This is a genomic window from Mesorhizobium sp. LjNodule214 (assembly GCF_964252735.1).
Classification (GTDB): Bacteria; Pseudomonadota; Alphaproteobacteria; order Rhizobiales; family Rhizobiaceae; genus Mesorhizobium.
Genome location: NZ_CAXUPE020000001.1, coordinates 725,356 through 778,603 on the forward strand (window position 1 = coordinate 725,356; position 53,248 = coordinate 778,603).

General features: G+C 64.3%; 59 protein-coding genes, 1 tRNA gene and 2 pseudogenes (2 of these 62 running past the window's edge). 26 read left to right on the top strand and 36 right to left on the bottom strand.

From position 1 onward, the window contains the following. Positions 1-250, top strand: partial view of a thioredoxin domain-containing protein gene (locus ACSQ3Z_RS03460; protein WP_436169977.1) — the end only. 1,769 nt of this gene lie to the left of the window's left edge; 250 of the gene's 2,019 nt are visible here — the last part of the coding sequence; the start codon falls outside the window, past its left edge; the stop codon is at positions 248-250. Positions 251-277: 27 nt separating this feature from the next. On the opposite strand, the pseudogene ACSQ3Z_RS03465 reads toward ACSQ3Z_RS03460, so the two are convergent. The 4 genes and pseudogenes from ACSQ3Z_RS03465 to hemE form a co-directional block, all read right to left on the bottom strand. Continuing rightward, positions 278-1,082, bottom strand: a pseudogene (locus ACSQ3Z_RS03465) (DMT family transporter). 173 nt (positions 1,083-1,255) lie between these two features. Further along, on the bottom strand, positions 1,256-2,521 hold the full coding sequence (gene rho / locus ACSQ3Z_RS03470; protein WP_436169978.1) for a transcription termination factor Rho: 1,266 nt from the start codon (positions 2,519-2,521) through the stop codon (positions 1,256-1,258). Between the two features lie 163 nt (positions 2,522-2,684). After that, on the bottom strand, positions 2,685-3,215 hold the full coding sequence (hemJ, locus tag ACSQ3Z_RS03475) for a protoporphyrinogen oxidase HemJ (RefSeq protein ID WP_436169979.1): 531 nt from the start codon (positions 3,213-3,215) through the stop codon (positions 2,685-2,687). Next, a complete protein-coding gene (gene hemE / locus ACSQ3Z_RS03480) occupies positions 3,215-4,246 on the bottom strand; it encodes a uroporphyrinogen decarboxylase (protein WP_436169980.1) in 1,032 nt (343 codons plus the stop codon). The genes hemJ and hemE overlap by 1 nt, the downstream gene beginning before the upstream one ends. Before the next feature lie 404 nt (positions 4,247-4,650). Here hemE and ACSQ3Z_RS03485 point away from each other — a divergent pair, with 404 nt between their 5' ends. The 5 genes from ACSQ3Z_RS03485 to dnaQ all read left to right on the top strand — a co-directional run bounded on the left by ACSQ3Z_RS03485 (position 4,651) and on the right by dnaQ (position 8,631). Further along, positions 4,651-5,472, top strand: coding sequence for a pyruvate, water dikinase regulatory protein (locus tag ACSQ3Z_RS03485; RefSeq protein ID WP_436169981.1), 822 nt, complete (start codon positions 4,651-4,653; stop codon positions 5,470-5,472). A gap of 240 nt (positions 5,473-5,712) precedes the next feature. Next, positions 5,713-6,312, top strand: coding sequence for a Maf-like protein (locus ACSQ3Z_RS03490; RefSeq protein ID WP_436169982.1), 600 nt, complete (start codon positions 5,713-5,715; stop codon positions 6,310-6,312). Continuing rightward, positions 6,305-7,144 (top strand): shikimate dehydrogenase, encoded by an 840-nt coding sequence (locus ACSQ3Z_RS03495; protein ID WP_436169983.1) that lies wholly within the window; start codon positions 6,305-6,307, stop codon positions 7,142-7,144. The genes ACSQ3Z_RS03490 and ACSQ3Z_RS03495 overlap by 8 nt, the downstream gene beginning before the upstream one ends. After that, positions 7,144-7,749, top strand: coding sequence for a dephospho-CoA kinase (gene coaE, locus ACSQ3Z_RS03500; protein ID WP_436171825.1), 606 nt, complete (start codon positions 7,144-7,146; stop codon positions 7,747-7,749). Before ACSQ3Z_RS03495 ends, coaE begins: the two co-directional genes overlap by 1 nt. 177 nt (positions 7,750-7,926) lie before the next feature. Next, positions 7,927-8,631: a DNA polymerase III subunit epsilon gene (gene dnaQ, locus ACSQ3Z_RS03505; RefSeq protein WP_436169984.1), complete on the top strand. Its 705-nt coding sequence runs from the start codon at positions 7,927-7,929 to the stop codon at positions 8,629-8,631. Positions 8,632-8,777: 146 nt separating this feature from the next. Here the strand turns inward: dnaQ and secB are convergent, their stop codons facing one another. Further along, on the bottom strand, positions 8,778-9,278 hold the full coding sequence (gene secB / locus ACSQ3Z_RS03510; RefSeq protein ID WP_436169985.1) for a protein-export chaperone SecB: 501 nt from the start codon (positions 9,276-9,278) through the stop codon (positions 8,778-8,780). A gap of 128 nt (positions 9,279-9,406) precedes the next feature. Next, on the bottom strand, positions 9,407-9,907 hold the full coding sequence (locus ACSQ3Z_RS03515) for an FxsA family protein (protein WP_436169986.1): 501 nt from the start codon (positions 9,905-9,907) through the stop codon (positions 9,407-9,409). A gap of 199 nt (positions 9,908-10,106) precedes the next feature. Between ACSQ3Z_RS03515 and ACSQ3Z_RS03520 the strand changes: the two genes are divergently transcribed. The 4 genes from ACSQ3Z_RS03520 to ACSQ3Z_RS03535 are packed head-to-tail and all read left to right on the top strand — an operon-like array spanning position 10,107 to position 12,840. Further along, entirely contained in the window at positions 10,107-10,811 is a 705-nt protein-coding gene (locus tag ACSQ3Z_RS03520; RefSeq protein WP_436169987.1) for a Tim44/TimA family putative adaptor protein, read from the top strand. A gap of 25 nt (positions 10,812-10,836) precedes the next feature. Further along, positions 10,837-11,943 carry a murein transglycosylase A gene (gene mltA, locus ACSQ3Z_RS03525; protein ID WP_436169988.1) on the top strand — a complete coding sequence of 369 codons (1,107 nt, stop codon included), beginning with the start codon at positions 10,837-10,839 and terminating at the stop codon, positions 11,941-11,943. Then, positions 11,940-12,461 (top strand): Smr/MutS family protein, encoded by a 522-nt coding sequence (locus ACSQ3Z_RS03530; RefSeq protein WP_436169989.1) that lies wholly within the window; start codon positions 11,940-11,942, stop codon positions 12,459-12,461. The genes mltA and ACSQ3Z_RS03530 overlap by 4 nt, the downstream gene beginning before the upstream one ends. Before the next feature lie 10 nt (positions 12,462-12,471). Further along, positions 12,472-12,840 (top strand): helix-turn-helix domain-containing protein, encoded by a 369-nt coding sequence (locus tag ACSQ3Z_RS03535; protein WP_436169990.1) that lies wholly within the window; start codon positions 12,472-12,474, stop codon positions 12,838-12,840. 108 nt (positions 12,841-12,948) lie between these two features. Here the strand turns inward: ACSQ3Z_RS03535 and ACSQ3Z_RS03540 are convergent, their stop codons facing one another. The 4 genes from ACSQ3Z_RS03540 to ACSQ3Z_RS03555 all read right to left on the bottom strand — a co-directional run bounded on the left by ACSQ3Z_RS03540 (position 12,949) and on the right by ACSQ3Z_RS03555 (position 16,285). Then, on the bottom strand, positions 12,949-13,188 hold the full coding sequence (locus tag ACSQ3Z_RS03540) for a hypothetical protein (RefSeq protein ID WP_436169991.1): 240 nt from the start codon (positions 13,186-13,188) through the stop codon (positions 12,949-12,951). A 370-nt stretch (positions 13,189-13,558) separates the two neighbouring features. Further along, entirely contained in the window at positions 13,559-14,176 is a 618-nt protein-coding gene (locus tag ACSQ3Z_RS03545) for a transglutaminase-like cysteine peptidase (RefSeq protein ID WP_436169992.1), read from the bottom strand. Positions 14,177-14,367: 191 nt separating this feature from the next. After that, positions 14,368-15,645 (bottom strand): polyhydroxyalkanoate depolymerase, encoded by a 1,278-nt coding sequence (locus tag ACSQ3Z_RS03550; RefSeq protein ID WP_436169993.1) that lies wholly within the window; start codon positions 15,643-15,645, stop codon positions 14,368-14,370. A gap of 262 nt (positions 15,646-15,907) precedes the next feature. After that, positions 15,908-16,285, bottom strand: coding sequence for a septal ring lytic transglycosylase RlpA family protein (locus ACSQ3Z_RS03555; protein WP_436169994.1), 378 nt, complete (start codon positions 16,283-16,285; stop codon positions 15,908-15,910). A 307-nt stretch (positions 16,286-16,592) separates the two neighbouring features. Between ACSQ3Z_RS03555 and ACSQ3Z_RS03560 the strand changes: the two genes are divergently transcribed. Beyond that, positions 16,593-16,778 (top strand): hypothetical protein, encoded by a 186-nt coding sequence (locus ACSQ3Z_RS03560; protein ID WP_436169995.1) that lies wholly within the window; start codon positions 16,593-16,595, stop codon positions 16,776-16,778. Between the two features lie 185 nt (positions 16,779-16,963). Here the strand turns inward: ACSQ3Z_RS03560 and ACSQ3Z_RS03565 are convergent, their stop codons facing one another. From ACSQ3Z_RS03565 to tauA, 5 genes and pseudogenes are all read right to left on the bottom strand, one after another. Beyond that, complete coding sequence (locus ACSQ3Z_RS03565) at positions 16,964-17,893, bottom strand: TauD/TfdA dioxygenase family protein (RefSeq protein WP_436169996.1); 930 nt, start codon at positions 17,891-17,893, stop codon at positions 16,964-16,966. A gap of 51 nt (positions 17,894-17,944) precedes the next feature. Continuing rightward, positions 17,945-18,130: a hypothetical protein gene (locus ACSQ3Z_RS03570; RefSeq protein ID WP_436169997.1), complete on the bottom strand. Its 186-nt coding sequence runs from the start codon at positions 18,128-18,130 to the stop codon at positions 17,945-17,947. A gap of 15 nt (positions 18,131-18,145) precedes the next feature. Next, a pseudogene (locus ACSQ3Z_RS03575) lies at positions 18,146-19,004 on the bottom strand (ABC transporter permease subunit). Beyond that, positions 19,001-19,774, bottom strand: coding sequence for a taurine ABC transporter ATP-binding protein (locus ACSQ3Z_RS03580; protein ID WP_436169998.1), 774 nt, complete (start codon positions 19,772-19,774; stop codon positions 19,001-19,003). Before ACSQ3Z_RS03580 ends, ACSQ3Z_RS03575 begins: the two are co-directional and overlap by 4 nt. Positions 19,775-19,857: 83 nt before the next feature. After that, positions 19,858-20,871 (bottom strand): taurine ABC transporter substrate-binding protein, encoded by a 1,014-nt coding sequence (tauA, locus tag ACSQ3Z_RS03585; RefSeq protein ID WP_436169999.1) that lies wholly within the window; start codon positions 20,869-20,871, stop codon positions 19,858-19,860. A gap of 690 nt (positions 20,872-21,561) precedes the next feature. Here tauA and ACSQ3Z_RS03590 point away from each other — a divergent pair. The 7 genes from ACSQ3Z_RS03590 to ACSQ3Z_RS03620 all read left to right on the top strand — a co-directional run bounded on the left by ACSQ3Z_RS03590 (position 21,562) and on the right by ACSQ3Z_RS03620 (position 28,737). Then, positions 21,562-22,011: an RrF2 family transcriptional regulator gene (locus tag ACSQ3Z_RS03590; RefSeq protein WP_436170000.1), complete on the top strand. Its 450-nt coding sequence runs from the start codon at positions 21,562-21,564 to the stop codon at positions 22,009-22,011. A gap of 25 nt (positions 22,012-22,036) precedes the next feature. Beyond that, positions 22,037-23,380 carry an FAD/NAD(P)-binding protein gene (locus ACSQ3Z_RS03595; RefSeq protein WP_436170001.1) on the top strand — a complete coding sequence of 448 codons (1,344 nt, stop codon included), beginning with the start codon at positions 22,037-22,039 and terminating at the stop codon, positions 23,378-23,380. A 267-nt stretch (positions 23,381-23,647) separates the two neighbouring features. Beyond that, positions 23,648-25,087, top strand: coding sequence for a pyridoxal-phosphate dependent enzyme (locus ACSQ3Z_RS03600; protein WP_436170002.1), 1,440 nt, complete (start codon positions 23,648-23,650; stop codon positions 25,085-25,087). After that, the gene (locus tag ACSQ3Z_RS03605) at positions 25,084-26,259 is read left to right on the top strand and encodes a cystathionine gamma-synthase (protein WP_436170003.1); all 1,176 of its coding nucleotides are present in this window, start codon (positions 25,084-25,086) and stop codon (positions 26,257-26,259) included. Before ACSQ3Z_RS03600 ends, ACSQ3Z_RS03605 begins: the two co-directional genes overlap by 4 nt. 89 nt (positions 26,260-26,348) lie before the next feature. Then, positions 26,349-27,590: a D-amino acid dehydrogenase gene (locus ACSQ3Z_RS03610; RefSeq protein ID WP_436170004.1), complete on the top strand. Its 1,242-nt coding sequence runs from the start codon at positions 26,349-26,351 to the stop codon at positions 27,588-27,590. Between the two features lie 54 nt (positions 27,591-27,644). Then, entirely contained in the window at positions 27,645-28,451 is an 807-nt protein-coding gene (locus ACSQ3Z_RS03615) for a maleate cis-trans isomerase family protein (RefSeq protein ID WP_436170005.1), read from the top strand. A gap of 106 nt (positions 28,452-28,557) precedes the next feature. Further along, positions 28,558-28,737 carry a hypothetical protein gene (locus ACSQ3Z_RS03620; RefSeq protein WP_436170006.1) on the top strand — a complete coding sequence of 60 codons (180 nt, stop codon included), beginning with the start codon at positions 28,558-28,560 and terminating at the stop codon, positions 28,735-28,737. A 60-nt stretch (positions 28,738-28,797) separates the two neighbouring features. Here ACSQ3Z_RS03620 and ACSQ3Z_RS03625 read toward each other — a convergent pair whose 3' ends face one another. From ACSQ3Z_RS03625 to ACSQ3Z_RS03680, 12 genes are all read right to left on the bottom strand, one after another. After that, entirely contained in the window at positions 28,798-29,106 is a 309-nt protein-coding gene (locus ACSQ3Z_RS03625) for a UBP-type zinc finger domain-containing protein (protein WP_436170007.1), read from the bottom strand. Then, positions 29,106-30,785: an FAD-dependent oxidoreductase gene (locus ACSQ3Z_RS03630; RefSeq protein WP_436170008.1), complete on the bottom strand. Its 1,680-nt coding sequence runs from the start codon at positions 30,783-30,785 to the stop codon at positions 29,106-29,108. The genes ACSQ3Z_RS03625 and ACSQ3Z_RS03630 overlap by 1 nt, the downstream gene beginning before the upstream one ends. 82 nt (positions 30,786-30,867) lie before the next feature. Then, complete coding sequence (locus tag ACSQ3Z_RS03635; RefSeq protein WP_436170009.1) at positions 30,868-31,287, bottom strand: hypothetical protein; 420 nt, start codon at positions 31,285-31,287, stop codon at positions 30,868-30,870. Between the two features lie 63 nt (positions 31,288-31,350). Beyond that, positions 31,351-31,435 (bottom strand) — tRNA-Leu (locus tag ACSQ3Z_RS03640). 75 nt (positions 31,436-31,510) lie between these two features. Then, a complete protein-coding gene (locus ACSQ3Z_RS03645) occupies positions 31,511-32,131 on the bottom strand; it encodes a 2,3-bisphosphoglycerate-dependent phosphoglycerate mutase (RefSeq protein WP_436170010.1) in 621 nt (206 codons plus the stop codon). Between the two features lie 48 nt (positions 32,132-32,179). Next, positions 32,180-32,992, bottom strand: coding sequence for a 4-hydroxy-tetrahydrodipicolinate reductase (gene dapB / locus ACSQ3Z_RS03650; protein WP_436170011.1), 813 nt, complete (start codon positions 32,990-32,992; stop codon positions 32,180-32,182). Next, positions 32,989-34,800: an ABC transporter ATP-binding protein gene (locus tag ACSQ3Z_RS03655; RefSeq protein WP_436170012.1), complete on the bottom strand. Its 1,812-nt coding sequence runs from the start codon at positions 34,798-34,800 to the stop codon at positions 32,989-32,991. Before ACSQ3Z_RS03655 ends, dapB begins: the two co-directional genes overlap by 4 nt. 168 nt (positions 34,801-34,968) lie before the next feature. Next, positions 34,969-35,988 carry a glucokinase gene (locus tag ACSQ3Z_RS03660; protein WP_436170013.1) on the bottom strand — a complete coding sequence of 340 codons (1,020 nt, stop codon included), beginning with the start codon at positions 35,986-35,988 and terminating at the stop codon, positions 34,969-34,971. An 85-nt stretch (positions 35,989-36,073) separates the two neighbouring features. Continuing rightward, positions 36,074-37,165: a penicillin-insensitive murein endopeptidase gene (mepA, locus tag ACSQ3Z_RS03665; protein WP_436170014.1), complete on the bottom strand. Its 1,092-nt coding sequence runs from the start codon at positions 37,163-37,165 to the stop codon at positions 36,074-36,076. Between the two features lie 64 nt (positions 37,166-37,229). Next, positions 37,230-38,132 (bottom strand): SDR family oxidoreductase, encoded by a 903-nt coding sequence (locus tag ACSQ3Z_RS03670; protein ID WP_436170015.1) that lies wholly within the window; start codon positions 38,130-38,132, stop codon positions 37,230-37,232. Next, a complete protein-coding gene (gene queG / locus ACSQ3Z_RS03675) occupies positions 38,129-39,289 on the bottom strand; it encodes a tRNA epoxyqueuosine(34) reductase QueG (RefSeq protein WP_436170016.1) in 1,161 nt (386 codons plus the stop codon). The genes ACSQ3Z_RS03670 and queG overlap by 4 nt, the downstream gene beginning before the upstream one ends. Continuing rightward, positions 39,270-39,962, bottom strand: coding sequence for a glutathione S-transferase family protein (locus tag ACSQ3Z_RS03680; protein WP_436170017.1), 693 nt, complete (start codon positions 39,960-39,962; stop codon positions 39,270-39,272). The genes queG and ACSQ3Z_RS03680 overlap by 20 nt, the downstream gene beginning before the upstream one ends. 161 nt (positions 39,963-40,123) lie before the next feature. Between ACSQ3Z_RS03680 and ACSQ3Z_RS03685 the strand changes: the two genes are divergently transcribed. Then, on the top strand, positions 40,124-40,930 hold the full coding sequence (locus ACSQ3Z_RS03685) for an undecaprenyl-diphosphate phosphatase (RefSeq protein WP_436170018.1): 807 nt from the start codon (positions 40,124-40,126) through the stop codon (positions 40,928-40,930). Positions 40,931-41,208: 278 nt separating this feature from the next. On the opposite strand, the gene ACSQ3Z_RS03690 is transcribed toward ACSQ3Z_RS03685, so the two are convergent. Together ACSQ3Z_RS03690 and rsmI are read right to left on the bottom strand one after the other, a co-directional pair. Then, positions 41,209-41,607 carry a YraN family protein gene (locus ACSQ3Z_RS03690; RefSeq protein WP_436170019.1) on the bottom strand — a complete coding sequence of 133 codons (399 nt, stop codon included), beginning with the start codon at positions 41,605-41,607 and terminating at the stop codon, positions 41,209-41,211. Next, positions 41,579-42,487, bottom strand: a complete 909-nt coding sequence (gene rsmI, locus ACSQ3Z_RS03695) for a 16S rRNA (cytidine(1402)-2'-O)-methyltransferase (protein WP_436170020.1) — start codon at positions 42,485-42,487, stop codon at positions 41,579-41,581. The genes ACSQ3Z_RS03690 and rsmI overlap by 29 nt, the downstream gene beginning before the upstream one ends. A 211-nt stretch (positions 42,488-42,698) precedes the next feature. Here rsmI and ACSQ3Z_RS03700 point away from each other — a divergent pair, with 211 nt between their 5' ends. Together ACSQ3Z_RS03700 and ACSQ3Z_RS03705 are read left to right on the top strand one after the other, a co-directional pair. Continuing rightward, complete coding sequence (locus ACSQ3Z_RS03700; RefSeq protein WP_436170021.1) at positions 42,699-42,902, top strand: hypothetical protein; 204 nt, start codon at positions 42,699-42,701, stop codon at positions 42,900-42,902. Between the two features lie 7 nt (positions 42,903-42,909). Then, the gene (locus ACSQ3Z_RS03705) at positions 42,910-43,098 is read left to right on the top strand and encodes a hypothetical protein (protein ID WP_436170022.1); all 189 of its coding nucleotides are present in this window, start codon (positions 42,910-42,912) and stop codon (positions 43,096-43,098) included. A gap of 212 nt (positions 43,099-43,310) precedes the next feature. Here ACSQ3Z_RS03705 and ACSQ3Z_RS03710 read toward each other — a convergent pair whose 3' ends face one another. The 5 genes from ACSQ3Z_RS03710 to rph all read right to left on the bottom strand — a co-directional run bounded on the left by ACSQ3Z_RS03710 (position 43,311) and on the right by rph (position 47,100). Further along, complete coding sequence (locus tag ACSQ3Z_RS03710) at positions 43,311-43,634, bottom strand: low molecular weight protein tyrosine phosphatase family protein (protein WP_436170023.1); 324 nt, start codon at positions 43,632-43,634, stop codon at positions 43,311-43,313. A gap of 509 nt (positions 43,635-44,143) precedes the next feature. Beyond that, entirely contained in the window at positions 44,144-45,322 is a 1,179-nt protein-coding gene (hemW, locus tag ACSQ3Z_RS03715) for a radical SAM family heme chaperone HemW (RefSeq protein WP_436170024.1), read from the bottom strand. Continuing rightward, entirely contained in the window at positions 45,319-45,966 is a 648-nt protein-coding gene (gene rdgB, locus ACSQ3Z_RS03720) for an RdgB/HAM1 family non-canonical purine NTP pyrophosphatase (protein WP_436170025.1), read from the bottom strand. Before rdgB ends, hemW begins: the two co-directional genes overlap by 4 nt. Further along, a complete protein-coding gene (locus ACSQ3Z_RS03725; protein ID WP_436170026.1) occupies positions 45,966-46,376 on the bottom strand; it encodes a VOC family protein in 411 nt (136 codons plus the stop codon). Before ACSQ3Z_RS03725 ends, rdgB begins: the two co-directional genes overlap by 1 nt. 7 nt (positions 46,377-46,383) lie before the next feature. After that, entirely contained in the window at positions 46,384-47,100 is a 717-nt protein-coding gene (rph, locus tag ACSQ3Z_RS03730) for a ribonuclease PH (RefSeq protein WP_436170027.1), read from the bottom strand. Positions 47,101-47,235: 135 nt separating this feature from the next. Between rph and hrcA the strand changes: the two genes are divergently transcribed. The 5 genes from hrcA (at position 47,236) to cysK (ending at position 52,016) form a co-directional block, all read left to right on the top strand. After that, on the top strand, positions 47,236-48,318 hold the full coding sequence (hrcA, locus tag ACSQ3Z_RS03735) for a heat-inducible transcriptional repressor HrcA (RefSeq protein WP_436170028.1): 1,083 nt from the start codon (positions 47,236-47,238) through the stop codon (positions 48,316-48,318). Between the two features lie 172 nt (positions 48,319-48,490). Continuing rightward, positions 48,491-48,688 (top strand): hypothetical protein, encoded by a 198-nt coding sequence (locus tag ACSQ3Z_RS03740; RefSeq protein ID WP_436170029.1) that lies wholly within the window; start codon positions 48,491-48,493, stop codon positions 48,686-48,688. A gap of 96 nt (positions 48,689-48,784) precedes the next feature. Further along, on the top strand, positions 48,785-50,140 hold the full coding sequence (locus ACSQ3Z_RS03745) for a PQQ-dependent sugar dehydrogenase (RefSeq protein ID WP_436170030.1): 1,356 nt from the start codon (positions 48,785-48,787) through the stop codon (positions 50,138-50,140). 86 nt (positions 50,141-50,226) lie between these two features. Continuing rightward, the gene (locus ACSQ3Z_RS03750; protein ID WP_436170031.1) at positions 50,227-50,844 is read left to right on the top strand and encodes a LysE family translocator; all 618 of its coding nucleotides are present in this window, start codon (positions 50,227-50,229) and stop codon (positions 50,842-50,844) included. Between the two features lie 191 nt (positions 50,845-51,035). After that, the gene (gene cysK, locus ACSQ3Z_RS03755) at positions 51,036-52,016 is read left to right on the top strand and encodes a cysteine synthase A (protein ID WP_436170032.1); all 981 of its coding nucleotides are present in this window, start codon (positions 51,036-51,038) and stop codon (positions 52,014-52,016) included. 117 nt (positions 52,017-52,133) lie between these two features. Here the strand turns inward: cysK and ACSQ3Z_RS03760 are convergent, their stop codons facing one another. Together ACSQ3Z_RS03760 and ACSQ3Z_RS03765 are read right to left on the bottom strand one after the other, a co-directional pair. Further along, complete coding sequence (locus ACSQ3Z_RS03760) at positions 52,134-53,156, bottom strand: LuxR family transcriptional regulator (RefSeq protein WP_436170033.1); 1,023 nt, start codon at positions 53,154-53,156, stop codon at positions 52,134-52,136. A gap of 10 nt (positions 53,157-53,166) precedes the next feature. Further along, positions 53,167-53,248 carry the end of a hypothetical protein gene (locus ACSQ3Z_RS03765; protein ID WP_436170034.1) on the bottom strand. It continues 107 nt past the right edge of the window, so the window shows 82 of its 189 coding nt (coding positions 108-189); its start codon lies beyond the right edge, outside the window; its stop codon occupies positions 53,167-53,169.

Sequence of the window (53,248 nt, forward strand, 5' to 3'; positions counted from 1 at the left end):
CGAACCGCTGAAGCTGGTGCTTATCGACGATGAGGCGAGTCCAGGCCTCGTTCCGGTCGCGAATCGAAACCCTGACCCGCGGCGGGTCGATATCGTCGTGCAGATCGGCACGGAAGCGAATCGACCGACATTGCCCGGCGGTATTCTGCCGCCAACCGACAAGTCCGGCGCCTGGCTTTGCACCGGGCAGGTCTGCCTGCCTGTGATGACCGATCCAGACGAGCTCGAACGCTTCTTGCGTCGCCAATAGGAATCAGGACGCCTCGCCTTCAGCCGCCTAAGGCAACGCCGCTGTCTCGGTCGACGAGGCAGCCTTTCGTGCCTCCAACAACAAATCCTTGGCAGCGATCACCGCTCCGATTGTGATCAGCATGCAGGCGAGTGCGACGGACCAGTGAAAGACACCAAAGCCCGCCAGCAGAAGCACGATCACCGAAAACAGCGGCGCGGCGTAGGACAAGGCGCCGAGGATCATGATGTCCCCGTGCTTGCAGCCATAGTCCCATGCATAGAAACCGGCGCCGAGCGGTATCGCGCCCAGCACGCCGATTGCGGTCCACTGCGTCAGCGTCTGAGGCCAGACTGTGGTTTCAAGACCAGACGAAGGCGCAGAACAAGGCGATGACATGGCCGGGCATCACGCCATTGGCCAACCCGACCTGGCCGCCCTTGGTAATGACGACGATGGCACCCACCAGGCCAAGGACGACACCCACCACATGGTGGGCTTTCAATCTCTCCCCCGGCAGGAAGGCGGCGAAGACAACGATCAGCAGCGGCCACAGATAGGCGATCAGGCTGACCTCGACCGGCGGCGCCGACTGGATCGCGAAGAAATAGGCGCAGTGGTAGATGCACAGTCCCGCAGCGCCTGTCGCCCAGACCGGCCATGGCTGCCGCAGCGACTGGATCGCTGCCGGGCGCAAGGTCCAGCTGGTTGCGCCGACGAGCGCTCCGAGCAGGAATGTCATTGCTGCAAGTTGAAAGGGCGGGATAGGACCCGCGGCGGTCGAAAGCAGCGCCAGAAAGGACCAGGTTAGGATGGCCGAAAAGCCCACCAGGGTCGGGATTGTCTTCTTCACGTCGCTGCTTCCCACGTTCAAGACGCGAGTAGTGGCATGGAGGTGGAGTTGCCCGCCGCCGCATACGGCCGCTCGGTATCGGGAATGCGACCTGATCCTGCGCAATAAAAAGCCCCATCCGGTTTCCCGGAATGGGGCTTTCAATGCACTGGCCGGAAAACTCCGGCCAGACCTTACGTATTCATCGAATCGAAGAAATCCGCGTTGGTCTTGGTCTGCTTCAGCTTGTCGATGAGGAACTCGATCGCGTCGGTGGTTCCCATCGGCGCCAGGATGCGGCGCAGCACGAAGATCTTCTGCAAGTCGGCGCGCGGGATCAGCAGGTCTTCCTTGCGGGTACCGGACTTGAGGATGTCCATGGCCGGGTAGATGCGCTTGTCGGCCACCTTGCGGTCGAGCTGGATTTCGCAGTTGCCGGTGCCCTTGAACTCTTCGAAGATGACCTCGTCCATGCGGCTGCCGGTATCGATCAGCGCGGTGGCGATGATGGTCAGCGAACCGCCTTCCTCGATGTTGCGGGCGGCGCCGAAGAAGCGCTTCGGCCGCTGCAGCGCATTGGCGTCGACACCGCCGGTCAGCACCTTGCCGGACGACGGCACCACGGTGTTGTAGGCGCGGCCGAGGCGGGTGATGGAATCGAGCAGGATGACGACGTCGCGGCCGTGCTCGACCAGCCGCTTGGCCTTCTCGATGACCATCTCGGCGACCTGAACGTGGCGCACAGCCGGTTCGTCGAAGGTCGATGAGATCACCTCGCCCTTCACCGAGCGCTGCATATCGGTCACTTCTTCCGGCCGCTCGTCGATCAGAAGCACGATCAGATAGCATTCAGGATGGTTGGCGGTGATCGAATGGGCGATGTTCTGCATGAGAACCGTCTTGCCGGTACGCGGCTGCGCATTGATTAACGCGCGCTGTCCCTTGCCGATCGGCGCGACCAGGTCGATGACGCGCGGCGAGATGTCCTTGCTGGTCGGATTCTCGATCTCCATCTTCAGCCGCTTGGTCGGATAGAGCGGCGTCAGATTGTCGAAGTGGATCTTGTGACGAATCTTTTCCGGATCGTCGAAATTGATGGTGTTGACCTTGAGCAGCGCGAAATAGCGCTCGCCTTCTTTCGGGCTGCGGATCGGCCCTTCGACCGTATCGCCGGTCTTCAGTGAAAAGCGCCGGATCTGCGACGGCGAAATGTAGATGTCGTCGGGACCTGGCAAATAGTTGGCATTGGCGGAGCGCAGGAAGCCGAAACCGTCCTGCAGCACTTCGACCACGCCATCGCCGATGATCTCGATATCCTGTGCGGCCAGCTTCTTCAGGATCGCGAACATCAGCTCCTGCTTGCGCATGACGCTGGCGTTCTCGACCTCGAGCGATTCGGCATAAGCGATCAGCTCTGGCGGTTTCTTGTTCTTGAACTCGGTGAGTTTCATTTCTTGCATTAGATGGACTCTGGGTAGGCTTTGGGAAAAATATCGGCGGGATGCGACAAATGCCGGGCGCGGCCGAAAGCGAAAAAGGGGCGGCGCATGACGGGAAGGAAGACCCGTCTTGTATCGTCGGTCCGTTGAAAGAGCAAGCCGCCTTTTGCGGGTCGGCGCGATATCAAAACGGCTTCACGACGACCAGGACGACGATGATGATCATCAGCAATGTGGGGATCTCGTTGACGATCCGCCAGTGCCTTGCCGGTTTTTCGTTCTTGTCCTCGGCGAATTTGCGCACCGCGCCGGCGAGATAGCCATGCAGCGCCGACAGCAAGAGCACCGCGGCGATCTTGGCGTGCAGCCAGCCGCCCTGGAATCCAAAACCTTTCCAGGCAAGCCAGAGGCCGAACACCCAGGTGGCGATCATTGCCGGATTGATGATCGCCCTGAGCAACCGGCGCTCCATCACCTTGAAGGTCTCCGACTGGACAGAACCCTTCTCGGCATCAACGTGATAAACGAACAGCCGCGGCAGATAGAGCATGCCCGCCATCCATGAGATGACGGCAATCACATGGATCGCCTTGGCCCAGGGGTAGAAGCCGTCTGGCGCCGCGAAAAAGAGCAGCGCGGTCAGCACGACCAAAGCGGCGATACCGATGGCCATGCGCTTCATCGCCTGGCCGGTGCTGTTGCTCATGTCGGCCATCAGCGTGTCGCGCTCCGCACCAGTTTCACCATTGCCTCGACATGCGCCACCGGCGTCTCCGGCGTGATGCCATGGCCGAGGTTGAAGATCAGCGGACCATCGCCCAGCGCCTTCAGGATAGAATCAACGCCGTCGGCCAGCGCCTTGCCGCCGGCCACCAGCCGCAACGGATCGAGATTGCCTTGCACCGCACCACCAGCTTGCAACTCTTTCGCCATGCCGAGCGGTACGGTCCAGTCGAGGCCGAGGCCGGTTATGCCGGTCTTCTGCCGATAATCGTGATAGCGCTCTCCAGCGCCCTTTGGAAAGCCGATGATCGGCACCTCGGGATGGATCGCCTTCACCTGCCTGACGATCTGCGCAACCGGCTCGACACAAAAGGCTTCGAAAGAAACGTCGTCGAGCACGCCCGACCACGAGTCGAAAATCTGCACGACATCGGCGCCGGCCTCGATCTGGCGGATCAGGTAGGCGGCCGAATGATCAGCCAGCACTTTCAGCAGGCGGGCAAAGACTTCCGGCTCGCGATAGGCGAATAGCCGCGCCGGCGCCTGGTCGGGCGTGCCATGGCCGGCGATCATGTAGGTCGCCACCGTCCAAGGCGCGCCACAGAAGCCGATCAGCGTCGTCTCGTCAGGCAGTTTCGCCCGCAGCCGACGAACCGTTTCGTAGACCGGTTCGAGATTCACGTGAAACGTTTCGCTCTCCAGAGCCAAAATCTCCGCAGCCGTGATCGGCGTCAGCAGAGGCCCGCGACCCTCTTCGAAGCGCACGTCACGCCCGAGCGCATTGGGCACTACGAGGATGTCGGAGAACAGGATCGAGGCATCGAAGCCGAAGCGCTCGATCGGCTGCAGCGTGACCTCGACGGCGAGGTCGGGATTGTAGCAAAGATCGAGGAAGGACCCAGCCCGCTTCCGCGTCTCCCTGTATTCCGGCAGATAGCGCCCGGCCTGACGCATCATCCAGAGCGGTGGCGGAGACACTGCCTTGCCCTTCAATACGTCCAGCATGATCCGCTTGTGCCGCATGCAGCGTTCGCCTCTCCAGGCCTCTTTCTAAATCAAATATCTTATTTCTAAGAATCTTCTGATTCTAAGAGTCTGTTGGTTGTGGTGGTTGGCACCTGTCCAGCCTGACCGCCCAAAAGGCCAGTCAGCATATTGTCGCGTGCTTCTCCAGCGGGATTGCAGGACTTTGTGGAAGACTTGGAATCCATGACTGGAGTCAATGGCTTGACGTCAGCGCAAGGAAAATGGCTCTGTGGATGGAGGAAGGGGGAAAACGCCAGTCCCCAGACTTGTCCCCAGCCGCCCGACGAAGCCTACAGCACATCGAATTGTGGACAAACTGCCATCTGATACAGTCCCTCTTCGCCGGCCGTTTTCTCAGCCCCCGTTTATCCACATCCGCCCACAGCCTGGAACCAACCCCTGTGAACAAACCCCAGAGCTTCTTTCACCTCCATCTGATTTCGGATGCCACCGGCGAGACGCTGCTGGCCGCTGGGCGCGCGGCTTCCGCGCAATACAAGGACGCGCGCGCCATCGAGCATATCTATCCGCTGATCCGCACCGAAAAGCAGGTGGCCAAGGTGTTCGAGGACATCGAGGAGGAGCCGGGCATCATCCTCTACACCGTCGTCGACCAGAAGCTGGCGCGCGGCATCGACGAACGCTGCGCGGCCATGGGCCTGCCTTGCGTCTCGGTGCTGGAGCCGGTGCTCAGCGTCTTCCAGTCCTATCTCGGCACGCCGGCCGGCCGCCGCGTCGGCGCACAGCACGTGCTCGACGCCGAATATTTCCGCCGTATCGACGCCCTCAACTTCACAATGGAGCATGATGACGGCCAGCTGCCGGCCAATATGGACGACGCCGATATCGTGCTGATCGGCATCTCGCGCACCTCGAAGACGCCGACCAGCATCTATCTCGCCAACAGGGGCATCAAGACCGCCAACATCCCGATCGTGCTCGGCGTGCCGGTGCCGGAAAGCCTGGTCAACGCCAAGACGCCTTTGATCGTCGGCCTGATCGCCACTGCCGAACGCATTTCGCATGTCCGCCAGAACCGCATCCTCGGCAACAGCAGTTCTTATGAGGCGACCGACTATGTCGATCGCGCCGCCATCACCGAGGAACTCGCCTATGCCCGCCAGATCTGCACCAGGCATGGCTGGCCGATGATCGACGTCAGCCGCCGCTCGATCGAGGAGACCGCCGCGGCGATCGTTGCCCTGCGGGGTAAGTCGAGGTAGATGCCGAACTGGAGTTGATGAGAAATTGAATTTCACCTCAACCTACCAGTTTTGAGCGTCGGCGCTGCCCCTCACCCTTACCCTCTCCCCGTAAGGACGGGGAGAGGGGGGGTCGCCAACGTTGCAGCTAGTCCCTTCGCCCCGTTCTTCACGGGGAGAAGATGCCGGCAGGCAGATGAGGGGCAGCACCGAGATCGACAATTGGCTAGTACCGATGCCGGAAACTGAGCGAAAAAAATCATGACCGAGAAAATCATCCTCGCTTCGGGCAGTCCGTTCCGCAAGGCGATGCTCGTCCATGCCGGGCTCGAGATCGAGGCGGTTCCGGCCGATGTCGACGAACGCGCGCTCGAGGCACCGTTGCAGGACAGCGGCGTTTCGCCCGAGGATGTCGCCCTGGTGCTGGCCGAAGCCAAGGCGACCGAGGTCAGCGAACGCAAGCCCGGCGCGCTGGTGCTCGGTTGCGACCAGACGCTGTCGCTCGGCGATGAGGTGTTCCACAAGCCGGCGGACATGGAAGGCGCGCGCCGCCATCTGCTGGCGCTGTCGGGCAGGACGCATCAGCTCAACAGTGCCGCCGTGCTCTGCCGCAACGGTGAGGTGCTGTGGCGCTATGTCGGTGTCGCCAGCCTGACCATGCGCAAGCTCGACCCGGCCTTCATCGGCCGCCATCTGGCGCGTGTCGGCGCCAAGGCGCTCTCCAGCGTCGGCGCCTATCAGATCGAGGGCGAAGGCATCCAGCTCTTCGAAAAGATCGAGGGCGACTATTTTACGATTGTCGGCCTGCCCCTGCTGCCGGTTCTGGCGAAATTGCGCGAGCTCGGAGCCATCGATGGCTGAGGCAGCAAAAACGGCTTTTGTCACCGGACATCCGATCGCGCATTCGCGGTCGCCGAAGATCCACGGTCATTGGCTGGAAAAATACGGCATTGACGGCAGCTACCGGGCGATCGACGTCGCGCCGGACGATTTCGCCGCCTTTCTGAGCACGCTGCGCGACAACGGCTATAGCGGCGGCAACGTCACCATTCCGCACAAGGAATCCGCCTTCGCGCTGGTGGCGCGCCGCGACGAGGCGGCCGAAGCGATCGGCGCCGTCAACACGCTGTGGTTCGAGGACGGCGCATTGTGGGGCGGCAATACCGACGGCCATGGCTTCGCCGCCAATCTCGACCAGCGCGCGCCGGGCTGGGCAGAACATGGTCCGGCCGTGGTGCTCGGCGCCGGCGGCGCTTCGCGTGCCGTCATCCATGCACTGGTTGAGCGGGGCATCAAAGACGTCCGCATCGTCAACCGCACGCTTGCGAGGGCGCAGGAGTTGGCTCGCCGCTTCGGCGCGGGGGTCTCCGCCCATGGCGAGCAGGCGACCGGCGAATTGCTGGCCGATGCCGGCCTGCTCATCAACACAACAGCACTCGGCATGCATGGCAACGAGGCTCTTGCCGCCGATCCGGCCGGATTGCCCGATCACGCCATCGTCACCGACATTGTTTACGTGCCGCTGGAGACGCCGCTGCTTGCCGCGGCGCGCGCGAGAAATCTAAGGACGGTCGACGGGCTCGGCATGCTGCTGCACCAGGCCGTGCCCGGGTTCGAGCGCTGGTTCGGCATCAGGCCGGACGTCACCGCCGAGCTCCGGCAACTGATCGTCGCCGATATCGGTGCAAAATGATGATCGTGCTCGGCCTCACCGGATCGATCGGCATGGGCAAGTCGACCACGGCAAAGATGTTCGCCGAGGCCGGCGTGCCGGTGCATGATTCCGACGAGACGGTGCATCGTCTCTATGCCGGCAAGGCCGCCCCGCTGGTCGAGGCGGCCTTTCCCGGCACAACCGATGCCGGGGTGGTCGACCGCACGAAGCTCGCCGGACGCGTGCTCGGCGACGCCGCGGCGCTGAAGATGCTGGAAGCGATCGTCCATCCGTTAGTGCGCGCCGACGCCGACGCCTTCCTGGCCAGGCACCGCGCCGCCGGCGCGCCGCTTGCCGTGCTCGATATCCCGCTCTTGTTCGAGACCGGCGGGCGAAACCGCGTCGACAAGGTCGTGGTCGTCACCGCGCCGCCAGAAATCCAGCGCGCTCGCGTGCTGGCGCGGCCCGGCATGAACGAAGAAAAGCTGGCGGCGATCCTGGCCAAGCAGGTTCCCGATGCCGAAAAGCGCAAGCAGGCCGATTTCATCATCGACACCGGTGAGGGTTTCGATGCCGCGCGCGCCGCGGTCGGGGCCATCATCGCCGAACTGACAGGGGATAAGCCCGGCAGGGACGGCTCCTGACACTACAGCGCCGCGCGTCCATCGGACGCGCAAAGGACGCTGTAGCACTTTGATTTTGCGCATGATCCTTTCCGAAAATCGGTTCCGATTTTCGGGGATCATGCGTAGGCCGTCAGCATTGCCCATTGCCATTTTGTTCCGGTGTATGATTCTGCTCCTTTAGAGCGGACTGATTCGATGCGCGAGATCATCTTCGATACGGAAACCACGGGCCTCGACTCGCGCGAGGACCGCGTCATCGAGCTTGGCGGCGTCGAGCTGGTCAACCGCTTTCCGACCGGCCGCACCTTCCATAAATTCATCAACCCGCAAGGCAGGCCGATCCATCACGAAGCGCAGGCCGTTCACGGCATCAGCGCCGCCGACCTCGTCGGCAAGCCGACTTTTTCCGAAATCGCCGACGAGTGGCTGGCCTTCACCGACGGCGCCAAGCTCGTCGCCCACAACGCCAATTTCGATATCGGCTTCCTCAATCTCGAATTCGGCCGGCTCGACCATCCCGCCATCGATCCCGGCCGCGTCGTCGATACGCTGGCGCTGGCGCGCCGCAAGCATCCGATGGGGCCAAACTCTCTGGATGCGCTCTGCCGCCGCTACGGCATCGACAACGGCCACCGCACCAAGCACGGCGCCCTGCTCGATTCGGAATTGCTGGCCGAGGTCTATATCGAGCTCATCGGCGGCAAGCAGGCAGCGCTCATCCTCGACACGGTGGCGGTGCAGGTGAACGGCTCGGGTGACGTAGCCGACATTGACATCAGCATCGCCGCGAGACCAATCGCCCTGCCGCCGCGCCTGACCGAGGCCGACCGCACGGCCCATGCCGGGTTGGTCGCCACGCTCGGGGAGAAGGCGTTGTGGTTGAGGGTGGCGGCGGGCTGATTTTAGGTTCTGCTCCAATCGCAAACCGTTGCGGTTGGCCGAAGCGAGGGCCTCAGCCAACCTCGAAGATTCGCTGTCCCTTCGACGTCTCCAACAAAAAAGCCCGGCGCGAAGCCGGGCCTTTCAAAACCGCGAGAAAGCTGCTCTCAGCTAACCTTCACCTTCGACGCCGCCTGGTCCTCGGCCAGCTTCTGCTGGAACATCTGCGCGAAATCGATTGGGTCGAGCATCAGCGGCGGGAAGCCGCCGTTGCGGGTCGCCTCGGCGATGATCTGCCGAGCGAACGGGAACAGCAGCCGCGGGCATTCGATGAACAGGATCGGCAGCATGTGCTCCTGCGGGAAGCCGCTGATGGCGAACACGCCGCCATAGACCAGCTCAACGTTGAACAGCACTTCCTGGTCGAACGACGCCTTGGCGTTCAACGTCAAATTGACGTCGAACTGCTTGTCCGAGAGCGGATTGGCGTTGACGTTGACATTGATGGCGATGCCGGGCGCCTTGTCGCGGCCGCGCAGCGAATTCGGCGCGCCGGGGCTTTCGAAGGACAGGTCCTTCACATATTGGGCGAGCACGTTGAGTGCCGGCTGCGCTGCATTGTTGTTGCCATTGGCGGCGCCGACCGGCGCGTCATCTTTGCTGGCCATGAGCCTTTGTCCTTTTGCCTGGGCAGCAGTGCTGACCGGATTGAAACCGGGGGTTCGCTACCATGGTCGGCATGACAAGACAAGGTTTGCCGCCTTCGGCTCGTCCCCGGACCTGGATCGTGCCAGCTCTAATCGTCCTTAAGCCGGCGCCAGGGGGAATTGTGGTCCGGGCCTCGGTTGTAGTCGTCGGCGCGCGTATAATCGCCGTCGTCGAGATCGATGACCTTGTCGCGTGGCCTCGTCCGGAAACCGCTGCCGCTGAAGCTGGTCGCCAGCACGATCCGGCCTTTTAGCATCCGCCAGGCCAGGTCGCGCACCGGCGGCAGCAGCAACAGGATGGCGAAGACGTCGGTGATGAAACCGGGAATGATCAGAAGGATCGCCGCCAGCACGATCATGGCGCCATGCGCGAGCTGGTGGCTCGGATCGCGCCCGGCATCCATTTCGGCGCGCACGCGTGTCATGACGCCGAAACCCTGGTGGCGTAGCAGCAGGCTGCCTGCAATGGTCGAAGCCAGCACCAGGCCGACCGTCGCCAGCGCGCCGATCTGGCTGCCGACAATGACAAAACCGGCAATTTCCAGCAGGGGAAGCGCGAGCAGGAACAGGGGAAGCAACGAAATACGCAAGTCTTGGCCGATCATTTCCATGTTTTGCCGGCCAGCGCGCAATCGCCGCTGGCACCGGAGCTGTTAGATAGGTATGCCTGCCTTTGATTTGAATGATTGCGCCTAGCGTTCTATATGCTTTGAATGTTGAACGCTATGCGACTGTGGCCTCTCGGCTGGCCGGGGTCCGGCCTGGGCAGGGATTGAATTGGCGGAAGATATGGGTTTCTTCGACTTCGGCACGATTTTCTTTCTGATTGCGGCGGTTGTGATCTTTTTCCAGCTGCGCAACGTGCTGGGTCGGCGCACGGGAAGCGAACGCCCGCCCTTCGACCCCTATGCGGCGACCAGGGCCCGCGAGGATGCGGCGCAGAAGTCCGAGAATGTGGTTTCGCTGCCGCGCAAGCGCATGCCCGGAGAACCGGCCGCCGACACCTATGCCGCGATCGACGCGTTCGCCAAGCCCGACAGCGACCTCAACAAGGGCCTGCGGACCATCAAGGACAACGATCAGACCTTCGATCCGAAGACCTTCGTCGACGGCGCCAAGATGGCCTATGAGATGATCGTCATGGCCTATGCCGACGGTGATCGCAAAACGCTGAAGAACCTGTTGTCGCGCGAGGTCTATGATGGCTTCGTCGCCGCGATCGGCGACCGCGAGGCGAAGTCGGAGAAGATCCAGTCCTCCTTCGTCGGCATCGACAAGGCCGATATCGTTGCCGCCGAGATGAAGGGCGGCGAGGCGCATATCACGCTGCGCATCGTCAGCGAGCTGATCTCGGCAACGCGCGACAAGGCCGGCACCGTCATCGACGGCGATCCCGAAACCGTCGCCGAGGTCAAGGACGTCTGGACCTTTGCCCGCGACACGCGCTCGCGCGATCCGAACTGGAAGCTCGTCGCCACCGAAGAAGAAGACTGACCCCGGAACCAGCGGCGGGACTGTCGTGTCGCTATCTCCGGCTTTCAGCGAAACATCCTTTGACCGGCTGCCCGGCTGGGCCGATGACGACCACCTGGCTGCCTTTGCCGCCTTTCGCCGTTCGGCCTTCCATGTCCTGACAAAGCCCTATCGCTCCGGCGCGCTCGGTGTCGATTTCGCCGCCTTCGCCGCGGCCTATGACGAGGCGCGCGCTGTTTCGCCGCCGAATCGATCCGAATCCCGAAGCTTCTTCGAACGTCACTTCGTCCCTGCCCGCATCGACGCTGAAAATGGCGGCGCCGGCCTCGTCACCGGCTTCTACGAGCCGGAGGTCGAGGCCTCGCCGGTACGGACCGAACGGTTTTCGGTGCCGCTTCTGTCGCGCCCCGCCGATCTCGTCGATATTGACGACGCCAACCGGCCGGCGGGCATGGACCCCTATATCGCTTTCGCCCGCGATACGCGGAACGGGCCGATCGAATATTTCGACCGCGGTGCGATCGAGCGCGGCGCGCTTGGTGGCAAGGGCCTGGAAATCGCCTGGCTTGCCGACAAGGTCGACGCCTTCTTCGCCCATGTCCAGGGCGCGGCGCGGCTGAAGATGACCGACGGCCGGCTCTGCCGCGTCACCTATGCCGCCAAGTCCGGCCAACGCTTCACCGGGCCCGGCATGATCCTGAGCGAGAGTGGTGAAATTGCGCTGGAAAAGGTGACGATGCAGTCGATCCGCGCCTGGCTCAAGGCGCATCCCGATCGCGTCGACGAGATTCTCTGGCAGAACCGCTCCTACATCTTCTTCCGCGAAGCGGCGGTCGACGACGCCAGCCTCGGCCCCATCGCCGCCGCCAAGGTGCCGCTGACGGCGGGTCGCTCGATTGCCGTCGACCGGCTGCTCCACACATTCGGCACGCCCTTCCATATCGACGCGCCGTCGCTGACCGCCTTCGACGCAAAGCCGTTCCGGCGGCTGATGATCGCGCAGGACACCGGCTCGGCCATCACCGGTCCGGCCCGCGGCGACCTGTTCGCCGGCTCGGGCGGTGCCGCCGGCGAGATCGCCGGCGTCGTGCGCAATGCCGCCGATTTCTACGCGCTGCTCCCGCGTCCGCTCGTTTCGGGGACGGCGCCATGACCCGCCGCATCGACAGGCTGAACGAGGACGACCGTGTCCTGTGGAACCTGGTGGCGCGCACGGCCAAGCCGCTGAAGGGCAAGGCCGCCGTCGTCATTCCGGACATCGTTGTCGACCCAAAGCCGGCGCCGGCGCCCGCTGTCGGCAGTCCGGTCGTCGCCGAGAAACCGAAGACGCAGCATGTTTCGCATGCGCTCGACGAACCGACGCTGGACAGGTTGAAGAAGGGCCGGCTGCCGATCGAGGGCCGCGTCGACCTGCACGGCTTGACCCAGGACGAGGCCTATTCGCTGCTGTTCTCGTTCCTGCATCGGGCGCATGCCGGCGGTATCCGTTATGTGCTGGTCATCACCGGCAAGGGCTCCTCGTCGGGCGGCGACGGCGTGTTGCGGCGCTCGGTGCCGGCCTGGCTGTCGACGCCCGCCTTCCGGCCGCTGGTTTCCAGCCACGACCACGCCGCCCGCAACCATGGCGGCTCGGGCGCCCTCTATGTCCGCATTAGGCGGGTACGTTCATGAAGCCGGGCCTATGACCCCGTTCGGTGAAAAGCTGCGCGCGCTGCGCAAAGAGCGCGGCCTCAGCCAGAAGGCGATGGCCGAGGCCATCGGTGTCAGCGCCGCCTATCTGTCGGCGCTGGAGCACGGCCGGCGCGGCGCGCCGACCTGGACGCTGATCCAGAAGATCATCGGCTATTTCAACGTCATCTGGGACGATGCCGAGGAGCTTGCCCGTCTGGCCGAAGCCTCCCATCCGCGCGTCAGGATCGACACGTCGGGCCTGACGCCTGCCGCCACCGAGCTTGCCAATCTTCTGGCCGAAAACATCGAGAAGCTGGACGAAGCCGAGCTTCGCCGCATCACCGCATCGATCCGCGCAGCACTTGGTCGGCGGGTGTAGTACGCAATTTACGCAAAAGGGACGCGAGTTCGCCCGCGCTGGCGCCGACGTTCGCTTCGCCTGAACAGACGCCCGCCGGCGGACAGCCGGCGGACAACTGTCGTGAGATCATTTCTTGCCGGCCTGGCCGCCCTTGTCTCCACGGCCATTATCGCCACGGTCATGGTCGTGGCCATTGTTTCCACCGCCCAGGCAGTTCGAGTCGCCGGCACCGCAACAGCGGCCGCTCCACAGATCGTTGGTCGACGTGTTGGCGCAGCTGGTGACGGTCTGATCGGCCACAGCAGGCCCGGCCAGGGCCGACATCGCAACGGCGGCGAGAAAGGCATTACGCAGAAAAGCAGTCATTTGAAATCTCCACGGTTGGGTTACGGCTGTGTGTCGCCGGCCGGGAGGAAATGGTTCACGGAGACTGCGAAATCTGATCAGAGGCGATGCGGTGCGCGGCCATCCCATCGAGGGCAGCGCTGCCCCTCATCCGCCTGCCGGCACCTTCTCCCCGTATAGTGACGGGGAGAAGGTGATGGCCGCCGCGTTGGCGCCCATTCTGCAGCGTCGACGATTGGCGAAAACATCGATGACGGCGTCTTTCTCCCCGTCACTATACGGGGAGAAATGCCCGGCAGGGCAATGAGGGGTGGCGCCGACCTACGATAGCTATGGGGTGCGCTGCATAGGGCGCTTGACGCGGCGTGCTTCGAACGCGTCGCGCCTGCGCTTACTGGACCGCGCCGACCAAAACCTGCTGGCCATCGCGGATCGAAACCCAGCGGCCGGTGTTGTCGATCGCCTGACGCTTGAGGAAGCGGTAGCCGGTCTCATCCCACGAGCGAACCTTGTCGGTCAGATTGTCGAGGACGTAGTCGCCCTTGTCGGTGCGCACCGTCAGCACCGCATGGCCCTCGCCGTCCGGCTTGCGGACGACGGTCATCAGCAGATCGGCGAGCGACATACCCATGCGATAGAGGTCGCGGCGCTTCTCCAGGACATAATCCTCGCAGTCGCCCAAGCCGCTGTCCGGATAGGCCCAGACTTCATCCTTGCCGTAGATGTCGTAGTCGCTCAGAGGCTTGACGGCGGCATTCACCTTCGCGGTGACGCTGGTCAGCTTGCGCCAGAGCGCATCGGTCATCCTGGCTGGCGCCAGGCTGCGCGGCCGGATCGAGCATTCGCCCGGGTTGGACTTGCAGAAATCGTAATGTCCGATCGGTTGCGACGTCATCCCGCCGGTCGCCATCGCTCCCGCGGCCAACGCCGGTCCCGCCCAGCATCCCGAAATCGCCAGCCCTGCGACCGCGCACAAGCGCAGCGTCCGTGCCATCGGTGAGGAAATCATAGTCCCCGTTCGCCCTTGTTGTTAAAGAAACGTTAAGAGCGATTTACAGTCCGTGTCAATTATGACTGTGGTCCGATTGATGGCATGGTTACTTTCACCATCCTGACAGCGGCGATTGTGCAACAGGACGATCCCGGTACGCCGGCGCCGCCATTTCGACGCTCGGTTGCACGTCTCACCTTCTAGTAGAGTCAGCTCTTGGCGGAGCGCACCAGCCTCGGCTTTGCGGCAACGCGGTTCTGGCGGCCATAGCTGGTGATGAAGTCGACGATGCGCGGCACGATCTCGGAGCGGAAGCGCGAGCCGTTGAAGACGCCGTAATGGCCGACCGCCGGTTGCATGTAGTGGGCGTGCCGGTCGGCCGGGATGTTGACGCACAGATCGTGCGCGGCCTGGGTCTGGCCGAGGCCGGAGATGTCGTCATTCTCGCCCTCGACCGTGAACAGCGCGACATTGCGGATCGCCGAGGTGTCGACCAGCTCGCCGCGATGCATCATTTCGCCCTTGGGCAGGGCGTGGCGCACGAACACGGTGTCGACGGTCTGCAGATAGAATTCCGCCGTCAGGTCCATCACCGCCAGGTACTCGTCGTAGAAATCGCGGTGCTTCTCGGCATTGTCGCCGTCATGCTTCACCAGATGCATGAAGAAGTCCTTGTGGGCGATGATGTGGCGGTCGAGGTTCATGCTCATGAAGCCCGACAGCTGCAGGAAGCCCGGATAGACCTCGCGGCCAAAACCCGGAACCGGCCAGGGCGCCCGCATGATGACGTTGTCGCGGAACCAGCCGATGCCCTTCTCTTCGGCCAGCAAATTGACCGCTGTCGGATTGCGGCGGGTGTCGATCGGGCCGCCCATCAGCGTCATGGTCGAGGGCACGAAGGGGTCGCCGCGCTTTTCCATCAACGCCACCGCCGCCAGCACCGGCACCGAGGGCTGGCAGACCGCCATGACATGGGTGTCTGGGCCGAGCGCATGGAACATGTCGATGATGTAGTCGATATAGTCGTCGAGGTCGAAGCTGCCGTCGGCCACCGGCACCATGCGGGCGTCGACCCAGTCGGTGATGTGCACGTCGGCGTGCGGCAGCATCGCTTCGACCGTGCCGCGCAGCAGGGTCGCGTAATGGCCCGACATCGGCGCCACGATCAAAAGCTTCGGATCGGGCTTGCGTCCGGCGGGGACCGCGCGCTCGAAACGGACCAGTTTGCAGAACGGCTTCGACCAGACGGTCTTTTCGGTGACGTCGACGCTTTTCCAGTCGACGATGGTCTTGGCCAGCTCGAACTTTGGCTTGCCGTAGCGGCGCGTGGTGCGCTCGAACAATTCGGCGGTCGCCGCGACCGAGCGGCCAAAGGACGTGTGCGAGATCGGGTTGAGCGGATTGGTGTAGAACATCCGCACCGCATCGGCATAGAAGCGGGCGGGCTGCACTGCCGCATGGTTCATTTCGTAGAGCTGGTAGAACATCAAGAACCCCGCTGCTGCATACGACCGAAGGGACGACGAGCAGCGCCGAGCCTTGAATCTCTCGCGGCGAGGTTAACAACTAATTGCTGCGATGCAATACGTCACTTGCCGTGACCAATGCTTCTTTCGTTCAAGGTGTTGAAAATCCGCCTTGAATGGCCGAGCCGGCTCACTGTGCGTTGCAAAGTGTGTAGGAAATGTGTCCGGCGCGTGTCGCCGGACAGCAGACCATGATCCCCAAGTCTTCGGAAAAGATCATGGTTCAGGAGATAGTGGCGTCAGACACGCGCGCCATGCAGACGGCGGTGTGACCCGAGCCGATGAAGCCGAGCTGGCTGGCGGCGCCCTTCGACAGGTCGAGCACACGGCCCCTGATGAACGGACCGCGATCGTTGATGCGCACGACGACGCTGCGGCCATTGTTCTTGTTGGTCACCTTCAGCTTTGTGCCGAAGGGCAAGGTGCGGTGCGCGGCGGTCATCGCCGAGGGGTTCATGCGCTCGCCGGAGGCCGTGCGGGAGTGCAGCGCGTACCAGGAGGCACGGCCGCACTGGGCGGCCGCGGAGGAGGCCGAGGCGCCGACCATCAGGCCAGCCGCTACCGTTACCGCGACAAGCGCGGTTTGCTTGGTTTTCAACATGTTGGGGGAATGGCTCCGTTTAGACAGACCCCAGCCGTTAAGGAACGATTAAGGCACGAAATGCGGCAATGATCTGGCGGTTCCGTGGCGGAAGCACACGTTTGGAGTCGGCAGGAAACAGTTTGTCATGAGTCTTCCCGCATCGGGCAGCGTATCTGTGATGAACATCACGCTGGTTCCCAGTCAGTTCTGGCAAGATCGAGCGTTAACAAGCAAGTAGAGATGGACGCGATCGGATCGCTTCCTTTGGCTCTTTCATTGCCGCAGTGACGCTGTTGACGATCGACTTGGAAAGGGAATTCCACCGATGCGGTTGATGAGGAATTTGCTGGCGCTGATCGTGCTCGCCATCGGCCTGATGTGGTCGCTGCAAGGCATCGGCCTTGTGCCGGGAAGCTTCATGACCGGCCAGTCGCAATGGCTCTACATCGGTCTCGTCACCATGCTGGTCGGCCTGCTCGGTCTGGGTTGGGCAAACCGCTCGCGTATCTGACTGGGCCGGCCTGCGAGTTCGCCCACGGGCTCGGTCGGTGCTGATGGAACTGGCGATCCTTGCCCTTGAGACGCCAAGCTCGATGCCGCCCGCCACCGAAGCGCGACCTTTGCCGACGCTGACGACCATGACCGTCGGCAAGGGCGGCGCCGCATGTCCGGTTGCACAGGCGGCGCCCGATGGCTTCAGGCTGCCTTTGCCGCCGGCTTGGCCGCCTTGACGTGAGTGACGCTACGGCGTCCGTCGACGCTGATCGGCACATCGCCGTCGACGGTGGCGCGGCGCATGATCCGGTGCTGGCTTCCATAGTCATTCACCGCATAATGCTGGGTGGCTCGATTGTCCCAGATTGCGACGTCGCCAGCCTGCCACCGCCACCGCACGGTATTCTCGGGGGTGGTCACATAGGTTTGGAACAACTCGTAGAGTTTCGAGGAGTCGCTCTTTGATAGGCCGACAAAGCGCTGGACGAAGTTGCCCAGCAGCAGCGAACGTTCCCCGGTTTCCGGATGCACGCGCACAACAGGGTGCTCGGTTTCGTAGATGGTCGAGGTGAAGACCTCCTCGAAATGTTTCTTTTCCTCGACCGTCGCGCGAGGACGAACGGCAGCGTAGTCGTAGGCATTGCTGTGAATGGCCCAGAGATTGTCTGCCAATAATTTGAGCGGTGTCGGCAGGCTTTCATATGCGGCATGTGTGTTGGACCAGATGGTATCGCCTCCGGCCGGTGGAATGACGACGCCGCGAAGGACGGAGAACTTCGGATAGGCGTCCACGAATGTAACGTCCGTGTGCCATTGGTCCGCGCGGCCCCCGCCGCGGCTCGAATCCAGATTGAGGATGGAAGCGGTGCCTGCCAGCGGCCCTTGCGTGGGATGAGGCACAAGATCCCCCAGGCGCCGCGCGAACAGTTCATGCTCGGAATCGTCGAGATGCTGCTGAGCACGGAAGAAGATGACTTTGTGCTTCAAAAGAAGCTGATTGATCGATGCTATGGTGGCATCTGACAGGTTTCCACCAAGGCGAATGCCTCTGATTTCCGCTCCCACGCGGGCGGTTAGCGGAATAGCATCGGTCGCAGGAATGATCTGGTCGGTAGGGGCCGGGTTGCTCACAGGAATCTCCTCGTTTCTTTTGGGGGGAAAAGGCAGGTCAACTGAGGTTCATCACTGGGACCAGTATTGCCAGGCCCAGTAAAAGCCTTCGTCACGCGGCGGCAGGCGGTCGCGCTCGGCGTCGAGCTGCACCGGCGCCGGCGACCTCGGCTGATGTTCAAGCGGCCGGCTCTCCCTGGTCCAGGCGAGCAGCCAATTGCCGAAATGGGCGAACAGCATGGTGGTGGAATGGGTCATCGTCATTCTCTCCAATCATTCCCGTCCCGCCCACGGAACGAGCTGGCGCTCGACCCGGCGGATGATGAATTCCAGCACGAAGGCGATTGTCGCGATCACCAGTATGCCCATCACCACGACGTCGGTGACGAGGAACTGGGCGGCCGACTGGATCATGAAGCCGAGCCCGCGCGTCGCCGCCACCAGTTCGGCGGCGACCAGCGTCGACCAGCCAGCGCCGAGCGCGATGCGCAAGCCAGTCAGGATCGACGGCAGCGCGCTGGGCAGGATCACATGCCGGACAAGCTGGAAGCGGCTGGCACCGAGCGCGCGCGCGGCGTTGATGCGCTCCTGCGAGACGCCGCGCACGCCTGACGCCGTCGACAGCGCCACCGGCGCCAGCATGGCAATGGTGATCACCAGGATCTTCGACGGCTCGCCGATGCCGAACCAGATGACGACCAGCGGCAGATAGGAGCGGTGGGATCGGCCGCAGAAATTCGAGCAGCGGATCGAAAATGCCGCGCCCGATGGTGCTGATGCCGATGGCCAGCCCGACCGGAACGCCGACGAGGATAGCCACGAAGAGCGCCGCGAACACGCGGCCGAGGCTGGTAATGACGTGTTGCGCGAGTGTTGCGTCGACAAAGCCGTCGCGGGCGACGACGACGAACTTGGTCCACACCGCGACAGGCGAAGGCAGAAAGACCGGTGACACCAGCTGCAGGCGGGCCGACAGAGCCCATGCCGCCAGCACCGCCAGGATGGTGATGGCGCTGACCGCGCGTGCCGAAATCCCGTGCCGTTTCGAGCGCGGCCGCGACCACGGCACCGACAGGGTGTCGGTCTCTTCGCTCTTGGCGAGGGCCCGTTCCGTGTAGGAGGAAATTGTCACGCCGCCTCTCCTTCGAAGATCGCATCGGTCAGTTCACCGCGCGCCGCCGCGAAGGCCGGGTCGGCCTTGATGCTGCGAATGGCTTCACCGGATGCGTAGCGCCGGCTGAAGCCGGTCTCGAAAATCCGCACCACCCGCCCCGGTCCGGGCGCCAGCACGACGATGCGGGTGGCCAGCACCAGCGCTTCCTCGATGCCGTGCGTGACCATCAGCACGCCGACACGGCTTGCCGCCCACAGATCGAGCAGCGTCGTCTGCATGCGCTCGCGCGTCAGGGCGTCGAGCGCGCCGAGCGGCTCGTCGAGCAAGAGGAACTCAGGTTCGGCGGCGAGCGCGCGGGCCAGGCCGGCGCGCTGGCGCATGCCGCCGGAAAGCTCCCAGATGCGCTTGTCGCCGGCGCCGTCCAGCTTGACCAGCTTGAGCATCGCGTCAGCGCGGCGTGCCCGCTCGCCAGACGGCACGCCGCGCAGCCTGAGAGCAAAGGCGACATTCTCGCGCGCGGTCAGCCACGGGAACAGCGCATCGTTCTGGAACACTACGGCACGGTCCGGGCCAGGTGCCGTGATCGGCCGGCCGCCGATGCTGGCGCTGCCGCGCGCCGGCTCGACCAGCCCGGCGGCGACGTTGAGCAACGAGGTCTTGCCGCAGCCGGAGCGGCCGACCAGCACGACGAAATCGCCCTTGGCGACGTTGATCGAGACACGCTCGACGGCTGGCGCTGCCTGGCCTTCGTAGTGCACCGAGACCTTATCAAGCACGAGTTGAGGCATGGTCCCTCGCAGTAGGTTCTACAAATCCACCTGCCCGAAACCGCTCCTCGTCAGCGGTCCGGGCAGGCAGCACGCCTCGCGCGTCAGTTCGAGGCCAGCGCCTCGCTGACATATTTCGACGACACGTATTTCGAGTAGTCGGGCAGCACGGCGTCGATCTTGCCCTGCTCCTTGAGGAAGGCCGAAGCCGCCTCGATCGCCTTGACCGTGCCGCCGCCGAGGAATTTGTCGGAGGCCTGCTCCTCGAGCGTCGGGAAGACATAGCCCTTGAGCAGCTGAGGCACCTCTTCCAGCTTGGCGCCGGTGATCCTGGCGATCTTGGCCGCCTGCGGCGACGACACCGACCAAGCGTCGGGCTTGGCCAGGAAGTCGGCATAGGCGGCGCCCGTCACCTTGACGAAATCGCGCACCGCTTCCGGGTGCTTTTCGGCAAAGTCGGTGCGCACGATCCAGGCATCGAAGGTCGGCGCGCCCCAGGCAGCAACCTGCGAGGAATCCAGCACCACCTTGCCCGAAGTCTTGATCTGACCGAGCGCCGGATCCCAGACATAGGCCGCGTCGATGTCGCCGCGCGCGAAGGCGGCGGCGATCTCCGGTGGCCTGAGATTGAGGATCTCGACCGACTTCGGATCGACGCCTTCATGCTTCAGCGCGGCAAGCAGGCTGTAATGCGTCGTCGAGACGAACGGCACCGCCACCTTCTTGCCGGCAAGGTCGGCGATCTTCTCGATACCCGCGCCGTTGCGGGCGACCAGCGCTTCGGATTCGCCGATCAGGCCGACGACGAAGATGGTCTGGATCGGCAGCTCGCGGCTGGCCGCGGCTGCCAGCGGGCTCGATCCGACGTAGCCGATATCGACCGAACCGGAAGCCACCGCTGCGATGACATCGGCGCCGGAATCGAATTTGCGCCAGTCGATCGCGGCCTTGGTCGCCTTCTCATAGGTGCCGTCGGCCTGCGGCACTTTCGAGGGTTCGACCACGGTCTGGTAGCCGATGGTGATTTTGAGATCGTCGGCCTGTGCTGGGCCGAGGAAGGCGGCACCGGCAAGTGCCGCTGACGAGAGCAGGATGATGCGTCGTGAAATGATCGACATGATGGGCTCCATGAAAAAGCGGAATTCGGGTTGCCTTTTCATAGTCCGCTAGTTCTATCGTTCTTGTAGAGTTAAATCCTTCCAAGCGAGGCGGGTTGTGTGGAAAAAAGCCACTGGCGACAGGCTGGCGCCGCGCAAAGGGCGACTGTGATGGGCGCGGCCGCGGTAGGTGGCAGGGTGGCCGAAGCCTGCGAGTTTCGTCATCCCAGGGTCTCCGCGACGTCGCCTCGCTCCTGCTCCGCCCTGGGATGGCGAAGCGAATGCGGCCACCGACTGCCAAGAACCGAGATTTCCAGGAGAAGCCTCGTTCGACAAATCCATGCTTCAAACTCACGCCGAATTGAAACCCCATTCCCTGTCTTCGGGAGTAAATATAGTATTCTTATCGACATTAGGGAGTTGAGAACGATGAGCGACCATACCCACTGCATCCCGGCGATCGCTCGTGGCATCGGGTTCGAGCCGCAGGCTCCTGTCCGTGCAAGGCGGGTTTCTGTGCCCTCGGCGTCACAAGCCCGGCCTAAAATCGCTAAAGCGGCTTGAAAACCAAGCAAAATCAACAGCAATTGGCTTGTATATCATGTCACTAGAATTTATGTGTCATGACAGCTTGGACGCGGCGGGGAGGCACGCCAAGCGTTTCGCAACCGATGGCGCCATGCCATCGCAGGACAGAGAAACGTTCGGCTCATGCTCACCAAAAAGGGCAAGTACGGCCTCAAGGCGCTCGTCCATCTCGCGCAATTGCCGGTTGGGCAACTCGCCTTCGTCGGCGATATCGCCGCTGGCAACAACATCCCGAAGAAATTCCTCGACGCCATCCTCGGCGAATTGCGCAATGCCGGCTTCGTCCAGAGCCGCAAGGGCAAGGAAGGTGGTTATCGCCTGGCGCGCCCGGCCGACGAGATCAAGGTTGGCCATGTCGTGCGCGTGCTCGACGGGCCGCTTGCGCCGATCCCTTGCGCCAGCCGTACCCAATACCAGCGCTGCGAAGACTGCAACGAGGCGACATGCCAAGTCCGACATCTGATGCTGGAGGTCCGGCAGGCGATCGCCGAGGTGCTGGATCAGCGCAGCCTCGCCGAGATGCGCGATATCGGCCTCGACGACCTTACGGCTGTGGCGAAGATCCAGGTCTGAACACGCCAAGGCAGGCGGTGCGCGCATGACCATCGGGCGCGCAAACTCGATCATCATCGTCGGCGGCGGCGCAAGTGGCGTCGTGCTTGCCGCGCATCTGCTGAAATCGCCCAATCCCGACTTGCGCGTCACGCTGATCGAGAAGCGTCCGCATTTCGGCCAGGGCATGGCCTATTCGACGCTGCTGTCGGCACATGTGCTCAATGTCAGCGCGGCCGGCATGAGCGCCTATGCCGACGATCCAGGCAATTTCTGGCGCTGGCTGCTGGAGCGCGGTCTGGCAAGTCAGGAGCAGGCGCCGGTCTATGCGCCGCGCAGCCTCTATGCCCGCTATCTGAAGGAGTTGCTCGATGAACTCGAGGCCCGTGAACGCGAGACCGGCCGCTTGCGCCTGATCCGCGAGGAGAGCCTGTCGATCTCGCCCACCGCTTCCGGGGTCGAGGTGGCTTTGGCCAACGGCACCAGCGTGGTTGCCCATCTCGCCGTGCTCGCCACCGGTCATGACGAGCAGCCCGGCGCCGGCCAGGGTCACGCGATCAGGATGGGGACGGAAGCCGATACGGCGCTCGACCCTGACGCCCGAGTCCTTGTGCTAGGCACCGGCCTCAGCATGGTCGATGCTTTTCTCTCGCTCGAGCAACGTGGCCATAAGGGCGAGATCGTCGCCGTGTCCCGGCGCGGCCTGCTGCCTTCGCCGCACCGCAAGGGCAATCCGATCAAGCTCGATGTCGCCGATATCCCGCTCGGCACCCAGCTTTCCTATTTCGTCAGCTGGTTCCGCGACCTGATCCGCGAAAACCAACGGGCCGGCATCGACTGGCGCGACGTCGTCGATGGTCTGCGGCCCTTCAACCAGAAGATCTGGCAGAACTGGCCGTCTTCGGCCAAGCGCCGCTTCGTCGAGCACACCAAGGCCTGGTGGGACATCCACAGGCATCGCCTGGCGCCCCAGGTCCATGCCCGCGTCACCGACGCGGTGCAATCCGGCCGCATCCGTCCCGTCGCCGGGCGCGTCGTCGGCATCGAGGCGGACGACGCCTTCACGGTGCAGATCCAGTCCCGCCACACGCAGGCGCTCGAAACGCTCGAAGTCGCCCGCCTCTATGATTGCACCGGCATCGCCAGGGACATCTCGACCACCTCGAACAGCGTCGTGCGCTCGCTGGTCGAGCGCGGGCTGGCGCGGCCGGACCCGCTGCGGCTCGGCCTCGACGTGTCGGCCAATTGCGAGATCATCGGCAGTGACGGGAGCGTATCGGCCAAGATCCTCGCCGTCGGGCCGCTGACCAGGGGCACCTTCTTCGAGATCGACGCCATCCCGGATATCCGCGTTCAGTGCGCAAGGCTGAGCAAGCAGCTGCTGGGGTAGGCTGTACTGATATTCAGGTGATGCCGGCTGCGAACAGCGGCTTCCTGCACTTCCGGTGCTCACGTACTTTAAGTACGCTCCGCTCCGGTTCTCGGAAACCACTGCTCTCGACTCGGCCTGACCTGAATCTCGGCACAGCCTGGCACCATGCGGGCCGAAGGCAGTGGAATTTCATTCCCCGTCTGGCCGTCGGATTGGCACGGTCTATCTTCTTTCCAACGGCGATCGGCTGGAAAAGACGCTAGGTTTGACCATGGAGCCTCTGATATGAGCGCGCATAGAACCGCCGCACCCGGCAGTCCCCCTTCGGACGGCGCAACGTCCCGCCTGCGTCCGCCCTATGCATCGGTGCTCGACCTGATCGGGCAGACGCCCATCGTTGAACTGACCAAATTCGATACCGGCAAGTGCCGGCTGTTCATCAAGCTCGAAAGCCAGAACCCCGGCGGCTCGATCAAGGATCGCATCGCGCTGTCGATGATCGCCGCCGCCGAGAAACAGGGCAAGCTCAAGCGCGGCGGCACCATCGTCGAGGCGACCGCCGGCAATACCGGACTCGGCCTTGCCCAGGTCGGCATCCCCAAGGGCTACCGCATCATCCTCGTCGTGCCCGACAAGATGTCACGCGAAAAAATCCAGCATCTGCGCGCGCTCGGCGCCGAGGTGCGCATGACGCGCTCCGATGTCGGCAAGGGCCATCCGGAATATTACCAGGACATGGCAGAGAAGATCGCATCGGAAGTGCCCGGTGCCTTCTACGCCAACCAGTTCGCCAACCCGGCCAACCCACTGGCGCATGAGACCACCACCGGCCCCGAAATCTTCGCCCAGCTCGAAGGCGACATCGACGCCGTGGTCGTCGGCGTCGGCTCCGGCGGCACGCTGACCGGGCTTGGCCGCTATTTCGCGAAAGTGTCGCCGAAGACCGAGATGGTGCTGGCCGATCCGGTCGGCTCGGTGCTGGCGCCGCTGATCAAGACCGGCAAGATGGAAGAGGCCGGCAGCTGGACCGTGGAAGGCATCGGCGAGGACTTTGTGCCGCCCAATGCCGACCTGTCGCTGGTCAAAAAAGCCTACTCCATCCCCGACAAGCAAAGCATGCTGGCGGTGCGCGATCTTCTGTCCCGGGAAGGCATTTTGGCCGGCTCGTCGTCCGGCACGCTGCTGTCGGCGGCCCTTCGCTATTGCCGCGAGCAGACGTCAGCCAAGCGTGTCGTCACCTTCGTCTGCGACAGCGGCAACAAATATCTGTCGAAGGTGTTCGACGATTTCTGGCTGGCCGAGCAGGGCCTTGCCGAGCACGAACAGCATGGCGATCTGCGCGACCTGGTGATGCGCTCGCACCGCACCGGCGATACGGTCTCTATCGGTCCGGACGAAAGCCTGCTCAACGCCTATGGCCGCATGCGCCGCTCCGATGTCTCGCAGCTGCCGGTGCTCGACGACGGCAAGCTCGTCGGCATCGTCGATGAAAGCGATATCCTGGCCAAGGTCGACGGCCCCTATGACGGCCGCTGGGAGCGTTTCAACGCGCCGGTCCGCACCGCCATGACCTCCAGCTTGCACACACTGCAGGCCAGCCAGACGCTCGATGCGCTGTTGCCGGTCTTCGACCGCAACGAAGTTGCCATCATCTTCGACGGCGACGAGTTCGTCGGCCTGATAACCCGCATCGACCTGATCAACCATTTGAGGCGCGCACGATGACCATCAACGCACAAGGCAAGAACCGTCTGGCCTTTTCGACGCGCACCATCCATGGCGGCCAGAGCCATGATCCGCTGACCGGCGCGGTGATGGTGCCGATCTACGCCACCTCCACCTACGGCCAGCAGTCGCCCGGCGTGCACAAGGGTTTTGAGTACGCCCGCAGCCAGAACCCGACCCGCTTCGCCTTCGAGCGCGCGGTGGCCGATCTCGAAAGCGGCACCGCCGCCTTCGCCTTCGCCTCCGGCCTGGCCTCGATCTCGACCGTGCTGGAGCTGCTCGATTCCGGCGCCCACATCGTCGCCACCGACGACATCTATGGTGGCACCTTCCGTTTGCTGGAGCGGGTGCGCAAGCGCTCGGCGGGCCTCCAGGTCTCTTTCGCCGACTTCACCGATCTCGGCGCGGTCGAGGCCGCGATCCGCCCGGAGACAAAACTGCTCTGGGTCGAGACGCCGACCAACCCGCTGCTGCGCGTCGTCGATCTCGAAGGTGTTGCCGCCCTGGCGAAACGGAAGGGCCTGCTCTCCGTCGCCGACAACACTTTCTGCAGCCCCTATCTGCAGCGGCCTCTGGAGCTTGGCATCGACATCGTCGTCCACTCGACGACGAAGTACCTCAACGGCCATTCCGACATGGTCGGCGGCGTGGCGATCGTCGGTGACAACAAGGACCTGGCCGACCGGCTGAAATTCCTCCAAAACGCCATCGGCGCCATTTCCGGCCCGTTCGACAGCTTTCTGGCGCTGCGCGGCATCAAGACGCTGGCGCTGCGGATGGAGCGCCATTCCTCGAATGGTTTGAAGATCGCGCAATGGCTGGAAGGCCGCGCCGACGTGCGCCGCGTCATCTATCCCGGCCTCGCCAGCCATCCGCAGCATGAGATCGCGAAACGCCAGATGCATGCCTTCGGCGGCATGATCTCGGTCGAGCTCGACCGCGACCTTGCCGGCACCAAACGCTTCCTCGAGCGCACGCAACTGTTCACGCTGGCCGAAAGCCTCGGCGGCGTCGAAAGCCTGATCGAGCACCCGGCGCTGATGACCCACGGCTCGATCCCCGCCGAAAAGCGCGGCGCCATCGGCATCTCCGATTCGCTGGTCAGGCTCTCCGCCGGTATCGAGGATGGGGATGATCTGATTGCGGACCTGGATCAGGCGCTGCGGGCCTAAGCGACTCCTGGCCCTGGCCCATAAGTCCGGACTTTGCAATTTCGGATTCCACTCTAAAGTGTGCCGACTTTGCGATCTCCGGAGGCGTCATGCGCGTGATCGTGCTGGGTGGCGGCGTCGTTGGCGTCACCACTGCCTATCAGCTGCAGAAGGACGGGCACGAGGTCGTGCTCCTCGAGCGCCAGCACCAAGTCGCTGCTGAGACCAGCTGGGGCAATGCCGGCATGATCGCGCCGGGACATTCCTTCGTCTGGTCGTCGCCCAGGGCGCCGATGATCCTGCTGAAATCGCTGGTGCTGAAGGACCAGGCGCTGCGCTTCAAGATTTCGGCCGATCCCAGGCTCTACAGCTGGTCGTGGCTATTCCTGTTGGAATGCACGGCCGAGAAGGCGCGGCGCAACACGCTGCTCAAGCACCGGCTCGCCGCCTATTCGCAGTCCGTCCTGCGCGAGGTCGTCGCCGACGAGGCCATCGACTACGACCGCAACGACCGCGGCATCCTCTATTTCCACCGCAGCCAGCAGGCGCTCGACAAGGGTGTCGAGCATATGAAGCTGCTCGAGTCCGATGGGCAGGTGATAAAAGTGCTCGACCGCGACGGCGTCGTCGCACTCGATCCATCACTGGCCTCCGCGAAGGAGAAGATCGCCGGCGGCATCTATTGCCCGACCGACGAGACCGGCGATCCGGCGAAATTCACCAGGGCGCTGGCGGCGAAAGTCGTCGAGCGCGGCGGCGCTATCCATACCGGCACGACCATCACCGGCATCGAGACATCGGGCGACGGGGTTGCCCAGGTGCTGACCGACAAGGGGCCGTTCAAGGGTGACGCCTATGTGCTGGCGCTCGGCTCCTACAGTCCGGTGCTTGCCAGGACGATCGGCATCAGCCTGCCGATCTATCCGATCAAGGGCTATTCGCTGACCATTCCCGTCGGCAACCGGCCGCAGCCGCCGACGATTGCTTCCGTCGACGAGCACAATCTGGTCGCCATCTCGCGCTTCGGCGACCGCATCCGCGTCACCGCCACGGCGGAGTTCGCCGGCTACGACACCAGCCACAAGCCCGCCGATTTCGCCTTCATGAAAGGCGTGACCGAAGAACTCTATCCCGAAGGCGCCGATTACGACCGCGCCGAAATGTGGGCGGGGCTGCGGCCGATGACGCCGAACAATCTGCCCGCCTTCGGGCGGCAGCGCCTGCGCAACCTCTACCTCAACACCGGGCATGGCCATATCGGCTGGACCATGTCGCACGGTTCGGCCCGCATCACCGCCGATCTGGTCGCCGGTCGCACGCCGGCCATTTCCATGGACGGACTTTTGAACTGAGAGCATGATCCCGGCCCGTCCCTGGGATCAGAAGTGACGATGAAAGGGTACGCCATGTCCGCCCGCCTTGCCGCCGCCCGCCTTCCCTCTTCCGGACCGATCGATCTCGGCGTTCTGCCGTCGGAGCTCGACGGCGGCCTCGCCTCACGCGCCGCGATCGGCCTTGCCATCCTGGCCACCGACCAGACGCTGGAACATGAATTCCGCGCCCTGGTGCGCATTCCCGGCGTCGCCTTCTACGAGGCCCGCGTCTTCAACGACCACGACATCACGCCGGACACGCTGCGCGCCATCGGCCCGAGGATCGCGCCATGCGTCGACCTCATCCTGCCCAGCATCCCGCTCGACGTCGTTGGCTTCGGCTGCACCTCGGCGACGATGACGCTCGGCGAGGAGGCGGTGTTCGCCGAGATCCGGAAGGCGCGGCCCGGTGTCGCCTGCACCACGCCGGTCACCGGGGCACTTGCCGCCTTCAAGGCGCTTGGCGTCAAGGGTATCGGCCTGCTGACGCCCTATTCACCCCGCATCAACGAAGGCCTCGTCGCCTATTTCACCGGCCGTGGCCTCGACATAGCGGCCGTCGCCACCTTCGACCGGCAGGACGACCGCGAGGCCGCCCGTATCTCGCTCGCCTCGATCGAGGCCGCGGCGGAAAAAATGGCGGCGGCACCGGGGGTGGAGGCGATCTTCATCTCCTGCACCAGCCTGCGCGTCGCCGAAGCGGTGGCCGGCCTCGAGGAGCGCATCGGCATCCCCGTCACCTCCAGCAACCATGCCATGGCCTGGCATTGTTTGCGGCTTGCGGGGATTGACGACGTCGTACCCGCAGGCGGCAGGCTGTTCGGGTTGCCGGCCAGCTGATCGCCAGCGGCGAGGGGTTCGAAATCCGCGGATTAACGAATCGGAAGTCTTTGCTTAACCGTTCGCGGCTATGTCCCGCCCTGGGGGGCATGACAGAGTGAGTACGATGAGCGACAGCCCAGACAAGCGCAGCGAATGGCGCGCCATTTTTCATGTGCAGGCCCGCGTCGCCATCCTGTTCGTGCCGGTCGTCGCCAGCCTGCTGATCATAGCGGCACTTGCCGGCAACCAACGCAAAACCGTTCCCGATGCCATCGACCGCACCGTCACCGGCTCCGTGCGATAAACGGCGCAACGGCCGGCGCAGAGCGCCTGTCGGCACGAAACCGCCCCGGCGAATGCAAACTCAATAAAAGCGCGGGATTGGGCCGTTCTGCGGTGTGGTGCGATCGCCGAGGTCGAGAAAAACCTCGTCGACATAGCACCAGGCCCAGCCTTCCGGCGGGTCGTAGCCTTCGATGATCGGATGGCTCGTGGCGTGAAAATGCTTGGTGGCGTGGCGATTGGGCGAGTCGTCGCAGCAACCGACATGGCCGCAGGTGCGGCAGAGCCGCAGATGCACCCACCACGAGCCGCTCTTCAGGCATTCCTCGCAGCCGAGCGCGCTCGGCGTCACGTCCTGGATGTCGCTCGCATGTCTGCATTCGTCCGCCATCACTGTCTCCTGGCCGCTTGAGGCGCGACGGCGTCGCCGCGCGCGAGATAGGCGTGCAATGCCGCCACCACCTGGGCGCCTTCGCCGACGGCGGCGGCCACCCGCTTGACCGAGCCGGAGCGCACGTCGCCGATGGCGAACACCCCGCTGCGGCTCGTCTCCATCAGGCCATGCGCCGGTGCAAGGTCCGGTCCGGTGCACACGAAACCCCTGGCGTCCAGCGCCACATTGCATTGCGCCAGCCAGTCGGTGTTGGGGTCGGCGCCGATGAACAGGAAGAGATGGCGGATGGGGCGCGTCGTTTCTTCGCCGGTGGCCCGGTTGCGCCAGCGCACCTGATCGAGACTGCCCTCATGGCCTTCCAGCGCCTCGATCTCCGTCTCGGTCAGCACCTCGATGTTCGGCTGCGCCTTGATGCGCTCGACCAGGTAGCGCGACATGGTCGCATCGAGACTGCCGCGGCGCGCCAGCAGCGCGACCTTGCGCACTTGGCTGGCCAGATAGACTGCCGCTTGACCGGCCGAATTGCCGGCGCCGACCAGCGCCACCTCCTGGCCGCCGCACAGCCGCGCTTCGATCGGCGAGGCCCAATAATGCACGGATGTCCCCTCGAATTGCGCCAGGTTGGCGACATCGAGGCGGCGGTAGCGCGCGCCGCTCGCGATCACCACGGTGCGCGCCCGCACGGTTTCGCCGTCGCCGACATCGAGCGTGTAGCCGCCGGCAGCGGCGCTGAGCAGCCTGGCTTCGTCGGGGATGACCATCTCGACCCCGAACTTCTGCGCCTGGTTGTAGGCGCGCGCCATCAGCGCCATTCCCGAGATGCCGGTCGGGAAGCCGAGATAGTTTTCGATGCGCGCGGAGGCGCCGGCCTGGCCGCCGAAGGCGCGGCAATCGAGCACGATCGTCGACAGGCCTTCGGAGGCCGCATAGACCGCGGCCGCCAGCCCCGCTGGTCCCGCGCCGACAATGGCCACGTCATAGACTTTTGTGGTGTCAATCGGCCGCAGCAGGCCGATGCAGCGGGCGAGTTCGCCCTCGCCTGGATTGAGCAGCAGCTTGCCGTTCGGACAGAGCACGATCGGCAGGTGATGCGGGTCGACATGAAAGCGCTCGATCAGGGTTTTCGCGCACGGATCGGCGTCGGAATCGAGCGCACGGTGCGGCTGGCCGCTGCGGGCCAGAAAACCCTGCAGCCGCAATGTGTCGCCATTGCCGGCGGGTCCGATGATGACCGGCCCGCTCGTGCCGCTTTCCAGCAGTCCGACCCGGCGCAGGATCAGCGCCCGCATAATGCGCTCGCCGAGATTGGCCTCCTGCACCATCAGGTCGCGCAGCCGCTGCGAGGGGATGACGAAGGCCTCGACCGGCTGGGTGGCCTCGGCATTGACCAGCGACGGGCGGCTCGAAAGCTGCGCCAATTCGCCGATGAAGTTGCCCGCACCGTGGGTGACGATCGTCTCGCGCCGGCCAAGCCCGGCATCCTGGGTGATATCAACCGTCCCCGACAGGACGACGATCAGGCCGGGCGCCACCTCGCCGGCCGTGACGATGTGTTCGCCGGCGGCGTAGGCACTGGCCTCGCCGAACCGGCGCATGCGCTCGATGTCCGCCTCGGCCAGGATGGGAAACATCTGGTCGCGACGGGTGATGGTGATCGGGCTGGTGGATTGAGCCATGGCCTGGACCGTAGCGCCGTGGTCGTTGGGTTTGAAGCGGTTTATTGAGGAGCTAGCCGCGAGGGCAGGTCGCACCGTCACCTCAAGAGAAGACGATCGGGTTGCCCTCTCGCTCGGCGCACGCAATCAGGGCATCGAGCCCTGCGACGAACTCTACGATCACAGGGGTGTCGACGGAACGAAGAGCATCGAGCTCCTTGCGGAGCTGGCCGAAAGCAGACGCCTTGATCACGTCTCCTACATGGCTGCCGGAGTAGAGCACCTGAGTTTGCAGCACGGAGTCGGGATCCATCAGAATGTCGGCAACGAGATCTCGAAGATAGTAGACCGTGTTGATGTTTCCAACACGATGATCGAGCGCCACAGCCGCTGCCCAAGGGTCATCCAGGCGCAGCGACTCCAGGTCGACCTCACCCGTTTCCTCGTCGGCCAGCGACAAATCGGCGCCGTACTCCGCCTTTAAAGAAGCGAGCTGCTTGAAGACAACGAAATCGAGACCCATTGACCCGCTCCGACGTCCCTGCGATCCGCTTAACGTGTTGATCCCGTTGGTAGTCGGGAAAAATGGTGCCCAGAAGAGGACTCGAACCTCCACTCCTTGCGGAACACGGACCTGAACCGTGCGCGTCTACCAATTCCGCCATCTGGGCTGGTGCGGGCTCATGTAAGCGGGCAAGCGACGGGTGTCAACGCGCTTTTTTCAAGCGGCCCAACCTGTTGCCGGCTCAGCCTTCCAGCACTTCCTTCGACGCCACGGTGGAATCGGCGTTGAGCTTGTAGATCACCGGCACGCCGGTGCCGAGTTCCAGCTTGACGATCTCCTCGCCGCTCTTGCCGTCCAGCGCCATGATCAGCGCGCGCAGCGAATTGCCGTGTGCCGCGACCAGCACGGTTTCGCCGCGCAGCACATGCGGTTGCAGATCGTGCAAATAGTAAGGCCAGACCCGCGCCCCGGTGTCCTTCAGGCTTTCGCCGCCGGGCGGCGAGACGTCGTAGGAACGGCGCCAGACGTGCACCTGCTCCTCGCCCCACTTCTTGCGCGCATCGTCCTTGTTGAGGCCGGAGAGGTCGCCATAGTCGCGCTCGTTCAGCGCCTGGTCGCGGATCGTCTTCAGCTCGCTCTGGCCAACCGCGTCGAGAATGTGCTGGCAGGTCTTCTGCGCCCTGATCAGCGCCGAGGTGAAGGCGATGTCGAATTTCAGGCCGCGCGCCTCAAGCTTCGCACCTGCTTCCTTGGCCTCCTTGTGGCCCTGCTCGGTCAGGTCGACGTCGCGCCAGCCGGTGAACAGGTTCTTCAGGTTCCATTCGCTCTGGCCATGGCGCACGAGCACGAGAGTTCCCGACATGTTTGCTCCTTCGAGTTTAAGAGGCGAGTTTGAGAGGATTGAAACGCCTCAGGCGAGCCCGAGCACGTCCCGCATCGAATACAGTCCGGGCTTCTTGCCGCGCGCCCAAAGCGCCGCCTTGACCGCGCCGCGGGCAAAGATCGCCCGGTCCTCGGCATGGTGCGCAAGCGTGATGCGCTCGCCGGTGCCGGCCAGCACCACCGAATGATCGCCGACCACCGAGCCGCCGCGCAGCGTCGCGAAGCCGATCGAGCCCGTCTTGCGCACGCCGGTATGGCCGTCGCGCACGCGAACATCGTTGCCGGCGAGCGGAATGCCGCGGCCTTGCGCCGCCGCTTCGCCGAGCAGCAGTGCGGTACCGGACGGGGCGTCGACCTTGTGGCGGTGGTGCATTTCCAGGATCTCGATGTCGAAATCCTCGGCGTCGAGCGCCTTTGCGGCCTGTTCCACCAGCACCGCCAGCAGGTTGACGCCGAGGCTCATATTGCCGGACTTGACGATCGTCGCATGGCGCGCCGCCGCCGCGATCGCGGCATCGTCGTCGGCCGAGCAGCCGGTAGTGCCGATGACATGGGCAATGCGCGCCTGCGCCGCGTAGCCGGCGAATTCGACAGTCGCGGCCGGTGCGGTGAAGTCGAGCACGCCGTCGGCCTTGGCGAAGGCCGGCAGCGGGTCGTCGACTATCGGCACGTTGATGATGCCGATGCCCGCGAGCTCTCCGGCATCCTTGCCGAGATAGGGCGAACCCGACCGCTCGACCGCGCCGGCGACGCGCGCGCCCGGCATCGTATGGATGGCGCGGATCAGCGTCTGGCCCATGCGGCCGGCCGCGCCCACCACCACCAGGCCCATATCGCTCATGCTGTCCTCCCGACCACCTTCTTCGCGCGGCTGCGCGGCAGCGGAGTTTGGATTGGCTTGGCGTCGTCGACAAGCCCCAGCCCCTTCTTGCCCTGCACCCTGTGGAAGCGGGCATAGACGCTGTGTGGATCGGCCATCAGCGCCGCATGCGTGCCTTCCTCGACCAGCCTGCCCTCTTCCAGCACGATGATGTGGTCGGCATTGACGACCGTCGACAGCCGGTGCGCGATGACGATGGTGGTGCGCCCTTCCATGACATGGGTCAGCGCTTCCTGGACGCGCGCTTCGGCCTCGTTGTCGAGCGCCGAGGTCGCCTCATCGAGCAGCAGGATCGGCGCATTCCGCACGATGGCGCGGGCGATCGACACGCGCTGGCGCTGGCCGCCGGACAGCGTCACGCCATTTTCGCCGACGGGGGTGTCATAGCCCTCCGGCTGCTGGCGGATGAATTCGTCGGCCGCGGCCTGCATTGCCGCCTGCTCGATCTCGGCATCGCTGGCGGAGGGCCGCCCATAGCGGATGTTATCGCGGATGGTGCCCTCGAACAGATAGGGCGCCTGCGAGACATAGGCGATCGAGCCGCGCAGCGACTTCTTGGTCACCTTTGAGATGTCCTGGCCGTCGATCGTGATGGTGCCTTGGCCGACATCGTAGAAGCGCTGCAGCAACGCGACCAGCGTCGATTTGCCGGCACCCGAGGCGCCGACAATGGCCGTCATCTTGCCGGCCTGGGCGATGAAGCTCAGCTCCTGCAGCACCGGCGTTTCCGGCACATAGCCGAACGAGACGTTGTTGAAGTGCACCTCGCCGGTGGTGATCCTGGCTTCGACCGCGCCCGACGTATCGCCCTGCTGCGGCAGGATGTCGAGAAGCTCATAGATCATGCGCGCATTGACCAGAGCGCGTTCCATGCCGACCTGCATGCGCGCCAGCCGCCGCGCCGGATCATAGGCGAGCGTCAGCGCCGTGATGAAGGAAAACACCGCGCCCGGCGGCTGGCCGAGAACGGTCGCCCGGTAGCCGGAATAGGCGATGACGCTGGCAAAGGCCAAACCTGCCAGCAGTTCGGAGATCGGCGTGAGCCGTTCCGAAACGCGCGCGATCTTGTTTGACCGCTGTTGCGCATCGTCGGCGAGCTTGCTGATGCGACGCGACAGCTCGTCCTCCATTGTGAAGGCCTTGACGATGGCGATGCCTTGCGTGGCTTCCTGCATGGCGCCGATCAGCCGCGAATTGATCTGCACCGATTCACGGGTGATGCGCCGAACCCGTCGCATCAGGTAGGTCACGGTGTAGATCAGCGGCGGTCCGATCAGCAGGGAGCTGAGCGAAAGCACCGGATCCTGGTAGATCATGACGCCGACCAGAGCGACCAGCGAGACAGCATCGCGCGCGGTCGACGTTATCGTCATCGACAGCAGATCGCGAATGCCGTTGACGTTCTCGTTGACCTGCGCCGCCAGCCGACCGGAACGGGTGTCGTTGAAGAAGCTGACGCCGAGCTTCATCAGATGGTTGAAGATGCGCTGCTGGTAGCGCGCCACCAGATTGTTGCCGATCCTGGCCATCGTCACCGCCTGGCCGTAGCCGGCAAGTCCGCGCAGGATGAAAGCCCCCAGCAGTGCGGCGCAGATCCATGGGATCAGATCGCCGCGCCGTTCATAGAAGATCTGATTGACGACCGGGCTCATGATCCAGGCGGAGAGGGCCGTCGTCGCCGACACGGTCAGCAGGCAGAGTATCGTGAAGACGTACGACCACCGATAGTCGCGGCCGTTCTCTTCGAGAATGCGGCGAATGACCGCCACGACCTCGCCCGGCCGAGCTCTCGCATGGTGTTGGGATGATTGGTTCAAGTCGCTGGCGTTCCGTGGGTCCGTCGTCTGGTCATGCCGCAAGGCTGGAATCGGCACCCCTCTTAGCGCCCTGTCTGCGGCTTGCCTATGGCGAAACTTCGTCGCGGGGCGGCGCGATCCTTATGCGCGCCAGCGCCGTCCAGCCGTCTGGACGCCGAACAGCGACGGGTTTCGGGCGTAGGCGGCCAGCCCGAGAAGCGCCGCCAGCGGGTGCGTAATGACATAGACCGGCATGGCGCGCATCAGCTCGCTGTGCGGCGCCTTGTCCTCGAAGGCGGCGCGGAAATTGCCGGCTTTCAGCGCCGGCACGATCTTTTGCGCGATGCCGCCAGTGAGGAAAACGCCGCCGCGGCTCATGAACACCAGCGCCAGATCCCCGGCGGTGCGGCCGAGGCAAGTGACGAACATCGACAGCGCCTCTTCGGCCACCGGATCCGTTTTCGCCAATGCCGCGGCGGTGATTTCCGCCGGCGTGGTGAAGGGCGCCGGCTTGCCGTCGGCCTTGGCCACGGCGCGATAGAGATTGACCAGGCCGCGCCCGCACAGGATCTGTTCGCCGGAGATGCGGCCTTCCAGCCTCTCGATATGCGGGAAAACCTGGAAATCGCGCGGCGAGCGCGGCCCGATGTCCATGTGGCCGCCTTCGCCGGGCACCGGAATCCAGTGGTTCAGCGCATGGATCAGCCCGGCGACGCCAAGCCCGGTGCCGGGACCGAGCACGACGCGGCCGGCATTCGGTTCCGGCGTGCCGCCGCCGATCTTTTCCATATGCTCTTCGCCGAGCGCGACCACGGCCAGTGCCTGCGCCTCGAAATCGTTGAGCACGACGATGTCGCTGAGGCCAAGATTGGCGAACATTTTCCTTGGCTTGACCACCCAAGGACAGTTGGTCAGCTCGATCTCGTCGCCGTCGACCGGACCGGCCACCGCCAGCACCGCCGAATTGGGCCGGATCGAGGAGCGGTCGAGCACCGCCGCCTGGATCGCCTCGTCGATCGTGTTGAAATTGGCCGTCTGGACGATCTGCGGTTCGGTCGCTTCCGAATTCGCGTCGAGCACGATCGAAAAGCGCGCATTGGTGCCGCCGATGTCGCCGATCAGGACCGGAAACCGCAGCGCTGTCTCGTCGTCACCTTGCATGGCTCTTGGTCGTCCCTATTCCGGCAGTCCGCCGCTGTTTCTCGTGACTAGCGCATGACTTCGGAAAGGGAAAGCCGCTTCCGCGTCAGTTTCCCGGCCGCGGTCGCGGCAGTGGGATGCCGATCTCGGGTGTCGGCGCGAACGCGCTTGCCGAGGCGGGCAGCGCCGCCGCGTCGCTTGGCACTGTCGTTGCCGTCGGCAGCGCTTCCGCAGGCTCGGCGGCGACAGCGATCGGCGCGCCGCCACTATGATAGGTGGCGGCTTCCGCCGAGGCCGGAGCCGGCGCGTCGAGCACGGTTTGGCATTGCCTGGGCAGGTTCGCCATCGTCATGATGTCGCGCGCCTTTGGCGCATCCGGGTTCTTGTTGGGCCGCCACGGCTCCTCGGTGAACCACCAGGCCAGCGGCTTGCCGCAGCCGTCGTCAGCCGGGGTCGTTTCCTGCCCCTTGCAATTGGGCGAACCCGGCTGGCAGCCGATACGCATGTGGAAGTGGTAGTCGTGGCCCCAGAACGGCCGGATCTTGCGCAGCCAGGAGCGGTCGCCGGTGACGGTGTCGCAGAGCTTCTTCTTGATGCCGGGATTGACCAGGATGCGCTCGACTTCCGGGTAGCTGGCGGCGCGCTTGAGGAGCCGCGTATGCATCGGCTTCCACAGCGCGTCCTTCACCAGATGGGTCTTCTCATCGACCATCAGGGTGGCGCTCATCTCTTCGCGCTGGCTGGTCGAAAGCGGGCGACTGGGCATCGGCGTCAGCCAGATGTCGGCGTCGAGGCCGATCTGGTGCGAGGCATGACCGGTCAGCATCGGGCCGCCACGCGGTTGCGAGATGTCGCCGATCAACAGCCCCGGCCAGCCGTCGGCGTGAGCGTCACGCGACAATTTCTCGACCAGCGCGATCATCGCCGGATGGCCCCAGCGCCGGTTGCGCGACGGCCGCATCACTTCCCAGGTCGGCCCGTCCATGGGGATGGCGACGCCGCCGGCAAAGCAGCCCTTGGAATAGAAGCCGAAGGACTGCGCCGCCGCCACCGCCGGCAGCTTCTTGGCGCCGAACAGGTCTTTTGCCCGCGGCTCGGCCGTCAGCGCGCCCGCGACAAGCCCGGTGAGGGCAAGGATGGACATCATCGCCGTCAGGAACGGCCGTCTGCCGGGCAATGATCGCATCGAAATCGTCATGAAACCGATCCCCTCCGCAACGGGCCGCGAACCATGGCGAATCATACCACGACCGGCGCTTCGATCACGAGCGCTTCATCGGGCTGCGCGCTTCGCCCTCGCGCCAGTTGCCATCGGCCCACATATGGTCGAACGCCACCCGGTAGTCGGGAAAGCGGAAGCTGTAGCCCGCCGCCTTGATTGCCGTGTTGGCGACACGCTTGTTCTCGCCATAGAAGGAGCGCGCCATGGGCGAAAGTTGGGCGGTCTCAAACGGAATTTCCGGCGGCGGTTCGATACCCATCAGCGAGGCGGCATAGGCGACGACGTCCTGCGGCGGCGCCGGTAGATCGTCGGTGACGTTGAAGATGCCACCCAGATTGTGGTCAATGAGATGCCAGAGCGCGCCGGCAATGTCGTCGCAATGGATGCGGTTGAACACCTGGCCCAGCTTGACCAGCCGCCGCGCCGTGCCGTCGGCCAGGTTGACCAGCGCGTTGCGGCCAGGCCCATAAATGCCGGAGAGCCGCAGGATCGCCACCGGCCGGCCGGTCTCCTGGCCGAGCTTCAGCCAATCCTTTTCGGCGGCCACCCGCATCACCGAACGTTTGGACACGGGCCGGCATTCGGCGGTCTCGTCCACCCAGCTGCCGCCATGGTCGCCATAGACGCCGACGGTGGAGAGATAGCCAATCCATTCGAGCGCCGGCATGGTCATGATTGCTTGGCGCGCGGCATTCAGCACGGGATCGCCGACCTCTTCCGGCGCCACCGAGACGATGAGGTGGGTGGTTGTCCTCAAGGCCGCGCCGATCTCTGGGGTCAGCACGCCGTCGAAGCGCAACGGCGTGACGCCGGCCTGCCGGAGTGCTTCAAACTTCTCCGGCGAGCGGGTGGTGCCGAAAATCAGCGCCGCATCGCTGTTGGCCCGCGCAAAAGCCTTGCCGGAGTAGCCGGCGCCGAAGATGAGGATATGCTTTTCGGTCATGCATGCATCTCGATTGGATTTGACTGCGCCAGAAGCCATTCGCGGCGCACAGCCTCGTCGCGTTCGGTTTGTGCCGCGGCTGCGGCACGTTCGGCGAACTCGGTCTCGGGCACAAGCCGCGACAGCGCCCACACCGCCGCGCCGCGCACCAGCGGCGAGGCATCGCCGAGCAATTCGCGCACCGAACCGGCCAGCGAAGGATCGCCGGAATTGCCGGCGGCGATCAGCACGTTGCGGACAAAGCGGTCGCGGCCGATGCGTTTTATGGGCGAACCGGTAAAGAACGAGCGAAAAGCAGCGTCGTCGAGCAGCAAGAGCTCCGCAAGCGGCGGCTCGCGCAGATCCGCGCGGGCGACAAGCTTCGCCTCTGACGCGGCGCGGGCGAACTTGTTCCACGGACAAGCGGCAAGACAATCGTCGCAGCCATAGACGCGGTTGCCGATCTTCTCGCGGAATTCGAGGGGGATCGGCCCCTTGTTCTCGATGGTGAGATAAGAAATGCAGCGCCGCGCATCGAGCCGGTAGGGCGCCGGGAAGGCATCGGTCGGGCAGGCATCGAGGCAGGCGCGGCAGGAACCGCAATGGTCGTCCTCCGCCGTATCGGGCGCAAGCGCGGCCGTCGTGAAGATGGTACCGAGAAACAGCCACGAGCCGTGTTCGCGGCTGACCAGATTGGTGTGCTTGCCCTGCCAGCCGAGCCCGGCGGCTTCGGCGAGCGGCTTTTCCATCACCGGTGCTGTATCGACGAACACTTTCACGTCGCCGCCGGCGCGGGCGACGATCTTGCCGGCGATCTCCTTCAGCCGGCCCTTCATCACCTCGTGATAGTCGCGGTTCTGCGCATAGACGGAGATCGCGCCACGGTCGCGCTTCGACTGCAGCATGCGCGGATCGCGGTCGGGGCCATAATTCATCGCCAGCACGACGATCGAGCGCACCTCGGGCCACAGCGCCGCCGGTTCGCCCCGGCGCTCGAGCGTTTCGGCGATCCAGCCCATCGAGCCATGGAAACCGTCGGCGATGAATTCGGCGAGCCGGGCCGGCGCCAGAGGGATCGCGTCGGGCGTGGTGACGGCGACGGCATCGAAGCCGGCGCGCTGCGCCTCGCGGTCGATCAGCGCGCGCAGTTTTACGGCGTCAGAAGTCGAGGTCCGCATAATGTGACACCGGCGACAGGCCGCGCACCCGGTCGGACAGAAGCGGCCGGAACGATGGCCGCGATTTCACCCGCGTATACCATTCGCGCGCCGCTGCGTGTTCGCGCCAGTCGATCTCGCCGAGATAGTCGAGCACCGACAGCGCCGCCGCCGCCGCGAGGTCGGCATAGGTCACCTTGTTGCCGGCCAGCCAGTGGCGGGTGCCGGCCAGCCAGTTGGTGTATTTCATGTGCTGGCGGATGTTGGCGCGGGCAGCCCGGATCGCGCCCGAATCGGGCGAGCCGCCGCCCGCTGTCTCCGGCATCACCGGCTTCAGCACGCGCTCGCGCACCAGGTGTCTTGTGACTTCACCTTCGGCCTTGCTGAGATACCAGTCGGTCAGCCGCCGGATTTCGGCACGTTCCATCGGGTCTTCGGCAAACAGCCTCTTGTCGCGCTTCAGGACGCCGCGCGTCTCGTCGAGATATTCGGCGATCACCATGGCGCCGACGATCGGCACGTCGCCTTCGGCAAGCAGGATCGGCAAGGTTCCGGCCGGGTTCAGCGCCAAAAACTCCTTGCGCCGCGTCCACGGCTTTTCTTCGATCAGCGCCAGCTCCTCGCCATATTCGCCAAAGGCGAGGCGGACGAACCGGCAGGTGGCGAACATCGGATGGTGGAAGAGCGTCAGCATGGTCCCGCGATAATAAGGCGCACTGGCGAATCGCCGGCCGCGCCGGTAAGTCTTGGCCGCCCGCAAAGCGGACCGTCAGGGTGCTGCGACCTATAGGGGGACTTCCGCGCCATGACAAGCAAGCCCTTCTCCCAAGCCCGCCCGCAAATCCCGAGGTTGCCATGGAAAGCCAGACCATCGTCGAAGCCCTGTTGCTCGGTCTTCTGGAGGGCCTGACCGAGTTCATACCGGTCTCCTCGACCGGCCATATCCTGCTTGCCGGCCATTTTCTCGGCTTCCACTCGACCGGCAAGGCCTTCGAGATCCTGATCCAGCTCGGCGCCATCCTGGCCATCCTCAGCGTCTATTTCCGCCGTCTGTGGCAAATGCTGCTCGACCTGCCGCATGACAGGCTGACGCGGCATTTCGTCATCGGCATCCTCATCGCCTTCCTGCCGGCGGCCATCATCGGCGCGCTGGCGCACGATTTCATCAAGACCATCCTGTTCGAATCGCCACGGCTGATCTGCATCATGCTGATCATCGGCGGTGTCGTGCTGCTGGCGGTCGACCGTATGAACCTCAAGCCCGCCTACCGTGACGTCGAACGTTTTCCGACCCGGCTCTATCTGCAGATCGGCCTGTTCCAGTGCCTGTCGCTGATCCCCGGCACCTCGCGCTCGGGCTCGACCATCGTCGGCGCGCTGCTGCTCGGCGTCGACAAGCGGGCGGCGGCGGAATTCTCCTTCTTCCTCGCCATCCCGACCATGGTCGGCGCCTTCGCCTTCGACCTGTTCAAGAACCGCAACGTGCTGAGCAGCGCCGACCTGCCGATCATCGCCGTCGGCTTCGTCGCCGCCTTCGTCACCGCGCTGATCGTCGTCCGCTTCCTGCTCGATTACGTCTCGCGCAACGGCTATTCGCTATTCGGCTGGTGGCGGCTGGTGGTCGGCGGCCTCGGGTTGGTGGCGTTGATGATCTGGGGGTGAGCGTCAACCTGGCGACGAGGGCTCACATGCCTTCGTCATCCACGGGCGGAGCAAGGAGCGTAGCGACGCAGCGCAGACCCGAGGATCCATGCCGTGACGTGGGCCGAAGAACGCAACGGTCAAGAATAGCTTTTGCCAGGCTCGCCATCGCAGGTGGGACGTCCTTCAGGTTCTGCACCGCAGAAGCGCTTCCAGGTCACGGCATGGATCCTGGGGTCTCCGCGACGTCGCTTCGCTCCTGCTTCGCCCCAGGATGACGAAGGTAACAGCGGCCTCCCCTAGTTCCGCCCGTAAAACGCATTCTCGACATGCACCGGCCAGCGCCAGGGCAGCACCGCCACCATGTCGAAGCGCACCGACAGTTTTCCATAATCGGGCTGGCGCGACAGCCAGAGGTCGGCCGCGCCCTCGATGCGGCGCTCGGAACTGTGGGCGATCGCCTCCATCGCCTCCATCAGCGAGCGGCGTGCCTTGACCTCGACGAACAGCACCAGGTCACCGCGCCGGGCGATCAGGTCGATCTCGCCGAGTTTGGTGCGATGTCGGCGGGCGAGGATCCGGTAGCCTTTCAGCATCAGTGCCGCCGCCGCCAGCCATTCGCCGCGATGGCCGCGTCGATAGGCCTGCCGGCGGTGAAGAGCCTGGCGCTTAGTCGCCACCCTCGCCTCCACCGGCATCCCGGAGCTCGAGCAGCCGCCGGTACAGCGCCTGCTTCTGGCCACCGGTCATTTTTGCCGCTTCCGCCGCAGCCTTCGAGGCCGGCATTTCGGCGGCGAGGGACAGCAGCAGCCTGTCGATGTCTTCAGGCTCGTCGGCCCTGGCCTCGGCCGGGCCGACACAGATGACGATTTCGCCCTTCGGCGTGTCGGCCGCCGCATAGTGATCGGCGAGCTTTTCCAGCGTGCCGGTCCGCATCTCCTCGAAAGTCTTGGTCAGCTCGCGGCCGATCGCCGCCTTGCGGGCGCCGCCCAGCGCCGCGACCATGGCGCCAAGCGTCTCGGCCAGCCGGCGCGGCGATTCGAAGAAGATCAGCGTCGCCGGCACGGCTTTCAGCGCCTCCAGCCGCGTCAGCCGCTGCCCGGTCTTAACCGGCAAGAAGCCGGCGAACAGGAAGGCGTCGGACGGCAGGCCGGACGCCGTCAGCGCGGCGAGTGCGGCCGACGGCCCGGGGATCGGCACGACGCGGAGGCCGCGGTCCAGCGCCTCGCCGACCAGCCGGTAGCCGGGATCGGAGATCAGCGGCGTACCGGCGTCCGAGATCAGCGCCACGCTCTGCCCGGCTTCGAGCGCCGCGATCAGCTTCGGCCCGGCCTCGCCGGCATTGTGCTCGTGATAGGCGGTGGTGCGGCGGCGGATGCCGTAGCGATCGAGCAGCACGCGCGAGACGCGCGTGTCCTCGCAGGCGACGATGTCGGCGGCGGCCAGCGTCTCCAGCGCGCGCAGCGTGATGTCGGCAAGATTGCCGATCGGCGTCGCCACCAGATAGAGCGCCGGCTCGAGTGGCCGCGCCGGTATCTCGGTCTGCCCGATCACATAGCTGCGTTTGTCGCCGGTCACCGGTACCCTCTTGCGTGCATTTGTCCTGTTTGGCACGGCGCACGCCCGGTTGCAAAACGTGACGACGATGTAATGCGGACCGCCATGCCTTTGCCACAGTAGGGAACGAAACCAAGCCCGGCGAATTTATCGGCTAGAGCGCCGCGCGTGCCTTAGGCGCGCAAAGCATGCTCTAGCACCGTTGGTCCAAACGTCTCGGGAGGAGGACAGGATGGACAGCCTGAAGATACAGGACGCTTTCGAGCCTTACTATGCCGGGCGCAAGCGCTTTGCCGCGAGGCGAGACAAAAGCCGGCCGGTCAAAGCTCAAAATGATGCCGATAGCGCGGAAGTCAGGCAGCGGCTTTTGCGCCGCCTGCTGTCCGAGCCGAGGACCATAATCGAGACCGAAACCGACAGCACGACGGAGCACTGACCGGACGATGCCCAATCGCTTCGATATCTTCATCACCCGCCTTGAAACGAAAACCGCCAGAGAAGCCGTACCACCGCATCCGATGAACGACCAGCACAGCGTCCGCCGCGACAAGGCCGACGCCAAGCCGGCCCGAAACGGAGAGGCGCATGCCGAGAAGGATCGCGGCAAGCGTCGTTTCAAGCACGACGCCTAAACCTACTAAGATCAGCGGAGAACAGCTCTCTCTTCGTCATCCCAGGCGAAGCAAGGAGCGAAGCGACGCGGCGCAGACCCTGGGATCCATGCCGTGACGTCAAAGCGTCGCTGCGGTGCAGAATCCGTTCCGCAGCATCCCCCGGGCTGACGTAGCGGCATGGATACTCGCCCGAGGATGACGAAGGCGTGGCGAACGCTTGGACACGTCCTTCAACCGAGATATCGCGCGACCTTCGCCTCCAGAAGCCGAACCAGCTCCGGGTCCATGAATTCATAGTCGTCCGGAATATCGAGGCAGATGACCCGAGCCTTCTTCAGGCTCGCCTTGTACTTCTTCTGCAGTTTGGCGCGGTGCGTCTTCTCCATGACGAAGATGATGTCGGCCCAGGCGACCAGTTCATGCGTCAGCGGGTTGTCGGCATTATGATTAGTGCCGGCTGATGCGACCTCAATGTCCCGGCGCGTGGAAAACACCTGCTCTGCCGTCGGGCTGCGCAAGCGGTTCTGGCTGCAGACAAAAAGGACGTTTTTCACTGGCTGCGATCGTTAGTTTGGCTATTGCCTCGGCCGGAAAACCAAATTGTGCTCTGCCGAAGGCAATTACTCATCCCATATCTCGCGTATCGTTTTGGTTAGAGGGATGTACTGATCAAACGTCAGCCCATTCAGATCAAACTCGACCAACTCATCCTTGGCAATTCCTCGAAGCTTACTTCCGATATATGTTATGAAGCTGAGTACGACGCTGAATTCGCTCAAGTGGGTCAATTTTAACTTGGATGTGACCTTTGCGTTCCTGATGAAAATCGCCTGAGCCTCAAAGAGGTCGTCATGTTCTGGAGATCTCAAGATCTCGGTTAGTCCAAACTCGAACACATCATCCGTGTTCAATGTCCGCAGCGTCTCGTGTATCAGGAACTTCATGGCAGGCCCCATATTGGATGCGGCGCAAATGGCCTTCCAGCTAAGCAAGCCGAACGTCTAGCATCCTTGCTCGAGCCGATAAATTGCCAATCACAGTCCAGCCACTTGGCACTCTGCGTTTACCGCGCCAGATCCGCCACCACCGCGTCGAGCACGATCATGCCGGCCGGCGTGACGCGCAGCCGGGCATTGCCGATCGGCGCCACCAGCCCTTCGCCCTGCAGCACCGAGAGCCGCGTGCTCGAGAGGCCGCGCCCGGAGAACGCCTCGTAGCGGGAAAGGTCGATGCCTTCGGCCAGCCGCAGCCCCATCAGCAGGAACTCGTCGGCTTCTTCCGAGCGCGTCAGGATCTCGCCGCCGGTAACGCCATGGCCCTTGGCTTCGACCAGATTGGCCCAGGTCTCCGGCATCCGCTCGGCGATCGTCACCACGCGGTGGCCGTGTTCGACGAAGCGGCCATGCGCGCCGGGGCCGACGCCGACATATTCGCCATAGCGCCAGTAGGTCAGATTGTGCCGGCTCTCGGCACCCGGCCTGGCGTGGTTGGATATCTCGTAGGCCGGCAAGCCATGCGCCGATGTCACCTCCTGCGTCAGCGCGTAGAGGTCGGCGGCGTGGTCGTTGTCCGGAATGGTGAATTTCTTGGCCGCATGCAGCGCATGGAACGGCGTGCCTTCCTCGATGGTCAGCTGGTAGAGCGACAGATGGTCGGCGGCATGGCCGATCGCCTGTTCGAGCTCCGCCTGCCAGGCCTCCGGCGTCTGGCCCGGCCGCGCATAGATCAGGTCGAACGAGAGGCGGGGGAATATTTCCCGCGCGAGCCCGATGGCGTGCAGCGCCTCGTCGACGTTGTGCAGCCGGCCGAGGAAGCGCAGATCCTTGTCGTTCAGCGCCTGCACGCCGAGCGACACACGGTTGACGCCGGCCGCACGATAGCCGCGAAAGCGCTCGGCCTCGACCGATGAAGGATTGGCCTCCAGCGTCACCTCGATGCCCTCAGGCACCGTCCAGTTCTTCGCCACCGCGTTGAGCACCGTCGCCACGGTTTCCGGCTTCATCAGCGAAGGCGTGCCGCCGCCGAGGAAGATGCTGGTCACCTCGCGCGGCCCGGTGCGGGCGCGCATCGTCGCCAGCTCTGTCTCGAAGGCGCGCGCAAAACGCTCCTGGTCGACGGGCTGGTGGCGAACATGGCTGTTGAAGTCGCAATAGGGGCACTTGGCCGCGCAGAACGGCCAATGGATGTAGACGCCGAAGCCGGGGCCGCGGTCGAGCTGCATGGTCGTGCCGTGCCCAATCATGCCGAACCGAGCCGGGCGCGCGCGAATTTCTGGAAGGCGCGGGCGCGGTGCGACAGGGCCGTCGGCTGGCCGGGCTTCCAGCCATGCTTCTCCTCGGCGCTCATTTCGCCGAAAGTCTTTTCGAAACCGTCCGGCAGAAACACCGGGTCATAGCCGAAACCGAGCGTGCCGCGTGGCGGCCACACCATTGTGCCTTCGGCCTCGCCGCGGAAATACTCGGCATCGCCATCCGGAAAGGCCAGGCAGATGACAGCGACGAAGCGGCCTTTGCGCTGCGCCGGATCGACCGCGCCGACTTCCTGCAGCGCGACTTCCGTGCGCTGCATGGCCATGCCGAAATCGCGCGAACCGTCCGGCGTCTCTGCCCAATTGGCGGTGTAGACGCCGGGCGCGCCGTCGAGCGCGTCGACGCAGAGGCCGGAATCGTCAGACAGCGCCGGCAGGCCGGTCGCCTTGGCGGCGGCAAAGGCCTTGATGTAGGCGTTCTCCTCGAAGGTTGTGCCGGTCTCGTCCGGTTCCGGCAGGCCGTACTCCTTGGCGGATTTCGCCTCGAAGCCGAACGGCGCCATCAGGTCGGAGAATTCGCGCAGCTTGCCTTCATTGTGGCTGGCGACGACGATCTTTTGTCCGTTGAGCGAATGCATCAGAGGCCCCAGATCCTTGGTTCGGCGAATTCGATCGAATTGCCGGAGGGGTCGCGTATATAGATCGAACGCCCGCCTTGCGGCCACTCGAACTCGCTTTCGATGGCGATCTTCTTCGCCGCGAGATGTTGCCGCCAGCCGGCGATCTCGTCGGCGCTCGCGGCAAAGCAGAGGTGGCCATCGCCGACCGTGCCATGCGGCGGCACCTTCAGCCTGGCATCGGGCGCCGGCGGTACCTTGGTGGCCTCGGCGTTGAAGAGCAGCAGCACTCCGGAACCGCAGCGGAAGAACACATGCCTGCCCTCGACCTTGCCGAGCACCTCGAGCCCGAGCACGTCGCGATAGAAGGCTTCCGTGGCAGCCAAATCGGTGACGTAGAGGGCCGATTCGAGGATGGCGGAAGGTCTCATGGAAAGCCTATGCGACAGCCATCTGCTGCAGGCTGACCAGGCGTTGGATGCCCTTCTTGGCCAGGCCCATCAGCGCGGCGAACTGGTCTTCCGAGAAGGGCTCGCCCTCGGCCGTGCCCTGGATCTCGACGATGCCGCCCTTGCCGGTCATGACGAAATTGGCGTCGGTCCCGGCCGATGAATCTTCGAGATAGTCGAGATCGATGACCGGCTGGCCGTCATGGATGCCGCAGGAAATCGCCGCGACATGGTCCTTCAGCACCTTGGCGACGCTGGCCATCTGCCGCGCTTCCATCCAGCGCAGGCAATCGTATAGCGCCACCCAGCCGCCGGTGATCGACGCCGTGCGGGTGCCGCCATCGGCCTGGATGACATCGCAGTCGACGGTGATCTGCTGCTCGCCCAGCGCCTGCAAATCGACCACGGCGCGCAACGAGCGGCCGATCAGCCGCTGGATCTCCAGCGTGCGGCCGCCCTGCTTGCCGGCGGAGGCCTCGCGGCGCATGCGCTCGCCGGTCGAGCGCGGCAGCATGCCATATTCGGCCGTCACCCAGCCCTTGCCGGAATTGCGCATCCAGGCCGGCACCTTTTCCTCCAGGCTCGCCGTGCACAGGACATGCGTGTCGCCGAACTTCACCAGGCACGAGCCCTCGGCGTGTTTGGAGACGCCGCGCTCGAAGGAGATGGCGCGCATTTCGTCGGCTTGGCGTTTGGAGGGGCGCATTCAGGCCTCTTTCTTCTGGTTTTCCGGGGTCGTGGGCGGCTTGTAGACGCATGCGGCCCATGGCGCAAAGGAAAATGGACCGGGTTGCGCGGGCACGGCCTAAGTCTATATTTGAACCGGAGGTTTTTGGCCCGAATGACCAAGGCAGTCGATCCCGCGTCGCAGTCGCCGGTGCTCCAGTCACTGGACATGCGTTCGCGCGACATTTTCCGGCGCATCGTCGATTCCTATCTCAGGGATGGCGAGCCGGTCGGTTCGCGCAGCCTGTCGCGCATACTGCCCTCGTCGCTGTCGCCGGCGACCATCCGCAATGTGATGAGCGACCTCGAGCATCTCGGCCTGATCTATGCGCCGCATATCTCGGCCGGACGTTTGCCGACGCAGACCGGCCTGCGCTTCTTCGTCGACGCCTTCATGGAGCTTGGCGACCTTTCCGACGAGGAGCGCCGCATCATCGAGGCGCAGGTGCGGGCCTCCGGCTCGGGCGCGACGCTGGAGCATATGCTGACCGAGGCCAGCCAGATGCTGTCGGGCATGTCGCGCGGCGCCGGCCTGGTGCTCGCCGCCAAGAACGAAGTGGCGCTCAAGCATATCGAGTTCATCCAGCTCGAGCCGACCAAGGCGCTGGCCGTGCTGGTGTCGCAGAACGGCGATGTCGAGAACCGCGTCGTCGACCTGCCCGCCGGCACCACCGTCTCGCAATTGCACGAGGCCTCGAACTTCCTCAACGCCCATATCCGTGGCCGGACGCTGGCCGAGGCGCGCATCGAGATCGCCCGTATCAAGGAAGAGACCAGGGCCGCCCTCGACACGCTGTCGCAGGACCTGGTCGAGAAGGGCCTGGCGGTCTGGGCAGGCGCCGACAGCGGCCTGCCGGCGCGCCTCATCGTGCGCGGCCGCGCCAATCTGCTGGAAAACGTCACCGCCCAGGCCGATATCGAGTTGCTGCGCCATCTGTTCGAGGACCTGGAGACGCAGGACGGGCTGGTCCAGCTGCTCGACCTTGCCGAGGAAGGGCCTGGCGTGCGCATCTTCATCGGCTCGGAAAACAAGCTCTTTTCGCTGTCCGGCTCGTCGCTGGTCGTCGCGCCCTATCGCGACAAGGACGCCCGCGTCGTCGGCGCGCTCGGCGTCATCGGCCCGACGCGCCTGAACTACGCCCGCATAGTGCCGATGGTCGACTATACGGCGCAGCTCATTTCGCGCATGCTGCGCTAGGTGTATCGATATTCGGGTGAGACCGGCCTGCAAATGGCGGGTTCCTGCGCTTCCGGTGCTCACGTACCCAAAAGTACGCTCCGCTCCGGTTCTCGGAAACCACCATTTTCGGCGCGGCCTGACCCGAATCTCAACACACCTTGGAACGAACAGGCTGCCGAGGAGAAAAAGAATGGCGCTGGAATCATTGAAGGCCCAGATCAGCCTGCTGCTCGAGGAAATGATCAACCAGCCCGAGGACCAGCATGAGGTGCAGGAACAGCTGCGCGAAAAGCTGAGGGAGCTGCGCGCCATGGGCCTGCCGCTGCCGGCCGATCTCGTTGAACTGGAAAAGCGTCTCGACGACGATTTCTACGCTGCCGGGACCTGAACCGGCGATCCTTCAAATCCCCGTGTGCCGAGGCCCTGCTCGGAACAAGCTGGCGGGTCTGCCCGTTTCGCTGGTCAAGGTGAACCGGAGAATGCCATGATCCGACGTGTCGGTCTGGCGGCATTTGTCGCCACTCTGTTTGTCGTCCCCAGCAGCTTCGCGCAACAGGCGGAACAGCCGTTGTTGGAAGGCAAAGCCGCCTTCGGCGACTGGAAGGCCGACAGGCCGGGCGTGCGCCGACTGATCAGGCCTGATGATATGCAGGCCCCTTACCTCACCGAATCCGCGTCCAAAGGCGCCGGTCTGGCCGATCGTCCCGAAGGCGCCAAGCCAATTCTGCCGCCGGGCTTTTCGGTAGAGTTGATTGCCTCCGGCATCGACAATCCGCGTGTCGTGCGCATGGCGCCGAACGGCGACCTCTTCGTCGCCGACAGCAAGGCCAACCAGATACGCGTCTACCGTCTCACCGAGGGCAGCGCCAAGCCTGCCGAGGAAACCACCTTCGCCAAGGGCCTCAACCGGCCCTATGGCATTGCCTTCTACCCGCCGGGCGACAAGCCGCAATGGGTCTATGTCGCCAACAGCAATGGCGTCGTGCGCTTTGCCTATCGTGACGGCGACCTGCAGGCGTCCGGCGAGCCGGAAACCATCGTCGCCGACATCCCCTCCAGCCACCACTGGACCCGCGACATCGTCTTCTCGCCCGACGGCAAGACGCTCTATCTGTCGGTCGGCTCAGGCTCCAATGCTGCCGAGGATATCGGCAGGGAACCGGAGGGCGGGCTCGAGCAATGGGCGAAATCGCAGCCGCTGGGCGCGGCGTGGAGCTCCGAGCAAGGCCGCGCCGACGTTCTCGCCTTCGATCCAGACGGCAAGAACCGGCGCAGCTTCGCCACCGGGCTGCGCAACTGCTCCGGCATGACCGTGCAGCCGGCCACCGGCGCGCTCTGGTGCGTCGTCAACGAGCGCGACGAACTCGGCGACAATGTCCCGTTCGAGTATGCGACGACGGTCAAGGATGGCGGCTTCTATGGCTGGCCCTGGTATTACATCGGCAACAACGAGGATCCGCGCCACCAGGGCGAGCGTCCTGACCTCGCCGGCAAGGTGACCGTGCCCGACGTGCTGATGCAGGCGCATTCGGCGCCGCTCAACATCGCCTTCTACGCCGGCAAGAGCTTTCCGGCCGAGTATCAGAGGGATGCCTTCGTCGCCCTGCACGGCTCCTGGAACCGCGACATCAGGACGGGCTACAAGGTGGTGCGGCTGAAATTCAAGGACGGCAAGCCGACCGGCGAGTATGAGGACTTCATGACCGGCTTCGTCATCGCCGACGACGCGGTCTGGGGTCGGCCGGTTGGCGTTGCGGTGGCTAAAGACGGTTCGCTGATCGTCACCGAAGACGGCAACGGCACCATCTGGCGCGTCACCTACGGCGAAGGCCCGACCTGAGGCGCTCGCCCTCTGGTGCAATCGAATCCGGTTCACAGCCTGGGCGCTTTCGTGCGAAAAGGCGCCTTCATTCAAAAGGCTGGACCATGACCCTCACCGGTTTCATCGCCTACAGCGCCGCCCTCGGCATCGCCGCCGCCATTCCCGGCCCCGGCGTCACGGCGCTTGTCGCGCGCGCCCTCGGTTCCGGCTTCCGGTCATCGCTGGCCATGTCGTTCGGCCTGATGCTCGGCGACCTCACCTATCTCACCGCCGTGGTGCTCGGCCTTGCCTTCGTCGCCCAGACCTTCGGCATGGTCTTCGTGACGATCAAATGGCTGGGCGTTGCCTATCTCGCCTTCCTTGGCTGGCGCTTCTGGACCAGCGGCATCACGCCCGAGACCGTCGAGGCGAAGAAGGGCAAGGGCGGAATGCTGGCGAGCTTCCTCGCCGGCCTCACCGTCACGCTCGGCAACCCGAAGACGATGATCTTCTATCTCGCCATCACGCCGACCATCGTCGACCTGAAGACCATCACGCTGGTCGATTACGGCATCCTCGTCGCGCTCACCGTCGTCGTGCTCCTGGTGGTGCTGGTGCCCTATCTGGCGCTCGCCGCCAAGGCGCGCTGGTTCCTCAAGTCGCCAAGGGCGTTGAAGGCGCTGAACCGCACCGCCGCCGGCTTCATGGTCGGGGCCGCGGCGGCGATTGCCGCCCGCCAGTAGACTGGTTTCGGCCAATCCATTCCGCAAATCAGGCTATCCGGAAAATGCGTTTCCGGGACGAGAGCGTTTTCAGCAAGCACCCCACTCGGATATTTTCGAGCCGCAGCCTATCTTGCGCGACCGAAAGCCCTATTCTGTCCGCCTATGTTAGTCCGACCATGTCAATTGCCTGACTTCTGGGAGCGAAACCAATGAACAAGCCCGTCTCTTCCACGCGCGTGCCCGGCCGCGGCCGCGTCTACAATTCGATCACCGAGACGATTGGCGACACGCCGCTGGTGCGGCTCGACAAATTCGCCAAGGAGAAGGGCGTTGTCGCCAATCTCCTGGCCAAGCTCGAATTCTTCAACCCGATCGCTTCGGTCAAGGACCGCATCGGCGTCGCCATGATCGAGGCGCTTGAGGCGTCGGGCCGGATCGCGCCGGGCAGGACGACGCTGATCGAACCGACCTCCGGCAACACCGGCATCGCGCTCGCCTTCGCCGCCGCCGCCAAGGGCTACAAGCTGATCCTGACCATGCCGGAGACCATGTCGGTGGAGCGCAGGAAAATGCTGGCGCTGCTCGGCGCCGAACTGGTGCTGACCGAAGGCCCCAAAGGCATGAAGGGCGCCATCGCCAAGGCCGACGAACTGGCCGCCACGCTGCCCGACGCCGTCATTCCACAGCAGTTCGAGAACCCGGCCAATCCGGAGATCCACCGCCGCACCACGGCCGAGGAGATCTGGAACGACACCCAGGGCGAGGTCGACATCTTCGTCGCCGGCATCGGCACCGGCGGCACCATCACCGGCGTCGGCCAGGTGCTGAAGCAGCGCAAGCCTTCGGTGCATGTCGTCGCCGTCGAGCCGGAAGCCTCGCCGGTTCTGTCCGGCGGCCAGCCCGGCCCGCACAAGATCCAGGGCATCGGCGCCGGCTTCGCGCCAAAGATCCTCGACACTTCGATCTATGACGAGATCGTCAAGGTCTCGAACGAGGATTCGGTCGCCAATGCTCGCCTCGTCGCCCGTCTCGAAGGCGTGCCGGTCGGCATCTCCTCGGGCGCGGCCCTTCAGGCGGCGATCGTCGTCGGCTCGCGGCCGGAGAACAAGGGCAAGAATCTGGTGGTGGTCATCCCCTCCTTCGCCGAGCGCTATCTGTCGACCATTTTGTTCGACGGGCTGGGCGCTTAGGCTTCTCGACGCAAGAGCGCGACGCCGAAGCCATCAATCTCCCCCTTGCGGGGAGATGTCCGGCAGAACAGAGGGGCGCACTGTCCCGCCAGCATCAAGCGATTCGCTCGCCAGGCCTTATCTGTTTGGCGCGTCAGTACTGAGCAACGAACGCACCAATGCAGCCTGGCTGCGCGCGCCGGTCTTGTCGAAAATGCGCTGTAGCTGGGTTCGCAGAGTGTTGACGCTAACCGCCAGGAGATCGGCGGCGGCCGCAAGATCATGGCCCTCGACGATCAGACGGGCAAGCCTGACCTGCGCCGGGGAGAGTCCGTAGACTTCCTGCGCCGCTGTGATCCGGCGCGCAACCGTCGCGGCATCGTCGAATGAAACGAACACCTTGCCGTCCTCAAGCAGAACCCAGCAATGGAGCCGTACCCCCGCTGTGTCTTCGCCGAGCGCCACCACCCAGGCCTGTTTCGGTGCGACGTTTAGTGGCCTCTGGCTCTGCAGCTCGCAGAATGCCAAGCGCACCGCGTCGCGAAGTGCTGCGTCGCGCTCGCGTCGCCGGGCACGCAGGCTGCCGGCAGCGGCGACCAGTCCCGGATGGCCGTGCATCCGCTCCTGCGCCAGCCGGTTCGTCCAGAGTATGCGCGCATCCATGTCGACCTCGATCATTGGGCTGTTGGCCTCATCGGCGCTGCTCTCCATCATCACCATGCAGCCGATCTTCCAGGCGCCCTCGATCCGGTGGAGGATCCGGAGCTGGCGCTTGCGATCCTCGCCCGTGTCACTGCCGATCTGATCGAAGGTCATCCACGCCACGTTGCCGTCCACGACGACGTTGACTTTTTCCCAACGGACGCGCCCCTCGAAGGCTTGCTTCTCTGGGAATCGCTCCACGATCTTCTTGATCCGCGAGGCGATCACGTTCCAGCCTTCGTCCACCCGAACGCCGAGCGAGGCGAAAGATTCCATCCGCCGGGTCGGCGGCGACTGCACCCAGTGGCTCGCCAGTGCCTCGAAGTCGCGCTGCAGCCAGGCCTCGGTCTCGGCACGGATCACCGCCAGGATCGCGGCTTTGTCAGCCTCGCTTTCGTCCATCGTGCGCGCTCCGGTAACGTCCGGTCGCAGCATAACACGGCCGATATCTCGCAGCATGCCACCAGCCTCAGGTCGGAGTCATGCCCACGAGGATCAGGATTGCGCAGGTTGTCGCGACGATCGACCCAAGCAGGCCCGGGTTCAAGCGC

Coding starts and splice junctions, on each gene's coding strand:
- rho (WP_436169978.1), bottom strand. CDS start 2,521: ATGCAAGAAATGAAACTCACCGAGTTCAAGAACAAGAAACCGCCAGAG.
- hemJ (WP_436169979.1), bottom strand. CDS start 3,215: ATGGCCGACATGAGCAACAGCACCGGCCAGGCGATGAAGCGCATGGCC.
- hemE (WP_436169980.1), bottom strand. CDS start 4,246: ATGCGGCACAAGCGGATCATGCTGGACGTATTGAAGGGCAAGGCAGTG.
- ACSQ3Z_RS03490 (WP_436169982.1), top strand. CDS start 5,713: ATGACCGAGAAAATCATCCTCGCTTCGGGCAGTCCGTTCCGCAAGGCG.
- ACSQ3Z_RS03495 (WP_436169983.1), top strand. CDS start 6,305: ATGGCTGAGGCAGCAAAAACGGCTTTTGTCACCGGACATCCGATCGCG.
- coaE (WP_436171825.1), top strand. CDS start 7,144: ATGATCGTGCTCGGCCTCACCGGATCGATCGGCATGGGCAAGTCGACC.
- dnaQ (WP_436169984.1), top strand. CDS start 7,927: ATGCGCGAGATCATCTTCGATACGGAAACCACGGGCCTCGACTCGCGC.
- secB (WP_436169985.1), bottom strand. CDS start 9,278: ATGGCCAGCAAAGATGACGCGCCGGTCGGCGCCGCCAATGGCAACAAC.
- ACSQ3Z_RS03520 (WP_436169987.1), top strand. CDS start 10,107: ATGGGTTTCTTCGACTTCGGCACGATTTTCTTTCTGATTGCGGCGGTT.
- ACSQ3Z_RS03530 (WP_436169989.1), top strand. CDS start 11,940: ATGACCCGCCGCATCGACAGGCTGAACGAGGACGACCGTGTCCTGTGG.
- ACSQ3Z_RS03535 (WP_436169990.1), top strand. CDS start 12,472: ATGACCCCGTTCGGTGAAAAGCTGCGCGCGCTGCGCAAAGAGCGCGGC.
- ACSQ3Z_RS03540 (WP_436169991.1), bottom strand. CDS start 13,188: ATGACTGCTTTTCTGCGTAATGCCTTTCTCGCCGCCGTTGCGATGTCG.
- ACSQ3Z_RS03545 (WP_436169992.1), bottom strand. CDS start 14,176: ATGATTTCCTCACCGATGGCACGGACGCTGCGCTTGTGCGCGGTCGCA.
- ACSQ3Z_RS03550 (WP_436169993.1), bottom strand. CDS start 15,645: ATGTTCTACCAGCTCTACGAAATGAACCATGCGGCAGTGCAGCCCGCC.
- ACSQ3Z_RS03555 (WP_436169994.1), bottom strand. CDS start 16,285: ATGTTGAAAACCAAGCAAACCGCGCTTGTCGCGGTAACGGTAGCGGCT.
- ACSQ3Z_RS03560 (WP_436169995.1), top strand. CDS start 16,593: ATGCGGTTGATGAGGAATTTGCTGGCGCTGATCGTGCTCGCCATCGGC.
- ACSQ3Z_RS03570 (WP_436169997.1), bottom strand. CDS start 18,130: ATGACCCATTCCACCACCATGCTGTTCGCCCATTTCGGCAATTGGCTG.
- ACSQ3Z_RS03580 (WP_436169998.1), bottom strand. CDS start 19,774: ATGCCTCAACTCGTGCTTGATAAGGTCTCGGTGCACTACGAAGGCCAG.
- tauA (WP_436169999.1), bottom strand. CDS start 20,871: ATGTCGATCATTTCACGACGCATCATCCTGCTCTCGTCAGCGGCACTT.
- ACSQ3Z_RS03590 (WP_436170000.1), top strand. CDS start 21,562: ATGCTCACCAAAAAGGGCAAGTACGGCCTCAAGGCGCTCGTCCATCTC.
- ACSQ3Z_RS03595 (WP_436170001.1), top strand. CDS start 22,037: ATGACCATCGGGCGCGCAAACTCGATCATCATCGTCGGCGGCGGCGCA.
- ACSQ3Z_RS03600 (WP_436170002.1), top strand. CDS start 23,648: ATGAGCGCGCATAGAACCGCCGCACCCGGCAGTCCCCCTTCGGACGGC.
- ACSQ3Z_RS03605 (WP_436170003.1), top strand. CDS start 25,084: ATGACCATCAACGCACAAGGCAAGAACCGTCTGGCCTTTTCGACGCGC.
- ACSQ3Z_RS03610 (WP_436170004.1), top strand. CDS start 26,349: ATGCGCGTGATCGTGCTGGGTGGCGGCGTCGTTGGCGTCACCACTGCC.
- ACSQ3Z_RS03615 (WP_436170005.1), top strand. CDS start 27,645: ATGTCCGCCCGCCTTGCCGCCGCCCGCCTTCCCTCTTCCGGACCGATC.
- ACSQ3Z_RS03620 (WP_436170006.1), top strand. CDS start 28,558: ATGAGCGACAGCCCAGACAAGCGCAGCGAATGGCGCGCCATTTTTCAT.
- ACSQ3Z_RS03625 (WP_436170007.1), bottom strand. CDS start 29,106: ATGGCGGACGAATGCAGACATGCGAGCGACATCCAGGACGTGACGCCG.
- ACSQ3Z_RS03630 (WP_436170008.1), bottom strand. CDS start 30,785: ATGGCTCAATCCACCAGCCCGATCACCATCACCCGTCGCGACCAGATG.
- ACSQ3Z_RS03635 (WP_436170009.1), bottom strand. CDS start 31,287: ATGGGTCTCGATTTCGTTGTCTTCAAGCAGCTCGCTTCTTTAAAGGCG.
- ACSQ3Z_RS03645 (WP_436170010.1), bottom strand. CDS start 32,131: ATGTCGGGAACTCTCGTGCTCGTGCGCCATGGCCAGAGCGAATGGAAC.
- dapB (WP_436170011.1), bottom strand. CDS start 32,992: ATGAGCGATATGGGCCTGGTGGTGGTGGGCGCGGCCGGCCGCATGGGC.
- ACSQ3Z_RS03660 (WP_436170013.1), bottom strand. CDS start 35,988: ATGCAAGGTGACGACGAGACAGCGCTGCGGTTTCCGGTCCTGATCGGC.
- mepA (WP_436170014.1), bottom strand. CDS start 37,165: ATGACGATTTCGATGCGATCATTGCCCGGCAGACGGCCGTTCCTGACG.
- ACSQ3Z_RS03670 (WP_436170015.1), bottom strand. CDS start 38,132: ATGACCGAAAAGCATATCCTCATCTTCGGCGCCGGCTACTCCGGCAAG.
- queG (WP_436170016.1), bottom strand. CDS start 39,289: ATGCGGACCTCGACTTCTGACGCCGTAAAACTGCGCGCGCTGATCGAC.
- ACSQ3Z_RS03680 (WP_436170017.1), bottom strand. CDS start 39,962: ATGCTGACGCTCTTCCACCATCCGATGTTCGCCACCTGCCGGTTCGTC.
- ACSQ3Z_RS03685 (WP_436170018.1), top strand. CDS start 40,124: ATGGAAAGCCAGACCATCGTCGAAGCCCTGTTGCTCGGTCTTCTGGAG.
- ACSQ3Z_RS03690 (WP_436170019.1), bottom strand. CDS start 41,607: ATGCCGGTGGAGGCGAGGGTGGCGACTAAGCGCCAGGCTCTTCACCGC.
- ACSQ3Z_RS03700 (WP_436170021.1), top strand. CDS start 42,699: ATGGACAGCCTGAAGATACAGGACGCTTTCGAGCCTTACTATGCCGGG.
- ACSQ3Z_RS03705 (WP_436170022.1), top strand. CDS start 42,910: ATGCCCAATCGCTTCGATATCTTCATCACCCGCCTTGAAACGAAAACC.
- hemW (WP_436170024.1), bottom strand. CDS start 45,322: ATGATTGGGCACGGCACGACCATGCAGCTCGACCGCGGCCCCGGCTTC.
- rdgB (WP_436170025.1), bottom strand. CDS start 45,966: ATGCATTCGCTCAACGGACAAAAGATCGTCGTCGCCAGCCACAATGAA.
- ACSQ3Z_RS03725 (WP_436170026.1), bottom strand. CDS start 46,376: ATGAGACCTTCCGCCATCCTCGAATCGGCCCTCTACGTCACCGATTTG.
- rph (WP_436170027.1), bottom strand. CDS start 47,100: ATGCGCCCCTCCAAACGCCAAGCCGACGAAATGCGCGCCATCTCCTTC.
- hrcA (WP_436170028.1), top strand. CDS start 47,236: ATGACCAAGGCAGTCGATCCCGCGTCGCAGTCGCCGGTGCTCCAGTCA.
- ACSQ3Z_RS03740 (WP_436170029.1), top strand. CDS start 48,491: ATGGCGCTGGAATCATTGAAGGCCCAGATCAGCCTGCTGCTCGAGGAA.
- ACSQ3Z_RS03745 (WP_436170030.1), top strand. CDS start 48,785: ATGATCCGACGTGTCGGTCTGGCGGCATTTGTCGCCACTCTGTTTGTC.
- ACSQ3Z_RS03750 (WP_436170031.1), top strand. CDS start 50,227: ATGACCCTCACCGGTTTCATCGCCTACAGCGCCGCCCTCGGCATCGCC.
- cysK (WP_436170032.1), top strand. CDS start 51,036: ATGAACAAGCCCGTCTCTTCCACGCGCGTGCCCGGCCGCGGCCGCGTC.
- ACSQ3Z_RS03760 (WP_436170033.1), bottom strand. CDS start 53,156: ATGCTGCGAGATATCGGCCGTGTTATGCTGCGACCGGACGTTACCGGA.